Origin of the sequence: Yersinia proxima, from assembly GCF_902170785.1 — a bacterium.
GTDB classification, from domain to species: domain Bacteria; phylum Pseudomonadota; class Gammaproteobacteria; order Enterobacterales; family Enterobacteriaceae; genus Yersinia; species Yersinia proxima.
Genome location: NZ_CABHYG010000016.1, coordinates 288,358 through 346,028, shown reverse-complemented (window position 1 = coordinate 346,028; position 57,671 = coordinate 288,358). Strand labels below are relative to the sequence as shown.

Genomic DNA, 57,671 nt, shown 5'->3' with positions numbered 1-57,671 from the left:
CACTTACTTGTGTAAGCTCATCGGGATTCACTCGTTTGCCGCCTAGCTGTAACTCCAATTACGTTGGGGATATAGCAGTCTTGATACCTTAATGCTTAGAAGACTGAAACTCAGTCAGAATAAAAAAAGCCAGTCAGTGTGAACTGACTGGCTTGATACCCCCGAATAAATCAGGGGCGGCATAAACTGTTATTACAGTTTAGAGGCGTTTTCAGACAGGTATTTAGCTACGCCATCTGGAGATGCGCCCATACCTGCTTTACCTTTTTCCCACTGAGCAGGGCAAACGTCGCCGTGTTCTTCGTGGAATTGCAGTGCGTCAACCATACGCAGCATTTCGTCAATGTTACGGCCCAGTGGCAGGTCGTTAACCACTTGGTGACGAACAACACCGTTTTTGTCGATCAGGAAAGAACCGCGCAGTGCAACACCCGCATCTGGGTGCTCAATGCCGTAGGCTTTCTGAATTTCACGTTTGATATCAGCAACCATTGGATATTTAACTTCACCAATACCGCCTTTATCGACCGGGGTTTTACGCCATGCGTTGTGTACGAACTCGGAGTCAAAAGAAACACCAACAACTTCAACGCCACGTTTCTGGAATTCTTCGTAACGGTGGTCGAAAGCGATCAACTCTGAAGGACAAACGAAAGTGAAGTCCATTGGCCAGAAGAACAGGACAGCAGGGCGGCCGTTCAGGTGTTTTTTCAGGTTGAAGTTTTCAACGATTTCGCCGCTACCAAGAACAGCAGCTGCTGTAAAATCAGGGGCTTGACGAGTTACCAGAACCATAAATTACTCCTGTTAATTAGGGATGGATTAACCAGTTGTCTTAAAAGTATCGGCACAGCATAGGTATTTAAGCGCGATGAATAAAGGGATAAATACCAATTGCTGTGATAGCTTTTACCTATTGTTACAACGATTTTTGTTTCTTAGTCTTGCTAAGATACCCATTCTTACAGAAAGCGCAAGTGACTTAGAATCAATAACCATACAATAAAGAATGTTTTAATCTAAATTTGTTTATCTTGTGCCTGTGACATCATTGCAGGATAAAAAGCCCAAAACAACTGTTCTAATGGCTGATAGTGTTGCTCTATATCGTGAAATGACCCTGCAAGTGCTGCCAGCTTTGGCCGTCGGTTAGCCATACCTTGTAACACATCAGCTATAAAGGGTAGTTCAGCGTAGCGTTCCAGCCAACGCTCTGGCCACAGATAGGTATTAAGGTTCTGAAAGCGGGCCGGTGTCAGGGGTAAATATGGCAAAATTTGGCATTGCGCGTGCTCGATAAAATTGGGCAGCGAGCAGTCTGGCATCAGTTTATCCCAGTTGCGTGACAGAAAATGATCCCATAATACATCCAGAGTAATAGGTGCAACCCGGCGATAGTCTGCACTGAAATAGCCACGAGCCTCTTTCACTAATGGCAATGTATCAGTCATTACATCAACGCGACGATGCATCATGATGCCAGCGACTATCTCAGGGGAGTATTCCCCCTGTGGGTTACCGCGTACAAAGTCGGCCAGCAAATTGCCCAATAAAGAGCTATCAGCCAGTGTTGCGAGATGGAGGTGAGCAAGAAAATTCATGCGTTGAGTATAATGCAAATATCCACTAACTCTCCTTATTTCTTGCAGCCAGCCCTTCAGGGTTCTAGACTAGCCGCCTATTTTTGTGAACCTGCTCCACATGTCTGTGAGCCGGCTCTGTTCTGATATGAAGTGGAAAGCCATGCGTGTTGCCGATTTTTCTTTTGAGCTGCCAGAATCTCTTATTGCCCATTATCCACAGCCCCAGCGTAGCGGTTGCCGCCTATTGTCACTGGATGGCCCAACGGGAACACTAACGCACGGCATTTTTACTGATTTGCTGGATAAACTGGTGCCCGGTGATCTGCTGGTATTCAATAATACGCGGGTTATTCCGGCGCGTTTATTTGGTCGCAAAGCCAGTGGCGGCAAACTTGAAATGTTGGTCGAGCGCGTTTTGGATGATCACCGTGTTCTGGCTCATGTCAAAGCGTCAAAAGCGCCTAAACCCGGTACTGAGCTGCTGCTGGGTGACGATGAGAGCATTCGTGCCACTATGCTGGCACGCCATGACACGCTATTTGAGCTGCGCTTTGATGATGAGCGGGATGTTTTCACTATTTTGGATGCAGTCGGCCATATGCCTTTGCCTCCTTATATAGACCGCCCTGATGAAGATGCCGATCGCGAGCTGTACCAAACGGTATACAGCCAGCGCCTGGGGGCAGTGGCAGCGCCGACCGCCGGTTTACATTTCGATGAGCCGATGCTGACGGCATTGCGGGAAAAAGGCATTGAGATGGCTTTTGTTACCTTGCATGTCGGCGCAGGGACGTTCCAGCCAGTGCGAGTCGAAACAATTGAAGACCACATCATGCATTCTGAGTATGCAGAAGTGCCGCAAGAGGTGGTTGATGCAGTTCTGGCTTGTAAAGCTCGTGGTAATCGGGTCGTTGCGGTGGGTACAACATCAGTACGCTCATTGGAAAGTGCCGCTAAGGCAAGTGATAATGGCCTGATTGCTCCTTTCTTTGGTGATACCCAGATCTTTATTTATCCGGGTTATCATTATCAGGTGGTTGATGCATTAATAACCAACTTCCATTTGCCTGAATCGACATTGATAATGCTGGTTTCTGCTTTTGCTGGTTATAAAAATACCATGAATGCTTACCAGCAGGCGGTTGCCGAGCAATATCGCTTTTTCAGTTATGGTGATGCCATGTTTATCAGCCGTAATCCACAGGCAAGCACAGAAATGATATCCCTGAATAGTACGGATAATCAGTAAGTTATGCCGATCCGTTTTTCTGGGGATTATATCTCCTAAATCCGCATATGTGATTACCCCTTGAAACACCCGGAGCCAGGCAATATCTGTCTCCGGGATAAACGTTGTTTAATGGCCTTTGGCCGCATCTTCAATCAACGCTATGATTTCATTGGGATGGGAAGCCAGAGAGGCGTGGCTGGAGTCCAGACGAATGGTTTTCTTCGGTTTCATTCGTTCTGTAAACCATTGCTGTGTTTCTGGCGGGATCATATGGTCCTGATTGGAAATCTGATACCAACTGGGTTTGATTTTCCACGCTGGTTCTGCCGAGGTAGCTTCAAAGCAACGGCCTGAGGTTGGTTTTTGCGCGGCAGTCATAATAATGGCTTCGTTTTTGTCTAAGTCGTGACAGAAACTTTCGTGGAATTTGTCCCGCTTAATCCAAAGAAAACCATCCGGATCGGGAACAAGATTGGCCGCCCCTGAAGGGAGGTCGCGTAGCTGGAAAATACTGCCAAGGCTTTCGCCTTTATCCGGTGCAAAAGCAGCCACAAAGACCAACCCAACTATATGAGACAAGTCACCAAGTTGGGAAATCACCATGCCACCGTAGGAATGACCAACCAAAATGGTGGGCCCTTCCAGTGATGCCGCCAGCTTCCTTGTCCGTTCTACGTCATCCGCCAACGATGTCAGTGGGTTTTGTACTGCGTATACCGGATAGTTTTTGTTGTGTAGCGTAGGAATAACATGGCGCCAATGAGTGCCGTCGCCCCATGCACCGTGTACTAATAGGATATTCGGTCTTTTTGTCATTTTTTGCCCCGTATTATCAGCAGGGATAATAATGAAAATAGGGTAGTGGACTGGTGGATGTCTGCGGTGTCACCGATTCATAAAAAGTATAGTTCAGGCATAACTTTTTATGGAAATATCGACCTATGCCCCGCTGCTAATGTCATTCACCAAGACGACAAAGCATTATCAATAAATTGACACACAAATTATAGAACAATGCATATAACGATAAGTGCTACTTAAGCTGTCTGGCTTGTATAGCGGGTGAGTCAGTTGCTATCATGCGCTCCTTTTAATCACGCATCAGACTGTTTCTCTGATGTTGGAGGTTATGTGAAGTACGAATTACAAAAAACTGATGGACGAGCCCGTCGTGGCCGTCTGGTATTTGAACGCGGTGTCGTAGAGACCCCGGCATTTATGCCAGTTGGCACTTACGGTACGGTAAAAGGAATGACGCCGGAGGAAGTGAAAGAAACCGGCGCGCAGATCCTGCTGGGTAACACTTTCCACCTGTGGTTACGCCCCGGTCAGGAAATTATGAAGCTACACGGCGACTTGCATGATTTTATGCAGTGGCACGGCCCTATCTTGACTGACTCTGGCGGTTTCCAGGTATTTAGTCTGGGTGCGATGCGCAAAATCAAAGAAGAAGGGGTGACGTTCCAAAACCCTATCAACGGCGATAAAGTGTTTCTCAGTCCAGAAAAATCGATGGAAATCCAGTATGATCTCGGCTCTGACATCGTGATGATTTTCGACGAATGTACACCCTATCCTGCTGACTGGGATTATGCCAAACGCTCAATGGAAATGTCATTGCGTTGGGCCAAACGTAGTCGAGACCGCTTTGATGAACTGAATAATAAAAATGCCTTATTCGGTATTATTCAGGGTGGCGTTTACGAAGATTTACGTGATGTGTCGGTAAAAGGGCTGGTAGATATCGGTTTTGATGGTTACGCTGTGGGCGGCTTGGCGGTAGGTGAGCCAAAAGAAGATATGCACCGTATTTTGGAACATGTTTGCCCGCAAATCCCAGCAGATAAACCACGCTATTTGATGGGCGTGGGGAAACCTGAGGATTTGGTCGAAGGTGTCCGTCGTGGTATCGACATGTTTGACTGCGTTATGCCAACGCGTAATGCCCGTAACGGCCATTTGTTTGTCACTGACGGAGTCGTAAAAATCCGCAATGCCAAGCATAAAAGTGATACTGCAACGCTCGATGAACACTGTGATTGCTACACTTGTCGCAATTATAGCCGTGCCTACTTGCATCATCTCGATCGTTGCAACGAAATACTGGGTGCGCGGCTAAATACGATCCATAACCTGCGTTACTACCAACGTTTAATGGCGGGTTTACGTCAGGCTATTGAAGAAGGTAAATTAGAGAGCTTCGTTGAAGATTTCTATGGTCGGATAGGAAAGCCTGTTCCACCACTATCTCCACAATTAAGTGATTGATTTTAAAATTATTGCCTTTGCAATTATGGACTAAACGGTTAGGATTTTGCGGTTGCTGATTTTAACACACTGATTTCACACTACTGATATTGATAACAATGAGGGAATTTTAATGAGTCTTTTCATTTCCGATGCTGTCGCATCCGCTGGGGCTCCGGCTCAGAGCAGCCCGTACTCCCTGGTGATTATGCTGGTGGTATTTGGTCTGATTTTTTACTTCATGATCCTGCGTCCACAGCAAAAACGTGCTAAAGAACACAAAAAACTGATGGATTCTATTGGTAAAGGTGATGAAGTGTTGACCACTGGTGGCTTACTTGGTCGTGTTACTAAAGTTGCGGAAACAGGGTATATCGTTATCGCACTGAACGACACCACTGAAGTGATGATCAAACGTGACTTCGTTGCTGCCGTTTTACCGAAAGGTACAATGAAAGCTCTGTAATTTTCGATTTTCCCGAAGGGAATTGCCGTGTTAAACCGTTATCCTTTGTGGAAGTATCTGATGCTGATCGTAGTGATCTTCATCGGTCTGCTATATGCACTTCCCAACCTTTATGGTGAGGATCCGGCTGTTCAAATCACTGGTGCGCGAGGAATCGCCGCCAGTGAAACAACGCTGGTCCAAGTCCGTGACGTTTTAGAAAAAGACAACATAGCGAGCAAGTCTATTGCGCTGGAAAATGGTGCAATCCTGGCTCGCTTTAGAGATCCTGACGTCCAGCTGCGCGCTCGTGAAGCACTTGTGGCTGCGATGGGGGACAAATACGTTATTGCGTTAAACCTGGCTCCAGCAACGCCTTCATGGCTTGCTAAACTGGGTGCAGAGCCGATGAAACTTGGCCTCGACCTGCGTGGCGGTGTGCATTTCTTGATGGAAGTGGACATGGATACTGCGCTTGGCAAGTTACAAGAGCAAACGATGGATACTCTGCGCAGTGATTTGCGTGAGAAAAATATCCCGTATGCGACGGTACGTAAACTGGATAATTATGGTGTTGAAGTGCGTTTCCGCGACGATAAAACGCGCGATGACGCTATTAGCTACCTTTCTCCTCGCCACCGTGATCTGGTGATTGGCTCCAATGGCAGCAATACCTTAAAAGCTGTGATGAGTGATGACCGTTTGCGGGAAGCGCGCGAATATGCCGTTCAGCAAAACATTACTATTCTGCGTAACCGGGTTAACCAATTAGGTGTAGCCGAGCCGTTGGTTCAGCGCCAGGGCTCAGATCGTATTGTCGTTGAGTTGCCGGGTATCCAAGATACTGCACGTGCCAAAGAGATTCTTGGTGCGACTGCAACGCTGGAATTCCGTTTGGTCAACAGCAATGTTGATGCCTCCGTTGCTGCTTCCGGTCGTGTTCCGGGCGATTCTGAAGTCAAAAACACGCGTGAAGGCCGCCCGGTTGTCTTGTACAAGCGCGTTATCCTGACCGGTGACCATATTACTGACTCCACTTCCAGCACCGACGAATATAACCAGGCTCAGGTTAATATCTCGCTCGATAGCGCGGGTGGTTCTGCTATGTCTAATTTTACCAAAGACAATATCGGCAAGCCGATGGCGACTTTGTTTGTAGAATATAAAGACAGCGGTAAAAAAGATGCTAATGGCCGAGCGGTTCTGGTTAAGCAGGAAGAAGTTATCAACGTCGCGACCATCCAGTCTCGCTTGGGTAACAGTTTCCGCATTACCGGTATCGATAATCCGGCTGAAGCTCGTCAACTTTCTCTATTGCTGCGCGCTGGTGCATTGATTGCACCCATCCAGATTGTAGAAGAACGCACTATTGGGCCAACTTTGGGTTCTCAGAATATTACCCAAGGTTTGGAGGCTTGCTTGTGGGGCTTGGCGGTTTCTATCCTGTTTATGGTGGTTTACTACCGTAAATTTGGGGTGATTGCCAGTACTGCGCTGTTGGCTAACCTGGTGTTGATCGTGGGTGTGATGTCTCTGTTACCGGGGGCGACATTAACCATGCCGGGTATTGCCGGGATAGTGTTAACCCTGGCGGTAGCAGTTGATGCTAACGTTCTGATTAACGAGCGAATAAAAGAAGAGTACAAGAACGGGCGGACGATCCAGCAAGCGATTCATGAAGGGTATAAAGGTGCCTTCTCAAGTATCGTCGATGCGAACGTAACGACACTTATCACAGCGATTATTCTTTATGCTGTGGGTACTGGTTCGATTAAAGGCTTTGCCATTACAACGGCAATCGGTGTTGTAACGTCAATGTTCACCGCAATCGTCGGTACTCGTGCCATCGTCAACCTGCTTTACGGCGGCAAGCGCATTAACAAGCTGTCTATTTGAGGAGTACGTTGTGGCACAGGATTATACTGTTGAACAACTGAACTACGGCCGTAAAGTCTATGACTTTATGCGCTGGGATTATGTTGCTTTCGGCGTCTCATTGCTGTTGTTAGTGGCATCCATTGTGGTGATGTCCACTAAAGGGTTTAACTGGGGGCTGGATTTCACCGGTGGTACGGTGATTGAGATTTCCCTGGAAAAACCTGCGGATTTGGATCAACTGCGTGACACATTGGAAGCCGCGGGCTTTGAATCACCAATTCTGCAAAACTTTGGTAGCACCCGTGATGTGATGGTACGTATGCCACCAGCCAGTGGAACTGCCGGGCAGGAATTGGGCAACAAAGTTATCTCTGTTATTAATGAGTCGGTTGATAAGAATGCATCGGTAAAACGTATCGAATTCGTTGGGCCGAGTGTGGGCAGCGATTTAGCCCAAGCTGGTGGCATGGCGTTGATAGTCGCGTTGCTGTGTATTCTGGTTTATGTCGGTTTCCGTTTTGAATGGCGTCTGGCTCTGGGGGCGGTTATCGCTCTGGCGCATGACGTGGTTATTACCATGGGGATTTTGTCGTTATTCCATATCGAGATTGACTTGACCATCATCGCTTCATTGATGTCGGTTATTGGTTACTCGCTTAACGATAGTATTGTGGTATCAGACCGTATTCGTGAGAACTTCCGCAAAATTCGCCGCGGGACGCCTTACGAAATCATGAACGTGTCTCTGACTCAGACCTTAAGCCGTACTATCATGACTTCTGCAACCACGCTGATGGTGGTATTGATGCTGTTTATCTTTGGTGGTGCGATGCTGCAAGGCTTCTCACTCACCATGCTGATCGGTGTTTCCATCGGTACAGTTTCATCCATCTACGTTGCGTCCGCGCTGGCGTTGAAACTGGGTATGAAACGTGAGCATATGTTGCAGCAGAAAGTCGAGAAAGAAGGTGCAGATCAGCCTTCAATCCTGCCTTAAGCTATAAACGATAGAACGTAAATAAACCCTGATACTGGTATTGCCGGTATCAGGGTTTTTCATTTGTTGAACCAAGTTCGCAATCGTTCAATCAACATAAACTACCGCTTCCACCCTTTGTTGTCGCGACAGTTCGCGGTAAACTGTCGCTAAGTTTAAGCTCACCCATCAGGAAGCGCTATGCATTGCCCGTTTTGTGCCGCTGTGGATACCAAAGTCATTGACTCCCGTCTGGTGAGCGATGGTTCGCAAGTGCGCCGTCGCCGCCAGTGTTTAGATTGTAATGAACGCTTTACCACTTTCGAAGTGGCGGAACTGGTGTTACCGCGCGTCATTAAAAGTGATGATGTGCGCGAGCCATTTAATGAAGATAAATTACGCCGTGGCATGTTGAAAGCATTGGAAAAACGGCCTGTCAGCTCTGATGATGTCGAAACGGCAATCAGTCACATTAAATCTCAGTTACGCGCCACCGGCGAGCGCGAAGTGCCCACCAAGATGATTGGTAATCTGGTGATGGAAGCACTGAAACGCCTGGATAAAGTGGCCTATATCCGCTTTGCCTCGGTGTACCGCAGTTTTGAAGATATCCGCGAATTCGGCGAAGAAATTGCCCGCTTGCAGGATTAATCAACATAGTCGTCAAAGCCGTTAGCCCCCTGCTAATTGCCACAGCATAAAAGTAAGGAAAGCCATGCAGCCTGATGAATTCTATATGGCCCGAGCCTTTGAGTTGGCGCGGCTAGGGCGCTTTACCACGTCACCTAACCCTAATGTCGGGTGTGTTTTGGTGCGCGATGACGAGATTGTCGGTGAGGGCTATCATTTGCGTGCCGGTGAACCCCATGCCGAGGTGCATGCTTTACGGATGGCGGGTGAGAAAGCGCGTGGTGCGACTGCTTATGTCACCCTTGAGCCATGCAGCCACCATGGGCGAACGCCGCCATGTGCCGATGCTTTGCTTACTGCCGGTGTAAAACGTGTGGTAGCCGCGATGCAGGATCCTAACCCGCAAGTTGCCGGGCGTGGGTTATATAAATTAAAACAGGCTGGGGTTGAAGTCGACCACGGTTTGATGCTGGCGGAAGCCGAAGCGGTTAATCTCGGTTTCTTGAAACGGATGCGCACGGGTTTTCCTTATTTGCAATTGAAAATGGCTGCATCCCTGGATGGTCGCACCGCGATGGCCTCGGGTGAAAGCCAGTGGATTACCTCGCCACAAGCGCGTCAGGATGTGCAGCGCTTTCGGGCGCAAAGCTCTGCTATTCTTAGCACTAGTGCCACCGTATTGGCTGATGATCCTTCACTGACCGTACGCTGGCAGGAGTTGGATGCACAAACTCAGGCGCAGTATCCTCAAGATGCATTGCGCCAACCCGTTCGAATAATTCTTGATAGTCATAACCGTGTCACGCCACAGCATAAAGTCATACAGCAAGACGGCTCGTCTTGGTTAGCTCGGGTTGAGGCTGATGAGCAGGTATGGCCAGATAATGTCGAGCAGTTGTTGCTACCACGTCATGGCAATGGGGTGGATTTGGTCTTACTGATGATGCAATTGGGTAAGCGGCAAATTAATTCTGTTTGGGTTGAAGCTGGGCCGCAATTGGCCGGAGCCTTGTTGCAGGCTGGTGTAGTTGATGAGCTAATTCTGTATATTGCGCCCAAATTGCTAGGTAGCGATGCTCGTGGGTTATGTCAATTGGCTGGGTTAACGCAACTGAGTGATACCCCTGAGTTCGTATTCAGTGAGGTGCGTCAGGTAGGGCCAGACTTGCGTCTGCGCTTGAAACCGAAGTATTAATGAAATTATCTGGCAGGGATTCCCTCTGCTAATCATAGTCTTGCCAGTGTTTTACAAATGCGCAGGGGCAGGGCGTGAAAGAATATGATAGAATCCGCCCCCCTGCGGGGTATGAACCCATATTGAGGAAAGCTATGAACGTTATCGAAGGTGTTGTTGCTACTCCTAATGCCCGCGTGGCGATTGCAATTGCGCGTTTTAACAACTTTATCAACGACAGCCTGCTGGAAGGTGCCATTGATGCCCTCAAGCGCATTGGCCAGGTAGCGGATGACAACATCACTGTTGTTTGGGTTCCCGGTGCTTATGAATTGCCGCTGGTTGCTAATGTGCTGGCAAAAACAAATCGTTACGATGCGGTGATTGCGCTGGGTACGGTTATCCGTGGGGGCACTGCGCACTTTGAATATGTTGCTGGTGAAGCAAGTTCTGGTCTATCAAGTGTAGCGATGAACAGCGATATTCCGGTGGCTTTCGGTGTGCTGACCACAGAAAGTATTGAGCAGGCAATTGAGCGTGCCGGTACTAAAGCAGGTAATAAAGGTGCAGAAGCTGCCCTGACCGCGCTTGAAATGATTAATGTAATCAAAGCTATTAAAGGCTGAATTTAGTTAAGTTAAGGGGAATTCCGTGAAACCTGCTGCTCGTCGCCGCGCTCGTGAGTGCGCTGTTCAAGCGCTCTACTCTTGGCAGTTGTCTAAAAACGACATCGCTGATGTTGAATTACAGTTCCTGTCTGAGCAGGATGTCAAAGATGTAGACATTGCCTATTTTCGCGAATTGCTGTCTGGGGTTGCCGTTAACGCCGCATCTCTGGATGCGCTAATGGCGCCTGTTCTTTCTCGCCAGCTCGAAGAATTAGGTCAGGTTGAAAGAGCGGTTCTGCGTATTGCGCTGTTTGAACTGAGCAAACGTGATGATGTCCCTTATAAAGTGGCGATCAATGAAGCGATCGAACTTGCCAAAACGTTCGGTGCTGCTGATAGCCATAAGTTTGTCAACGGGGTGCTGGATAAGGTTGCTCCGACGGTACGTAAGCGAAAGTAACTCGTTGCATTAACGACTTGAATTAAGGCCGGTTTCCGGCCTTAATTTATTGAACAGTTAACATTTCTGGAATTGTATTATGGCATGTGGCGAATTTGACCTCATTGCCCGCTACTTTGACCGGTTCAGAAGTAATCGCCGGGATGTAGAACTGGGTATTGGAGACGACTGCGCACTTCTTACAGTGGCAGAGAAACAGCTGTTGGCCATCAGTACAGATACACTGGTGTCTGGTGTTCATTTCCTTCCGGATATTGATCCGGCCGATCTCGGATACAAATCTTTAGCGGTAAACCTTAGCGATCTAGCGGCTATGGGTGCCGATCCTGCCTGGTTATCTCTTGCACTGACCCTTCCTAATGTCAATGAAGACTGGCTGCAATCATTCAGTGATAGCTTGTTTGATCAGCTTAATTATTATGGCATGCAATTGATTGGTGGTGACACCACTCGTGGGCCATTGAGTCTGACGTTAACCATCCAAGGTTTAGTCCCTGAAGGACGAGCATTGAAGCGCGCTGGTGCTCGGGTTGGTGACTGGATTTATGTGACTGGTACATTGGGTGATAGTGCGGCTGGTTTGGCTATTTTGCAAAACGAGTTGCGGGTTGATGATGAGGCCGACAGAGCCGCGCTCATTCACCGCCATTTGCGACCACAACCCCGAGTTTTGCAGGGGCAGGCTTTACGCGACCTCGCCAGCTCTGCCATTGATATCTCTGATGGCTTGATTTCTGACTTACAACATATCCTCAAAGCCAGTGGTTGCGGTGCCCGCATCGAGCTAGATGCTTTGCCCTATTCTGATGCACTGAAAAATCAGGTGGATGCTGAACAAGCTCTGCGCTGGGCATTGAGCGGTGGTGAAGACTATGAACTGTGCTTTACCGTACCAGAAATAAACCGTGGGGCGCTGAAAGTTGCACTGAGTCACACCGGGGCAGCCTACACTTGTATTGGTCAGATTGCTCCACAATCAGAAGGGGTTAAATTCTTCCGTGAAGGGCAGGCGGTTGAGATGAATCTGCGTGGCTTCGACCATTTCTCTGCAGGTAAAGCGCATGGATGAAGCTAAACGTCGTCTGCGGTTATCTAATCCGTGGCACTTGTTGGCAACGGGTTTTGGCAGCGGATTATCGCCGTGGGCACCAGGTACTATGGGGTCTATTGCTGCTATTCCTTTCTGGTTGTTATTGATTCAGTTACCTTGGCAACTTTACTCCCTCGCGGTGATGTTTAGCATCTGTATTGGTGTCTATATTTGCCATCGCACTGCCAAAGATATGCAAGTTCATGACCACGGTAGTATCGTGTGGGATGAATTTGTCGGGATGTGGATTACCTTGATGGCATTGCCGGTCAATGATTGGCAATGGATAGTCGCTGGTTTTGTGGCATTTCGTATTTTTGATATCTGGAAGCCTTGGCCGATTCGCTGGTTTGATCGTAATGTTCACGGCGGGATGGGGATCATGGTGGATGACATCATCGCCGGGGTGGTTGCGGCGGCGATTATTTTTGTCGTGGGGCACTACTGGCCAGCAGATCTGTTCTACTGATACCCGTCATCTTTCAAGTTACAGGTGTGTTGGCTACGCTTAATAACCCGAATCACTTACTTATGTAAGCTCATCGGGATTATCTCGCTTGCCGCCTTCCTGTACCTTGAAATCTATAGGGTATATGTGTGGTTATCTTTCAAAGTGCAGGTAAAAGCCGAACCAAGGGAAACGCTCCTTTCGGGTCGTAGCGGCGAAAGCCGCCGGAGCGCCCGTAGGAGTGGTCGCCCTTGGCTCACGGTGTTATCTGTCTGAGTTACTCCAACCATGCTTCAATCTGGCGCTGTATTCCCGCAGCATCCAAACCAAATTCTGCGCGCATTTCATCTTGTTCACCTTGTGGAACAAAATGGTCTGGTAAGCCGAGATTCAATACTGGCACTAACTGGCGTTTTGCCATCAGTAGCTCATTTACACCACTGCCCGCACCGCCCATAATGGCGTTTTCTTCAACGGTAACCAGTATCTGGTGGCTGGCAGCCAGTTCCAGCACCAACTCTTCATCCAATGGTTTAACGAAACGCATGTCAACCAGTGTGGCATTCAGATTTTCGGCGACGATTTGCGCCTGAGCGAGCAATGTTCCAAAGCACAGAATGGCCACTTTTTTACCTTCGCGGCGCACGATCCCTTTACCAATCGGCATTATTGCCAATGGTTCGAGCACAGCACCAGTGCCATTGCCACGCGGGTAGCGTACCGCCGCTGGCCCGTTATGGTGATAGCCGGTGTGCAGCATCTGACGACACTCGTTCTCATCACTTGGGGTCATGATAACCATGTTAGGAATGCAACGCATAAATGATAGATCAAATGCGCCCTGATGAGTTTGGCCATCTGCACCCACCAAACCGCCTCGGTCAATGGCGAATAGTACCGGCAGATTTTGGATGGCAACATCGTGGATTAACTGGTCATAAGCCCGTTGCAGGAAAGTGGAGTAGATAGCAACGATAGGTTTATAGCCACCAATTGCCAGACCGGCTGCAAAGGTCACCGCATGCTGCTCGGCTATCGCCACATCAAAATACTGCTGTGGATATTCACGCGAGAAGCGCACCATCCCCGAGCCTTCACGCATTGCTGGCGTTACGGCCATTAACTGGCTGTCTTTGGCGGCAGTTTCACATAGCCATTCACCAAAAATTTTGGAGTAGGTAGGCACATTGCCCTGGCTTTTCGGCAGTGTGCCGGAGGCCGGATCAAATTTGGGTACTGCGTGCCAGCCGATGGGATCTTTTTCAGCCGGTGCGTAGCCTTTGCCCTTTTTAGTCATGATATGCAGCAGCTGTGGGCCTTTCAGACTGCGCATATTTTTCAATGTTTGCGTCAGTGCTTGTACGTCGTGACCATCAACCGGACCGATATAATTAAAACCTAGTTCTTCAAATAAGGTGCTGGGTACTACCATTCCTTTCAGGTGTTCTTCGGTACGTTTCAGCAAATCTTTAATCGGTGGTAAACCCGAAAATGCTTTTTTACCGCCTTCACGCAGACTGGCGTAGAGTTTGCCAGATAATAACTGCGCCAAATGGTTATTCAGGCCGCCTACGTTTTCGGAAATAGACATTTCGTTATCGTTAAGAATAACCAGCATATCTGAGTGAATATCACCCGCATGATTCATAGCTTCAAAAGCCATACCAGCAGTGATAGCACCATCACCAATCACACACACAGTACGCCGCCCTTTACCTTCACGCTCCGCAGCTACCGCCATGCCTAAGCCAGCACTGATGGACGTTGAGGAGTGACCGACAGAAAGGACGTCATATTCACTTTCGCCACGCCAAGGGAAAGGATGCAAACCATCTTTTTGGCGAATAGTCCCTATTTGCTCGCGGCGGCCCGTCAATATTTTGTGCGGATAAGCCTGATGGCCGACGTCCCACACCAAACTATCAAATGGCGTGTTGTAGACGTAATGCAACGCGACAGTAAGCTCAACGACGCCCAATCCAGAAGCAAAATGCCCACTGGAGCGGCTGACAGAGGCAAGCAAATACTGCCGCAGTTCATCACACAACTTCGGCAGACTTTCTTTCGGCAACATGCGCAGTTCTTCGGGATTTTCTGCAAGTGCCAATGTCGGGTATTTGGCTATATCAAGACTCATTCGATGCTCATATCAAAAGGTTAAGTAGGCATTGACTCACTGCCAGCATATTTCTAATTATCACGCTCAATAATAAAACAGGCTAACGCCTGTAGTGGCGCTATGTTATAGGATTGCGCCGACAGCGCATTCAGGGCGCTAAGTGCTTCCTGATAAAGATCCATGGCTTTGGCTTTGGCGCAATCTAGCCCCATAAGGGCCGGATAAGTGCTTTTCCCGTGTTGCTGATCAGAACCTTGGCGTTTACCAATTGTAGCTGTATCACCGATAACGTCTAAGATATCGTCTTGCACCTGAAAGGCCAGACCGATCGCATTAGCATAACGGTCTAGTAATGGCAGAGCTTCGCGCCCAGAGACACCAGCAGCCAACGCACCGAGACGAACGGCGGAGCGGATTAGTGCTCCGGTTTTATGACGGTGAATCTTCTCAAGATCATCCAGTGTTATCTGACGGGATTCTGCTTCCAGATCTAGTGCCTGCCCGCCGCACATACCGGCAACACCGCTGGCATGGGCTAATTCTGCGATCATTGACAGCCGGTCTTTATCAGCGACATCGGGCATGGGTGCTTCTGCCAGGATAGAAAATGCCAAGGTTTGCAGGGCATCTCCGGCCAGAATGGCATTGGCTTCGCCAAATTTTACATGACAAGTCGGTTGCCCACGGCGCAAATCATCGTCATCCATCGCTGGCAAATCATCATGAATTAATGAATAAGCATGGATACATTCAATTGCCGCGGCTGGGGCATCCAGATTGGTCAGTGACAGACCGAACATTTGACCGGTGGCGTAAACCAGATAAGGACGCAACCGCTTACCACCCAACACAGCGCCATAGCGCATCGCCTCTACCAAATCACTATTGCCAAAAGGGAGGGGCGCAATAAAATCCAACAGAGCCTGATTGACTCGCTGCTGGTGTGCGGCAAGTTGTTGATTAAAATCAACTAAGGAGGGGGTGTTAGACATAAGACTACTCAGCATCCGGGGTAAAAGGGGTGAGTGGCGCATCAACTTCATCACTCAGGAGAACCTGAACGCGCTGTTCGGCTTGCAGTAATGTCTGCTGCCCAAGGCGTGCTAATTGTACGCCTCTCTCAAACTCATTTAACGCTTCTTCCAGTGGAAGTTCGCCAGACTCCAGGCGAGTAACTATTTGTTCCAGTTCGCTGAGTGATGTCTCAAAACTGGCGGCTTTGGTTTCAGGTGATGCGGCTTTTTTCGGCATAGTTTTTATTCGACTCGATATTTTTTATGAAACGTAACCTTGATGGCGCGTAATGTCTTTTTTCTGCTTACAGAGAGCAACTCTTCAGGTTAAAGGCTTATTACCGGCTATTCTAGCGGATAATGAAGGGGAAATCGTGACGTTTAAGTCCGGTTTTTAGTGCGCAGCCACGCATCATATAGTGATATACTCCACGGCTTGCATGTTTTCGCTGACGCCTTTGACTGTTGCTATCGATAGCGACGCCATCACTCCATAACCAGACAACTAAAGACCGCCATGAAGTTTATCATTAAATTGTTCCCAGAAATCACCATCAAGAGTCAATCTGTGCGATTGCGCTTCATTAAGATCCTCACAACCAATATCCGCAACGTATTGAAAAACCTTGAGGACGATACTCTCGCGGTGGTTCGTCATTGGGATCATATTGAAATTCGTACTAAAGATGACAATCTTGGCCCACAGATTTGTGATGCCCTGACCCGCGTTCCGGGGATTCACCATATTCTCGAAGTGGAAGACCGCAGCTACACCGATATGCACAATATTTTTGAGCAAACGCTGGAAGCGTATCGCGAAACGCTGATCGGGAAAACATTCTGTGTCCGTGTGAAACGTCGTGGTAAACATGAATTTTCCTCTGGGGATGTCGAACGCTATGTTGGCGGCGGGCTAAATCAACATATTGAAAGTGCCAAAGTTAAACTGACCCATCCTCAGGTGACAGTTCATTTAGAAATTGATCAGGACAAACTGACACTGATCAAGGCGCGCCATGAAGGATTGGGTGGTTTCCCAATTGGTACGCAGGAAGATGTTTTATCTCTGATTTCAGGCGGTTTTGACTCCGGAGTGTCCAGCTATATGCTGATGCGTCGTGGCTGCCGTGTGCATTATTGTTTCTTCAATCTTGGTGGCTCTGCCCATGAGATTGGGGTGAAGCAAGTGGCTCATTATCTGTGGAATCGTTTTGGTAGCTCCCATCGGGTGCGTTTTGTTGCCATCGATTTCGAACCGGTGGTGGGCGAAATCCTCGAAAAAGTCGAAGATGGTCAGATGGGCGTGGTGTTGAAACGCATGATGGTGCGCGCAGCATCGCAGGTGGCTGAGCGCTATGGTGTGCAGGCGCTAGTCACCGGTGAAGCTCTGGGGCAAGTATCCAGCCAGACACTGACCAATTTGCGTTTAATTGATAATGCCTCTGACACCCTGATCTTGCGCCCGCTGATTTCTCATGACAAAGAGCACATCATCAATCTGGCGCGTGAAATCGGTACCGAAGATTTCGCTAAAACCATGCCAGAATATTGCGGCGTGATTTCAAAAAGCCCGACGGTGAAAGCGGTTAAGGCCAAGATTGAAGAAGAAGAATCTCACTTTGATTTCTCCATTTTGGACCGAGTAGTCAGCGAAGCCAAAAACGTCGATATCCGTGAAATCGCTGAACAAAGCCGTGAGCAGGTCGTTGAAGTTGAAACTGTGGCAGAGTTAGCAGATACCGATGTGCTGCTGGATATTCGAGCTCCCGATGAGCAAGATGAAAAGCCACTGAAGTTGGAAGGAATTGAAGTCCGTGCGTTGCCGTTTTATAAACTGAGTACGCAATTTGCCGATTTGGATCAGAGCAAGAGCTATCTGTTGTATTGCGACCGCGGTGTAATGAGCCGTTTACAGGCGTTGTATCTGCGTGAGCAGGGGTATACTAACGTGAAAGTTTACCGCCCTTAAAGGTGATAAGTTAAGGTCTACTGCGCTTTTCCGCTCCGAGATAGCGCAGTAGCCGTCTCTAAAAACCTGTAACATTCAATATAAAATGTCAGGCAATTTGGTGTTAGTTAAACTCAACTAAATCGTCAGGTTTGATATTGGGTACGGTGGGTGAGAATGGGCAACAAATCTGCCCAATATCACCAGGATTCATACATACCCCATTAGGGAAACAAACAATACCTTCGTTAAATTTAGGTATGAGGAGTTCCGTATTTAGTGGTGATTCAGCCGCTAATGAAGCTGAAGAAAATAGGCCGAATGAAGCCATTATTGTGCTAGCCAATAATAATTTTTTCATATTTATTCCTTATTAGTTTTGACGGTAAATATATTTGAGCGGGCGTTCTATTTTACAAGACGTAGAAGTGACATCACTTAATATATAAGTGTTTATAATATTTTAATGCGTTTCCAACTAACTCGAATAGTATATTAACTTCTGATTATTCACAATAATTTACCAGATGTGATTTATTCCACCTGTTGCCGTGAGATTCTATTTGTCAGTATTGGTTATTAGTATTATTTTTCGTATGAATTTGATTTTTATTGATAAAATTTAGCTGGTATTTATATCTACATTTAAGATTATATTATTTTTCTATCTTATGGCTATATTTGCCGATAACTATTGCATCTTTTTGAGTGATTGAATAGTTGTTGGGTTTTATTGGAGGTTATCATTAGTGTAACGATGCTAATCGATGCCAAATAGCTAATCTGTACGGGTAGTAGATAATGAACCGCCAATGTTGAGGGTTAAATAAAGTCGGCGGCTCTTTCTCAATTGTAGTAAATTATTTACTCACGGTAGTTATAAATCCCTGGCGGTAGTACCAACTGCCAGGCGATCTCTTCTGCCTTTTCTCGCCCGAGCAGTAAAAAAACAATCTTTAGCGCGAAATCGATGGATGTTCCAGGCCCCTGGCTGGTGACCAAATTGACCCGTCGGTCATAAACAACACGCTGATCCATCCATTTGGTTGGATCAATTTTGTCTTTCAATGCCGGAAACCCGGTCATATTCCCCACCGGGAATAACTTGTGATGCTCAAGCACTAAAGCGGGGGCGGCGCAAATGGCGGCAACCAAACGACCTTCTTTATGTGTTTGTTCTACAGTAGCAACTAACAATGGGCTGTCGCGAAAACATTCCGCTCCCTTAATTCCACCAGGCAGGACAACCACATCAAACTTTTGATCTGCCACATCCACCAGGCGGGTATCGGCCAGTAAACGGACGCCACGCGAACAGACAATTTCCAGCGCGCCGTCGCTGGCGACACTGGCTGTCGTGACGTTAATACCTGCGCGCACCAGAATATCAATTGTGGTGACGGCCTCGGTTTCTTCACTACCAGGAGCCAGGCAAACCAGCGCCGATACGCTCATACTCATTTTCCTTACGTTTAATCAAATCATACAACCGGGTATTCTCTGGCAGAGTCATACCGTGATTTCTTGCGCGTTGCAGTAAGTAGCCGGTGATATAGTCAATCTCAGTGTGCCGCTGGCAACGTAAATCCTGTAGCAGTGACGAGACGTTATCGGCGGTACTCTGGATGACATTGTTTACGTAGCTAAGCAGGCTCTCTGTTGAGGTATGATAGCCTTCCATCTCCATCACACTGGCAACTTCGGCACATAACCGCTCAATCAACTCTGGATAGCGCTGCAAATCACCATTACGGCAGTTATACAGGCCGGTAAGCGGATTAATCACGCAGTTTACGGCCAATTTTTGCCAACATGCTGCCGAGATATCATTGTGCCAGGCCACATCTGGCAAAGCCTGATGTAAGACATCTGCCAGATAGCTGATATCGGTTGTAATAGGAGACATCGGGCCAATATGGGTGATACCGCTGGCGACATGGACAATTGTGTTGCCATCACGACGTGCAGCATGAGTGGTCACACCATGGAGAAAAAGGTGCTCATCTCGAGGCAGTTCTTCCTGCGTACCCATCCCATTATGTAGCAGTAAAATCTTACATTCGGGATTAAGTTTAGGTAGCAAGGCCGTGATTGCACTGGAAACTTGCCACGCCTTTAAGCAAACCAATAATAATTCACTTTTCGACAAATGCTCTGGATCATTAGTGGGGAGATTCTGATTGAATGCCTCGCCACCTAACAATATGACATTAACTGAACAAAAGGGCTGTGGCACACGAAGCCAGCCTTGTACATCGTGACCCTGCTGGTAGAGCGCTGATAACCATAACTGCCCAAGAGCTCCGCAACCAAGCACAGTAATTTTCATTGAGACCTCCTTGGTGTAGGCGGAAAGTATGCTGCTTGTTTCTAAGTGTTATGCTTTGATTATAGACTTTTTAGTCATTAAACGTAGGCTTAGCTGCCATATGGCATGAGTTAAGTCATTATCAACGGCTTGGCTTTGTCTACGACGATAAAGCGGTTATTATGCTCGCCATTCATCTTATCAGGAGGAGGGAATATGCCATCTTTCGACATCGTATCTGAAATTGATATGCAGGAAGTGCGTAACGCAGTTGAAAACGCCACCCGTGATCTGGCGAACCGTTGGGATTTTCGTAATGTTCCAGCGAGTTTTGAGTTAAATGAAAAGAACGAAAGTATCAAAGTTGCCAGTGAATCTGATTTTCAGGTCGAGCAACTGTTGGATATTTTACGTGCTCAATTGAGTAAGCGCGGTATTGAAGGTGCGGCATTGGAGATCCCGGAAGAAATGGATCGCAGTGGCAAAACCTACAGTGTGGAAGCCAAGCTGAAGCAAGGTATTGAAAGTGTGCAGGCGAAGAAGCTGGTTAAGCTGATTAAAGACAGCAAGCTGAAAGTTCAGGCACAAATTCAGGGCGAACAAGTACGGGTCACCGGCAAAGCCCGTGATGATTTACAGAGTGTGATGGCATTAATTCGTGGCGCTGATCTGGGCCAGCCATTCCAGTTCAATAACTTCCGCGACTAATATTTAGCTAAATCAGGTACAAAAGTATCGATCACTTTTGTACCTGCTTTTGTCTATATTGCGTTGACCAATTCTTCTAGCTGGCTGCGATTGGTTTTTTTGGTATCCACTTTGATATAAGCGCTGCGCTCGGCTCTCACCACTACCGCTTCAGTGACACCAGGTTGTGCTCTGATTCGTTCTTCTAATGCTGAGTCTTTTACCGCCAATTCGGACAAGGTAATTCGCAAGCTACTGACATAAGGTGGCTCTTGCATAGTGGCACTCACGCCAAACCACACCAGCGCGATAACCGACCCAGCGGCAAATACCATACTTGCCCCTTCCATACCAAAAAGCCATCCGCCTAAACTGCCACCGATAGCCACACCAATAAACTGGCTGGTGGAGTAAATTCCCATGGCGGTACCTTTATAGCCTGCTGGCGACTCTTTACTGATCAATGATGGCAATATTGCTTCCATCACGTTGAAAGCAATAAAGAATAACTGCACACCGGCAATGATGATCCACAGCTGTTGCCCGGCAGACCACAGCACCACTTCGGCGGCAAACAGCACAGCGACACAGCCCATAAAGACCTGCTTCATCCGGCGTTTGACTTCAGCATAAATAATAAACGGCACGACTGCGGCGAAGGAAACCAACATGGTCACCAGATAGACAATCCAGTGTTGGGCTGGGGCTAAACCGGCACTTGCCATAATCTGCGGTAAAGCAACGAAGCTCGACATCAATAAGATGTGCAAGCACATGATGCCGAAATTGAGTTTGAGTAGCCGACTGTTGTTGAGCACTTTGCTCACGCTACCTTTGACGATACTGGATTCGCGGTTAAGCACATGGTTATCGGCATCCGGCACCACGGCTAATGTAATAACAATACCTAATAGTGCCAGTATCGCTATTGCCCAGAACAGGGCTTGCAAACCAAAAGCGTGAGTGACAATTGGCCCCAGCACCATCGCGATGGCAAAAGTGACCCCAAAGCTGACACCGATAAATGCCATCGCTTTGGTACGGTTTTGCTCACGAGTCAAATCAGACAGCAGTGCCATGACGGCGGCCGCGATAGCACCTGAGCCCTGTAATGCGCGACCCAGAATGATGCCCCAGATAGAATCACTCAGTGCGGCAATCACACTTCCCAGTGCAAATATCAGTAGGCCACCAACGATCAGCGGCTTACGGCCAATACGATCAGAAACCAGCCCGAATGGGATCTGAAAAATAGCCTGAGCCAGACCGTAAATACCAATGGCGATACCAATCAATGCTTCGCTGGCACCAGAAAGCGCCATACCATAAGTGGTGAGAACGGGGAGAACCATAAACATGCCGAGCATGCGCAAAGAGAATACCGTACCCAGCCCCCAGGTTGCCCGGAGCTCTAGCGGGGTCATTTTATTGTCGTTCATTACCACCTCAAAAAAACATTCTGCGCCATTGTAATGATGTTAGGGCCAGTGGGTAAATCTATTGATGTTTAGAATGTATTACAGGCGAGTTTTTAGATAACAGTAGGGTACGAGGAGAAATAAAAAATGGCTGCCAGGAATAGCCCGCCAGCCATTTTTATCACAACAGGGTTGAAGTTATCCGACGTAAGTCAGTAATCCAGCCGAGGAAGGAACATTGAAATCAACCGACATCATGACGCTCAATGACGTAATAGCAATGATAGAGAATACAAAGAGTTTTCTCGCCCATACGCTGTCATTGGTCGCTTTGTAACCGCGCAACGCCATACCCAACCACCAGACACTCACCGCAGCAGCGACAACCAGGTATTTATAACCGGCATAGCCACTTAAGGTCAGCATCAAGGTGGCGACCATAAATGCCAGGATATAAAGGGTAATATGGTTTTTGGTGACCGATATTCCTTTTATTACCGGCAAAACCGGAATGTTGGCAGCTTGATAATCCTTAAAGCGGAAAATCGCGATGGCATAAGAGTGCGGCATTTGCCACAGGCTGAAGATAAGCAACAGGATCAAAGCACCCATATCGAACTGCCCGGTAACGGCACAGTAACCAATCACTGGAGGTGCGGCACCTGATAAGCTACCAATCAATGTGCCGTAGACGGATTTGCGTTTCATGTAGAGGCTATAGACCCCAACATAAATCACGAAACCAATTACAGCCAGCCACATGGCTAACGGGTTAGCGCCAACGTAGAGCAGCAGCATGCCAGCAATACCCAGTATCGAAGCATAAATCAGGCTCACTTTCGGATCGATAAGCCCTTTTACCAGCACACGATTCTTCGTTCTCTCCATGATGCGGTCGATATCACGGTCGATATAGTTGTTAAATACACACCCGGAGGCAACAACTAACGAGACACCGAACAGGGTGGCGAGAAAGAGGGGGTAATCAATCACGCCTTTGGAAGCGAGGAGAAATCCCCCAACGACAGAAATTAAATTGCCGAAAATAATTCCTGGTTTAGTTACTTGCAGGTATTGCTTAATCATCACATGCAGCTCTTTAGTCAACCATCATATTGATGTTGAGGTTGTACATAATCCAAAGTGAGCCCACAACAACGATTGCAATAATCATAGCGGTGAACAGGAACGCCACCAGATTCCAACGTTCTTCGGACGATCCATTCATATGCAGGAAGTACACCAGGTGCACGATAATCTGCACCACGGCCAAACCGACCACTGTGGCCAGGATAGTCGTATGGGAGGCAGTACCGCTCATCACCATAGCAAATGGAATAACTGTCAGAATAACCGACAGAATGAAGCCAATAAGGTATGACTTCAAGCTACCGTGGCTGGCTCCACCGTGAGTCGTTGTTGAATGACTAGATGTTGGATGGCTCATCACATAGCTCCTAACAGATAGACAACGGTGAATACGCAGATCCAGACCACATCCAGGAAGTGCCAGAACAAGCTCAGGCACATCAGGCGGGTACGGTTCGTTTCATTCAGGCCGCGTTTTGCTACTTGAATCATCATAATGATGATCCAAACCAGGCCAGCGGTAACGTGAATACCGTGGGTGGCAACCAGCGCGAAGAAGCTAGACAGGAACGCACTGCGATCCGGGCCGTAGCCTTCAGCAATCAGGTGATGGAATTCATAGATTTCCATTGCCACAAAGCCCAGGCCAAACAGGAAGGTCAGACCTAACCAGGTATTAACCTGGTTTTTGTGGCCTTTGTTCATGCCCAGCATAGCGATGCCGTAAGTAATGCTACTGAACAGCAACAGGAAGGTTTCAACCAGAACAAAGTTCAAGTCGAAGATATCCCGGCCTGAAGGGCCGCCAGCTGTCCCGTTTACCAGCACTGCATAAGTTGCAAACAATGTTGCAAACAAAATGCAGTCGCTCATCAGGTAGATCCAGAAGCCGAAGACTTTCGTCGCTCCTGCATCGTGATGCCCATGCTCTGCATGGGCGACGTTATGGTTAATCAGAGTTTCAGTTGACATGATTCACGCCTGCTTTGCTGATTTGTTCATGATGAAGATCTTCAATGCGCTCCACTTCTGCAACCGGCACATAGTAATCAACATCCTCGTCGAAACTTTTCACAATCCAGGTCACAATCATGCCGACGAAGCCAACAATGGCCAGCCACCAGATGTACCAGATCATGGCAAAGCCGAAGATCAAGCTGAAGCCAGCAATAATCACACCTGCACCGGTATTCTTCGGCATGTGAATTTCTTCGTATTTCGCTGGGCGTTTGTATGCTTCGCCTTTCTCTTTCATATCCCAGAATTCGTCACGGTCAGTCACTTCAGGTACAACGGCGAAGTTATAGAACGGCGGTGGGGAAGAGGTAGACCACTCCAGCGTACGGCCACCCCATGGGTCACCAGTCAGATCGCGATTTTGTTCGCGGTCACGGATACTGACGAACACTTGGATAACCTGACACAAGATACCGCAAGCAATCAGTGCTGCACCGCCTGCTGCCACCATCAACATCGGGTGGAATTCCGGGTTGATATCCTGGCTCAGACGACGGGTCATACCCATAAAGCCCAATACGTACAGCGGCATAAAGGCAACGAAGAAGCCGATAATCCAGAACCAGAATGCACGGATGCCCCATTTCTCATTCAGCGTAAAGCCGAAGGACTTAGGCCACCAGTAAGTCAGGCCAGCGAAGCAACCGAACACCACACCACCGATAATCACGTTATGGAAGTGGGCAATCAGGAACAGACTGTTATGCAACACAAAGTTTGCGCCCGGTACTGCCAACAGAACGCCGGTCATCCCACCAATAGAGAAGGTGATGATGAAGCCAACAGTCCACAGCATCGCGGAGTTAAACTGAATACGACCCTGGTACATAGTGAACAGCCAGTTGAATATTTTCACCCCAGTTGGGATAGAAATAATCATCGTCGCTATACCGAAGAAGGCGTTAACGTTGGCACCTGACCCCATAGTAAAGAAGTGGTGCAGCCAAACAATAAACGACAGAACGGTAATCGCGATGGTTGCCCAGACTAAAGAGGTGTAACCAAACAGGCGTTTTCTTGAGAAGGTCGCGGTAACTTCGGAGAATACCCCGAATACCGGCAGAACCAGAATGTACACTTCCGGATGGCCCCAGGCCCAAATCAGGTTGATGTACATCATCATGTTGCCACCCATATCATTGGTAAAGAAATGGGTGCCAAGGTAGCGGTCCAGAGTCAGTAACGCGACGGTCACAGTTAGGATCGGGAAAGAAACGATAATCAAAATGTTGGTGCAAAGCGCCGCCCATGTGAAGACAGGCATCTTCATCATTGACATGCCAGGGGCACGCATTTTCAAGATAGTCGCGAAGAAGTTAACACCGGTCAGCAAAGTACCTAAACCAGAAATCTGTAAACTCCAGATCCAGTAATCGACCCCGACACCTGGGTTGTACTCTTTACCTGACAGTGGCGGATAGGCCAACCAACCGGTTTGCGCGAATTCACCGACCCCCAGAGAGATGTTGATTAACACCACCCCGACGACAAAGAACCAGAAACTCAGGGAGTTCAGGAACGGGAAGGCAACATCACGAGCACCGATTTGTAGCGGTACGACCACGTTCATCAAGCCCACTACGAAAGGCATCGCCATGAAGAAAATCATGATAACGCCGTGAGCGGTGAAAATCTGATCGTAGTGATGAGGCGGCAGGAAGCCTGCCTCACCAGCAGAAGCAAGTGCTTGCTGGCTGCGCATCATGATGGCGTCGGCAAAACCACGCAGAAGCATGACCATGGCGACCAGAATGTACATGATACCGATTTTTTTATGGTCAACCGAAGTCAGCCATTCGCTCCATAACCATTTCCACTTGCCGAAATAGGTCAGGAGGGCAACAAGAGCCGCCCCGCCCAGCACAATTGCAGCAACGGTAACCATAATGATTGGTTCGTGTAGCGGAACCGCATCAAGTGTTAATTTTCCCAACATCGTTTTATTCCTCGGCTCCGGCGTGAGCGGCGTGTTCGCCCATATCCATGCCCTGGCTCATATCCATACCTGAATGGGTATCATCGCCTTTTTTGTGCATGTTCATATCACCCATAAACTTGCCAATAATTCCTTTAAACAGCTCCGGTTTTACACTGGAGAAATACTCAACCGGGTTATTTTCGCTCGGTTCAGCCAGTTTATTGAAATCGTCAGTCGTATTCAGAGTGTTCGGCGATTTTTTCACCTGTGCGACCCACTGGTTGAAGTCTTCCTGCGTAGGTGTTGCGATCGCAGTGAATTTCATACCAGAGAAGCCTTTGCCACTGAAGCTACTGGAAATACCATTGTATTTACCGGCTTCGTTAGCAATCAGATGCAGTTTGGTTTGCATCCCGGCCATCGCATAAATCTGCCCGCCTAACTGAGGGATAAAGAACGAGTTCATGACCGAGTTAGAGGTGATTTTAAAGTTCACCGGAACATCAGTAGGGAAAGCCAATTCATTTACTGTAGCGATACCTTGTTCTGGATAGATAAACAGCCATTTCCAGTCCAGGGAAACCACTTCAATAGTGATTGGTTCTTTACCCGCTACTTCAAGCGGCTTGAACGGGTCAAGTTCGTGGGAGGTTTTCCAGGTTATCGTTGCCAAAATAGCAATGATAATGATTGGAACAGCCCATACAACAAGCTCAATTTTGTTGGAATGGGACCAGTTTGGGGTGTAGGTCGCACTTTTGTTGGACGCGCGGTACTTCCATGCAAAAGCAAACGCCATAAAAATAACCGGAATTACGACGATCAACATTAAACCGATAGCTGTCAGTATCAGTGTTTTTTGCTCGACTCCGATTGCGCCTTTGGGGTTCATCAATACCATATCGCAACCACTGAGCATTACCGTGGCTGCTAATAATGACAACATACCCATATTTTTAATGTATTTCTTAAGTCTCATCTAACGACCTCAATTACAAAAGGGCTCTATTGTCGTTTCATGTGTGCGGGCATTTTACGGGAAGGTTGCAGGACTGTAAACATGCTTAAGATTGTGTCAGCGGCTTGTTGACACTTTATGTTAAGGGGGTCACAGATGTTACCTTGCGTGACAATTTACTAATCGCAACAATATGTTGGCGAAGGTGGGTTGCTGCAAAATGGTGGATGTTAAGGAAAAACAACGGTTATTACGCTTTTATTTACGGGAAATACTGATTTTTATTTATTACCTGAACTTATTTTATGTAAATAATATGTGATGCTACGGTAAATTAAAATATATCCTGGGGCGCTAAAAATAGGCACCCCGAGATCATTTTAGTTAGAAATTATATTTAATTGAATAAACGATACCGTCTTGTAAAAAATCTTCGCCCAATTTGTTATAAGCATAACGATACTGAATACCCGTGGTGAATTGCTTAATTGGAGTCCACCAAAGAGCAATAGCACCGTTCACCCCATTTCGACCACCGTTACCTGCGGCATAGCGCTCAGCTCGGTTGAACTCCAGTTCGTTCCAGTTGGTGATGCTGAAGTTTTCATCGAATGCAGTAAAGTCATAACCGGCAACCCAACCCACCACATAACCGTTATTACCTGAGTAATAAGTCTGATCAACATAGTGCAGTGCAACAAAGGGTTTCATCCACACACCGGCAACAGTGGCGTTGTAGCCGATACCATACAAGGTATTCACTTCATGGAAGTTGCTGTAATTGTTACCCTCAGCACTTGGCAGTGAGTAGGTGCCATAAATATGACCATAAAGGTTGAAACCAGAATCGCCTAAATAGTAGCGGCCTGTTGTTTTAAAGGTATAGCGCTGGTTATCACCTGGTTGTGCTGTTTTTGAATTGAATGGGTTTTCTAAATCAAAAAAGCCGTAGATCTCGCCCCAGCTATAACCTGCACCGCCTTCTAATTCAATATATGCGAAATCATCTTTATGCGAAGAATCACCAGATTTATGCGTAGTGCTGCGAGTCCAGTCAAGGTAGTTCATGCTGATATTAGCAAAACCCCACTGATATTCAGCTTGGACGGCTGGAGCCAAAGTGATCGCAGTCAGCGCCACGGCGCCGATAAGAATTTTACGCATAAATGCCTCTGTGTGGTTGAAAGATGCCAGAAGAAATAAAAGGACACAGTCCTTAACAAAAAGTGCGCTCATCATAGTCTCAGAGCACGAAAGGATAAATAGCTGAAAGTGATATGGATCTCGTTTTGTGAACAATATTTTGCAAGTGTTACTGAAATTTGTGATTCATATCAAAATAATGGCGAGGAAGTGTTCAGGTGGTTTGTTTTGTAACCATAAAAAAAGCCGGCACATATGCCAGCTTTCATATTTAGATGTGGTTTATTACGCTAATTTTTCTCGTCTAAGCGCGAGATAATCCAATACACCACCCAGAACCATACCAACCACACTGAGCTGAATGCCACGCAATAGCAGTGTATCGGCCACATCTGAAGCTGATGTCCAATCTAATGCATTACATATGAGTAAAATCAGCCATGCAGCTAATAACGCGCAGCCAATGGTTAGAAAACGCAATGCCCACCGATAAGCTGTTTTAAACTCTGTTCTGGGCATAAATTCATCGGTTTTTTGTGTGTATTCCAATGTCTGGCGGCAGATATAGAGCAGTAAGAGTCCAGGAATGGCAGCAGCAATAGAGAATAAATAGAACAATGGCCAGCCATGTGTTTCAACAAACCACCCCGCTATCGGGCCAACATATACCCGACCCACAGCAGAGAGTGCTGATAACAAAGCAAATTGCGTGGCCGAGAACGATTTGTTGCAAAGCGTCATCAACAGAGCGACAAAGGCTGCCGTCCCCATCCCACCACACAGGTTTTCCAGAAATATGGCGCTGCCCATGGAGAAGATATTTTTATCTGTAATGGATAGCAGCCAATAACCAATGTTGGATATGGCTTGTAAAATACCAAATATCATCAATGCCCGGAATAAACTCAGGCGTTGCATCAGCAAACCGCCATACAGTGCACCAATAATGGTGGCGATTAATCCCAGAGTTTTATTGACCAAGCCAACTTCGCCGGCATCGAATCCGACTCCACGGATCAAAAAAGTGGTGCTTAAGCTAGCCGCAAAAGCATCCCCCATTTTGTACAATACGATAAGCAGCAGAATCAGCCAGGCATTGTTGCGACCAAAAAAATCACGCAACGGCTCGACGATTGCCTGCTCCAGGGTTTTCGGCGGAGCAATACGAATATCGGGTTCTGGGGCAAATAACGTGGCAAATACCCCAATGAGCATTAACCCGGCCATCAGCCAGTAAGTGGATTGCCAGCCGAGATAACGATCCGCTATCCACAGTGCCAGCCCACCAGACACCAACATGGCGAGGCGATAACCCAATACTGAAACTGCGGCACCGGTTCCGCGTTCTTCTGGCGTAAGTAAATCGGTTTTATAGGCATCAAAAACAATATCTTGCGATGCTGAGCAGAATGCAACCAGTACGGCGATAGCGGCCAGCCACCATAAATGTTTAGCTGGTTCCATAAAGCCCATGGCAATAATGGCGACAATTAATAACAGCTGACTGATGATCAACCAGCCACGGCGACGCCCCAGAAAGGAAGGGGTGTAGCGATCCATCAGTGGCGACCAGAGAAACTTAAAAACGTAGGCTTGGCCGACTAGCGAAAAAATACCGATAGTTTTCAGACTAACGTTTTCAACCGTCATCCAGGCTTGCAATGTCCCGCCGGTCAGGGCTAAAGGAAGGCCTGAGGCAAATCCCAACAACAAAAGAACAAGCGAGTTACGTTGGGTAAAAAGGTTCGAATAGCGATTGGACATGTGAGACCTACATGCTCCCCCCTATCAGCAGGGAGGAGCATTCTGTTAAGCAGTAATAATGTTAAGCAAAGAGCAGATTAGCGGGCATTTTGTTTGATAAAGCTACTGACGCTGGTGTCTTGCGCCATATCTGCAATAACATCACTCAACACGGTATTAACAGCATCAGTGATTTTTTCGTTAGTTGCAGTGAATGCACCCTGAACGTTATAGCTGGCACGGTAGTTTTTAACCTGCTTGTTGCCGTTTTTGGCAGTAGCAGTGATAGAAATATCAGCTTTGGTGGTGATGTTGTAGCGAAGATTGCCTTCTTGCACATCAGCGAACAGTTGATTCACAACAATTTGCAGATCAACAGGCGCATTGGTGCCAATCATATAACCACGGGCGGTCATTTGTTTTTCAAGCACTTCTTGTAACAGGAAACGCAGATCACGAGACGGTGTTAATACCACTAGTTGGCCGTCACGATTCACTTTAGCCAGGGCCGCATCCTGGCGCTGATCGGCACCATTAATGCTGATTGTTACCCCCATCAGCGTTGGATCTTGAGGAGGTAAGACGACTTTCGGGGTAACGTTCAAGGTGTTGTTACTGGCAGCACAACCCGCCAGTATAAAAACAGCCAACAGCGGGAAAAGAATTTTCTTTAGCATGTTCACTTTCTCAATAGTTATGGAATTCTTTAATAATCAGAGCAGGATAGCAGCCATGTTATTTTGCGAGTTTGCAGTGGCGACATCATAGCACTGCGCGTGGCTGGTGGAAGATCTTGATGTAGAGAAATTCACCAAAAAATACGTTTTTCCCTCGAGTGGTCTTTCATTTTATTTAAAGCCGCTACAAATCACATTTTGGTTGACCAGAAGATTAGCCTTTTGTCAGAACCGGTCACGGTGAGATATTCGGGATATTTTGTATCTGAAATGTTATAAAACAGCGAAAATACACTAATATTGCAATAGAGAGTGGGCAGTTTTCTGCCTCAGCAGTAAGGAGAGAATGATGATTTTGATTCGGGAACAAATTGAAGAAAAACTTAAAATGGCATTCGAACCAGATCATCTGGAGGTAATTAATGAAAGTTACCGCCACAATGTTCCTGCTGGTTCGGAAAGTCATTTTAAAATTGTGATCGTCAGCAATAAATTTCAAGATCAACGCTTTCTAAATCGACATCGTGCGATTTATAGTGCGTTGGCTGAAGAGCTGGCGAGTACCGTTCATGCGCTGGCCTTACACACTTATACCCTGAAAGAGTGGACTGGATTGCAAGACACTGTGCCAGTTTCTCCATCTTGTCGTGGTGCAGGTACATTGGCATAAGCCGCCTGATTAATTTAAAACAGGCTGGATAACAGTAGTCATTCCGGCCTGATTTAGGGTATTAGTAGATGCGAATTGTGCAGGCGGCCCTAGAGCCGCTTGTGTTTTTATTATAGGCGACATGTTTATTTCATTAGTGTGCCACAGGAGTTTTAGCCGAGGGAACGATTCACGCGTGAATTTTACCGCGACAACATTCGCTTGCTTTCCTCGACTCGTACCTTGTGCGCCGCTATAATGTCGCGTCTTATTTTTCCGGAATGGTTTCGGGACGCTTCTGACATCTGGGATACTCGGTTCTGTTTAATGCGGCCGTCCCGGTTCTTAGAGGGTGTTTTCAGAGTTCGCATCATTCCTGAAAGGGAAATGGTGCTGCTTCGTTTGCAGCTTCTGGAGTTGACCGAGCACTGTGATTTTTTTGAGGTAACAAGATGCAAGTTTCTGTTGAAACCACCCAAGGCCTTGGCCGCCGTGTAACAATTACTGTTGCTGCTGACAGCATTGAGAAAGCCGTAAAAAGCGAATTAGTTAAAGCCGCTAAAAATGTTCGTATCGACGGTTTCCGTAAAGGCCACGTGCCAATGAACATCGTTGAACAGCGTTACGGCGCATCTGTTCGCCAGGACGTACTGGGTGATCTGATGCAACGTAATTTCGTTGACGCGATCATTAAAGAAAAAATCAACCCAGCTGGCGCACCTAACTATGTGCCGGGCCAGTACAAAGAGGGTGAAGATTTTACTTATTCCGTTGAGTTCGAAGTGTATCCGGAAGTTGAGCTGAAAGATCTGGAAAGCATTGAAGTAGAAAAGCCAGTTGTTGAAGTAAATGACGCTGACGTTGATACCATGCTGGAAACTCTGCGTAAGCAACAAGCTACCTGGAAAGAAACTGACGCTGCAGCAACTGCTGAAGATCGTGCAACTCTGGATTTCACCGGTTCTATCGACGGTGAAGTTTTCGAAGGCGGTCAAGCGACTGATTTCGTGTTAGCAATGGGCCAGGGTCGTATGATCCCAGGTTTCGAAGAAGGTGTGATCGGTCATAAAGCCGGTGAAGAATTCACCATCGACGTAAACTTCCCAGAAGATTACCACGCAGAAAACCTGAAAGGTAAATCAGCTAAATTCGACATCGTGTTGAAGAAAGTTGAAGTGCGTGAACTGCCAGAACTGACTGAAGAATTCATCAAACGTTTCGGCGTTGCTGATGGTTCAGTTGCCGGTTTGCGTGCTGAAGTGCGTAAAAACATGGAGCGTGAGCTGAAAGGCGCGGTACGTAACCGTGTTAAAACTCAGGTAATCGACGGTCTGGTTAGCGCGAACGAAATCGACGTTCCAGCTGCACTGGTTGAAGGTGAAATCGACGTTCTGCGCCGTCAGGCTGCACAGCGTTTCGGTGGTAACGAGAAGCAAGCTGCTGAATTACCTCGTGAATTGTTCGAAGAGCAAGCTAAACGTCGCGTTGTTGTCGGTCTGTTGCTGGGCGAAGTTATCAGCCAGCACGAACTGAAAGCAGACGAAGATCGTGTTAAAGCACTGATCGAAGAAATGGCTTCTGCGTACGAAGATCCACAAGAAGTTATTGAGTTCTACAGCAAAAACAAAGAGCTGATGAACAATATGCGCAACGTTGCTCTGGAAGAACAAGCAGTAGAAACTCTGCTTTCTAAAGCTAAAGTAACTGAAAAACCAACGACCTTTAGTGAACTGATGAATCAGACCACTACGGCGTAATGTTTTTAGCGCACCAAACTGGCTGTAATTTGGCTAGTCTGTTGTTTGATTAAGCCCGTTGCCTTTGGCTACGGGCTTTTTCTTTTAGTAACAATAATCCCTCAATAGTATGATTAATCTGGCATGTTTCGCTGTAATCTGCGCTATATTTGAAAAGTAAAATGAAGTGCTTAACAGATAAATAATCAATAGGGCGTCGTGATTACGGCAGAGATGGTGGTAGTTTTCAGGTTAAAAAGAGAGTTGTTAGGCTAAAAAAGTATCGTTGGGGCTTGAAAATGAATATTAATCCCCCAATTAATCTAACAGACGTTCATATAAGATGTTGATGAAACACTGGCTGATTACCACCGTCGAATGAGTCTGGATATACCCTAAATAATTCGAGTTGCAGGAAGGCGGCAAGGGAAGCTATCCCGATGAGCTTACTGTTATGAGTGTCGGGCCTAGCCAACGCACATGCAGCTTTAAATATGGCTGGATAACCGGACTGTTTGCACGCATGAACATAGTCATCATTCCTTATCTCAAGTAGAATCGGTTATGAATGGCGCCAAAGTAAATTCTATTAGGAGACGGTAATGTCATACAGTGGCGAACGAGATCAATTTGCACCTAACATGGCTCTGGTGCCAATGGTAGTTGAGCAGACTTCACGTGGGGAACGTTCTTACGATATTTTCTCCCGTCTGCTGAAAGAGCGCATCATTTTCCTGACTGGCCAGGTTGAAGACCACATGGCCAACCTGATCACAGCGCAAATGCTATTTCTGGAAGCAGAGAATCCAGAAAAAGACATCTTCCTGTATATCAACTCACCGGGTGGAGTGATTACTGCTGGGATGTCAATTTATGACACCATGCAATTCATTAAGCCGGATGTCAGCACGATTTGTATGGGCCAGGCATGTTCAATGGGTGCATTCCTGTTGACTGCGGGTGCTAAGGGTAAACGTTTCTGCTTGCCGAATTCACGGGTCATGATTCACCAACCGTTGGGCGGCTTCCAGGGGCAAGCTACAGATATTGAAATTCATGCCAAAGAGATTTTGAAAGTGAAATCACGCATGAATGAACTGATGGCAAAACACACGGGTAAATCTCTTGAAGAAATAGAGAGAGACACTGAGCGTGACCGTTTCTTGTCAGCTGATGAGGCTGTAGAATACGGTTTAGTTGATTCTGTGTTCACCCGTCGTGACTAACGACTTATTTCTGTGAGCCGATATACTATAGTGAATGTAACGAGAACAAGCCCTAGTGCTGAATAAGGCCTAATTGAGTATTGTTTGTACACTACCTATTATATCGGCTGTCCGTTGAAAGCTAACGTGGCGTACAGAAATAGCGAGAATAGTCTCCCTGCCGCATAGTTTCAGATGTGGCAGATACTGAAGAAGAGGTTTACTGATGACAGATAAGCGCAAAGACGGTTCTGGAAAGCTGCTGTATTGCTCTTTCTGCGGCAAAAGCCAGCATGAAGTGCGTAAGCTAATTGCCGGGCCGTCAGTGTATATCTGCGATGAATGTGTCGATTTATGTAACGACATTATTCGCGAAGAGATCAAAGAAGTTGCGCCGCACCGGGAGCGTAGTTCGCTGCCAACGCCGCATGAAATTCGTCGCCATCTTGATGATTATGTCATCGGACAGGAACCGGCGAAAAAAGTGCTGGCTGTTGCTGTGTATAACCATTACAAGCGTTTACGCAATGGCGATACCAGTAATGGTATCGAGTTGGGTAAAAGTAATATTCTGCTGATTGGTCCGACGGGTAGTGGTAAAACGCTGTTAGCGGAAACATTGGCTCGCTTCCTGGATGTGCCGTTTACCATGGCTGATGCGACCACACTGACCGAAGCTGGTTACGTGGGTGAAGATGTTGAAAACATCATTCAGAAGCTGTTGCAGAAATGTGACTACGACGTCCAGAAAGCGCAACGTGGTATCGTCTATATCGATGAGATTGATAAGATTTCACGTAAGTCTGATAACCCATCCATCACTCGCGATGTTTCGGGTGAGGGTGTGCAGCAGGCTCTGTTGAAATTGATCGAAGGGACTATCGCTGCCGTACCACCACAAGGTGGTCGTAAGCATCCGCAGCAAGAGTTTTTGCAGGTTGATACCTCTAAGATTCTGTTTATCTGTGGTGGTGCTTTTGCGGGCCTGGATAAAGTTATCGGGCAGCGCATTAACACCGGTAGCGGTATTGGCTTCGGGGCGACGGTAAAAGGCAAGTCAGAAAAGGCGACAGAAGGCGAGTTATTGAGCCAGGCTGAACCGGAAGACTTGATTAAATTCGGTTTAATCCCTGAATTTATTGGTCGTTTACCCGTGGTTGCAACCTTGAGTGAATTGAGCGAAGACGCCCTGATTCAGATCCTGAAAGAGCCGAAAAATGCGCTGACTAAACAATATCAGGCATTGTTCAATCTTGAAGGTGTGGAACTTGAGTTCCGCGATGAAGCGTTGATCGCTATTGCCAAGAAAGCGATGGCACGTAAAACAGGTGCTCGTGGCCTGCGCTCTATCGTAGAAGGTGCTTTGCTCGATACCATGTACGATTTACCGTCAATGGAAAGTGTGGAAAAAGTGGTAGTAGATGAATCAGTTATTGCTGGTCAATCTGCACCAATGCTGATTTATGGCCAACCGGAAGCCCAGGCTTCTGGCGAATAATTAGCCAAATAATCCAGATGGTTAGTATGACAATGGGGGATTTTATCCCCCATTTCTTTTTCCTCGCATTGTAATCGTTGAATGTAAGACATTCGTCCCCATATACTCAATTACCTATTTAGTGAAACTCGTGATGACTCGTGTTTCACGAGATTCCCAGTAATCTGGCGGAAGCTAAACTAAGAGAGAGCTCTATGAACCCTGAGCGTTCCGAACGCATAGAAATCCCCGTATTGCCTCTGCGCGATGTGGTGGTTTATCCGCATATGGTGATCCCACTGTTTGTTGGCCGGGAAAAGTCGATTCGGTGCCTGGAAGCTGCAATGGACCATGATAAAAAAATCATGCTGGTTGCGCAGAAAGAAGCCTCGACGGATGAGCCTGGTATCAATGATCTGTTTTCAGTCGGCACCGTAGCCTCAATTCTACAAATGTTGAAATTGCCTGATGGCACGGTAAAAGTGCTGGTTGAAGGGCTACAGCGTGCGCGTATCACCACGCTTTCCGACAGCGGCGAGCATTTTGCTGCTCAGGCGGAATATCTTGAATCGCCGGTAATGGACGATCGTGAGCAGGAAGTGCTGGTTCGCACGGCGATTAATCAGTTTGAAGGCTATATCAAACTGAACAAAAAAATCCCACCGGAAGTCCTGGCTTCGTTGCACAGTATTGATGATGCGGCACGTCTGGCCGACACTATCGCGGCACATATGCCGTTGAAGTTAAATGACAAACAAGCTGTTCTGGAAATGTTCGATGTGACCGAACGTCTGGAATATCTGATGGCAATGATGGAATCCGAAATCGATCTGTTACAGGTTGAAAAGCGGATCCGTAATCGTGTCAAAAAGCAGATGGAAAAGAGCCAGCGCGAGTACTATTTGAATGAGCAAATGAAAGCCATTCAAAAAGAACTGGGCGAGATGGACGATACACCTGACGAGCATGAAGCGCTAAAACGCAAAATCGAAGCGGCTAAAATGCCGAAAGATGCACGCGAAAAAACCGAAGCTGAACTGCAAAAACTGAAAATGATGTCGCCGATGTCGGCGGAGGCCACCGTTGTTCGTGGTTACATCGATTGGATGTTGCAGGTGCCGTGGAACAGTCGTAGCAAAGTTAAAAAAGACTTGGTAAAAGCGCAGGAAGTTCTGGATACCGACCATTACGGCCTGGAACGGGTTAAAGATCGTATTCTGGAATATCTCGCAGTCCAGAGCCGGGTCAGCAAAATCAAAGGGCCAATCCTGTGTCTGGTAGGGCCTCCTGGGGTGGGTAAAACTTCTCTGGGGCAATCTATTGCCAAAGCCACCGGCCGTCAATATGTGCGTATGGCTCTGGGCGGTGTGCGTGATGAAGCAGAGATCCGCGGCCACCGTCGTACTTATATTGGCTCTATGCCGGGTAAATTGATCCAGAAAATGGCAAAAGTTGGGGTAAAAAACCCACTTTTCCTATTGGATGAGATCGATAAAATGGCATCCGATATGCGTGGTGATCCGGCGTCTGCTTTGCTGGAGGTGTTAGATCCAGAACAAAACGTGGCATTTAACGATCACTATCTGGAAGTGGATTACGATCTGTCGGATGTAATGTTTGTTGCAACCTCTAACTCCATGAATATTCCGGCGCCGTTGCTGGACCGTATGGAAGTGATTCGTCTGTCCGGTTATACCGAAGATGAGAAACTCAATATTGCCAAGCAGCACTTGCTGCCAAAACAATTTGAGCGCAACGCCATTAAGAAAGGCGAACTGACCATCGATGACAGTGCGATCATGAGCATTATCCGTTATTACACCCGCGAGGCTGGGGTGCGTAGTCTGGAGCGCGAAATCTCCAAACTGTGCCGTAAGGCAGTCAAAAATCTGCTGATGGATAAAACGGTTAAGCACATTGAAATCACCGGTGACAACCTGAAAGACTTCCTGGGTGTACAGAAAGTCGATTATGGTCGCGCAGACACTGAAAACCGTGTTGGTCAAGTGACTGGCCTGGCATGGACAGAAGTGGGTGGTGATTTGCTGACCATCGAAACCGCATGTGTGCCAGGTAAAGGCAAACTGACTTACACCGGTTCATTGGGCGAAGTCATGCAAGAATCTATTCAGGCCGCATTGACCGTGGTGCGTGCGCGTGCAGATAAATTAGGTATTAACCCTGATTTCTACGAGAAACGCGACATCCACGTGCATGTGCCAGAAGGTGCAACACCGAAAGATGGGCCGAGCGCCGGTATTGCCATGTGTACAGCACTGGTTTCTTGTTTGACCGGTAACCCGGTGCGGGCAGATGTTGCCATGACCGGTGAAATCACCTTACGTGGTTTGGTATTACCAATCGGTGGCTTGAAAGAGAAATTGTTGGCCGCTCACCGTGGTGGGATTAAAGTTGTGCTGATTCCAGATGATAACAAACGTGATTTGGAAGAGATTCCAGACAATGTTATCGCCGATCTGGAAATTCATCCGGTTAAACGAATTGATGATGTTTTAGCCATTGCTTTGCAAAATCCTGCCTTCGGGGCACAGCCGGTAGCGTCAAAATAGTGACGGATCGCAAGAAGTATTGATAAAACTGATGCTGGTAAGTGAAATGCTACTTGCCAGCTATTTTTTGTGCCGCTAAGTTAGTTCGTCTGTCTGGTAAAAGTTTAAGTCTTTGGGCTGCTTGCTAAGGTCAGACGGGATTGATATAACAGCTGCGCTGTCGTGTTGTCCGTAGGGATTTTCGGCGCGACAATAGAATTTTAAAGGGGATGAAAGAGTGAATAAGTCACAACTGATCGACAAAATTGCCGCAGGTGCTGATATTTCTAAAGCGGCCGCTGGGCGCGCATTGGATGCAATTATTGCTTCTGTTACTGAATCTTTGAAAGAAGGGGATGACGTAGCTCTGGTTGGTTTTGGTACTTTTGCAGTACGTGAGCGTTCTGCACGTACTGGCCGTAACCCTCAGACAGGCAAAGAAATCAGTATTCCAGCAGCCAAAGTACCAGGCTTCCGTGCCGGTAAAGGCCTGAAAGACGCTGTAAACTGATTGCCGCGTCAATTCTCACCTGTGTTTGTGTTAACAATAACCTGACGCAGTTGAGTTGGTAAGGTAAGATACAAGGCGCATCGTTAATGATGCGCTTTTTTTTCGCGCAGCAGCATGAAGGGCTGTCGCAAGGAATGCTGGGTTTATTTAGACCTGCGCAACAGTTTTTATCCATATTACAGCGGAGTATTGTCACATTATGATGGACAATTTACGCGCGGCTGCTAATAACGTCGTGCTCAAAATCATTCTGGCCCTGATCATGTTGTCCTTTATCCTGACTGGGGTTGGCAGCTATCTGATCGGTGGCTCCAACGACTTTGCTGCCAAAGTTAATGGCCAAGAGATTAGTCGTGCTCAGTTAGAACAGGCTGTACAGAGCGAACGTGGCCGCTTGCAACAGCAATTGGGCGAACAGTTCTCCGCGTTGGCCGCGAACGAAGGTTACATGCTGCAACTGCGTCAGCAGGTACTTGGCCAATTGGTCAACAATATGTTGCTCGACCAATATGCTAAAAAATTAGGCCTGACTGCCAGTGACGAACAAGTGAAAGATGCTATTCGCCAGGCACCTTATTTCCAGACTGACGGTAAGTTCGATAACAACAAATACCTTGAGCTGGTCAATCGAATGGGCTACACCCCAGATCAATTCGCTCAATTACAGCGCCAGCAGCTGATTAATCAGCAATTGCTACAAGCCTTCGGTGATACTGGTTTCGTGCTGCCTGTAGAAGCACAAGCAATGTCAGAGCTGATTTTGCAGCAACGTGAAGTCCGTCTGGCAACGCTAGACCTCAAAGCACTTCAAGCACAGCAGAAAGTCACTGATGAAGAGCTGCAAGCCTATTACGACCAGAACAAAAATAGCTTCATTGCACCGGAACAGATGAAAATCAGTTTCATTGCAATGGATGCAGCGGCGATGCAGGACAAAATTACTGTTACTGAAGAAGATATCGCCGCGTATTACGACCAGCATAAGAGTACTTATACTAAGCCTGAGCAACGCAACTACAGTGTCATTCAGTTTAAAACTGAAGCTGAAGCCAAAGCTGCATTGGATGAGCTGAAAAAAGGTGCTGATTTTGCTGCAATCGCAAAAGAGAAATCTACCGACATCATTTCCCGCAAAAATGGCGGTGAGTTAGGTTGGTTGGAACCGGAAACAACAGCGGATGAGCTAAAACAAGCAAATCTGACTGAGAAAGGCCAGTTGTCTGATGTGGTGAAATCTTCCGTGGGTTATTTGATTGTTCGTCTTAACGATATCAAACCTGCGCAGGTAAAACCGTTGTCAGAAGTTCATGATGCGCTGGCTAAACAGGTTAAGCAGGAAAAAGCGGTTGATGCATACTACGCCTTACAACAAAAAGTGAGCGAAGCGGCTACCAGCGATAACGAGTCTCTGGCTTCGGCTGAAGAAGCCGCGGGTGCGAAAGCTAAGCAAACAGGTTGGTTTACTCGTGATGCGGTGCCTGCCGAGGTTAACTTCAAACCTGTGGTGCAAGCTATCTTTGAGGGTGGCTTGGTAGGTGAAAATGGCGCACCTGGTAGCAACTCCGATGTCATCACTGTTGACGGCGATCGTGCTTTTGTTATTCGCATTGACGGCCACAAACCAGAAGGGATTGAACCATTTGAACAAGTTCGTGATCAGGTTGCCGAACTGGTAAAACGTCAGAAAGCGGAACAATTGGCTCGTGTTGATGGCGAAAAGATCCTGACGGCTCTGAAACAAGGTAAAGGCGAAGAAGCTATGAAAGCTGCTGGGATTAGCTTCGGTGAGAAGAAAACCTTGTCACGCGCGCCTGATGATGACCAATTAGTGCAGACTATCTTTGCTTTGCCTCATCCGCAAAAAGACCAGCCAGTGTATGGTTTGTCTCAGGATCGCCAAGATAACATCGTATTGATCGAACTGTTATCGGTGACTCCAGGCAAATTACCGGAAGGCGAAATGAAGAACTTTATCGCTAAGATGGAAGAGGGGGCTAGCGGTGTGACCTTTGATGCACTGATGGCTAACCTGCACAAACAGGCAACCATCAAGATGGGCCCTGCGGAGCAACAGCAACCTCAATAAGCCTCGCATTGATTTGCAATTGGATGTAACAACGAAAGGTCGCTTTGGCGGCCTTTCGCATATCTAAAAACTGCCTTTTGCGACAAATCGGATGCTCAGGCAAGGTAGGCATGCTGTCAAACACAAGGAGGATACAGCATGAAATTCATAGGAAAATTATTGGTAATCACGGCACTATTGGCAGGTTTTAATATCCCCCCTTTGGCTTATGCGGCCCCAAACTCCTCTCAGGATAAAGTTCTCAACCCGTCAGTGCCAGGTAAGGCTACAACCAAGGTAAACGCCGTATCAAAAATTCCTGAGAAAGCCACACATGACAAAATGGTCGTAACAGCCACTGCGGGTAATTTACCGAGCCAAATCAATATTAACAGTGCAGATGCGGAAGAACTGGCTCAGTCCCTCAGCGGAATAGGCCGGAAGAAAGCGGAAGCAATTGTTAATTATCGTGAGCAATTCGGCTTTTTTACTGACGCAGAGCAACTGCTTGAAGTGCCAGGGATTGGCCCCTCTTTCTTAGAGAGAAATCGCACCAAACTTAAAATGTAAATAGAGGAAGAAAAATAGATAGCACAGTCAGGCAGATACCGTGTTTGCCTGGCTTTTTTGCCACGTATAACTTTCATCATTTCATAATGTAAGTCGCAACTGTTAGGTAAAACTGTGATGTTGATCCGGATTATATAATAAGCACACTATAAAGTGATTTTCCTCTGCTAGGCTTTCTCCTTGAGGTCATACCAGTTGTATCTATCATTCTATAATAACAACCCATTGTCTGGAGAAGCTCGTCGCATGCATACTCATATTAGAGTCAGGGGTTTTCATATTGATGTTTTTCAACATGTTAATAATGCCCGCTATTTAGAGTTTCTCGAAGAAGCCCGCTGGGAATGGCTTGATGGGGAGCCTGCAGCACAATGGATGGCTGAAAATCAAATCGCTTTTATCGTGGTTAATATCAATATTAACTATCGTCGGCCTGCGGTTTTGGGCGACCTGTTACGAATCGATAGTCAACTATTAAGATTGAATGGAAAAAGTGGTGTGATGAAACAAATGGTCACACTAGAGCCAGATTCTATTGCTGTGGCTGATGCAGAATTGACTTTTGTATGCATCGATTTGCGTAATCAAAAGGCATTACCCATTGATGGGGAGTTGCGTGAGAAACTTCAGGAGTTTATTAACCGGGGTTTATAAAAAGATATTGTGCGTAATAAAGCTCTACCTCGCTTTGGAGGAGGTAGAGAAAGGCAGGTCGCCGCTAGTTTTTGGTCTTAAAGCGGTTAAACCAGTCCGGTTTTTTGTTTTAGGCTTAATATGACTTTAGGTTTATTAGCCAGATAGGACTCTAACCCTTTGGCGCGCAAGTGGCAGGCAGCACATTGACCGCAACCATCACCTTGAATCCCGTTATAACAAGTTAATGTGTCATGACGGATACGATCGAGTTGCTGATAGTAATCCGCCAATGCCCATGTTTCGGCTTTATCCAGCCACATCAGCGGGGTGATAAAAGCAATATCACGGCCAATACCTAAATCTATGGCATGGTTAAGAGCCTTAACGAATTCATCCCGGCAATCTGGGTAACCAGAAAAGTCTGTTTCACAAACACCGGTAATGACAGCCTGAGCTTGTACTTGATAAGCATAAATAGCAGCCAGGGTCAGAAATAGAATATTACGGCCAGGAACGAAGGTGCTGGGAATCGAATCCTCACCCTCTTCACTGTGAGAGGGTACAGGGATGCTGTCTCGGGTCAGGCTACTGACAGCTAACTCATTAAGCATGCCCACATCCAGCACTTTGTGAGCTTTAGCTCCAAGTTGAATTGCCAGCTCACGAGCGACATCGATTTCAGCACGATGTCGCTGCCCATAATCGAAGGTAATGCAGTGGACTTCATCATACTGCTGTAATGCTTGAATCAAGCAGGTGGTGGAATCTTGTCCGCCACTAAAGACAACTACGGCACGTTTCATACTGTTACCTCGTGGCTGTGAGCCTTAAAGCGCAAATCTCACAGCAAAATTGAAAACTGGCAGTATATACTCTAAAGAATTCGAGTTGCAGGAAGGCGGCAAGCGAGATAATCCCGATGAGCTTACATGAGTAAGTGATTCAGGTTATTGAGTGTAGCCAACGCACATGCAGCTTGAAATATGACGAGTATGGTACTTAGATAGCGCAAGAAAAGGTAGCTACCGGAGTTTGGTTATCACGTCGCAGTCGGAGGGAGCCACGCCTGACTGAAGTCGAACCAACCGTAAGCGGTTAATATCACACCATTAATTCGTGGTGGAGCATTGACCTGATATTGATAGTTGAACAGCGGTAGAATCAATCCGGATAGCATCAGATCATTATAATGCTCTCGTAATTGGTGATGCCGCTCTGAAGCCAGCTCTATTTGTTGAATATGGGTCAGTGTTTTTTGCTGCTGCTCCCACTGTGATGGTGACAGGATGCCACGCCACAGGGGATCAAGTCGAAGCCAGCTTTCCATTGCCGCCTCTGGTGATTCACCAACCAAATGGTCTGCTAATAATAAATCAGCCTGTTCAATTTGGTGGCTATCTTTCCACTGTTTATCGTGGCTGGCGCGGATTTCTAATGTGCAGCCCTGCGCTGCCAATACAACTTTTAGCTGTTCGGCAACACTTTTAAGCTCCATCGGTGGTTGATATATCAATATCAGATGAGTTGGTAATGGCGAGTCATCATCAGATGCAAACTCTGGGATGGGCCAACCCGGCAACATTTCATGGCTTGGAGTGATGATCCCGCGCCGGATTGATAACTCCTCTAATATGCCCGAGGTTTGCACTAACATCAGTAACCTGGCGAGTTGCTGGGAAGTCATATTGCTGCGATGCTGATTAACCGCCAGATAGCAAAACCCCAGGCTCATACTGCGCTGAACGGGGCGGGCTAAAGGGAAGTCCTCTTCCTGACCGATGGTAATACGCACCGGATGTTGGCAACTACCGTCGGTTGATTGCACCATTAGGTTCGGGGTTATCCAGTATTCAATGATTTCCAGATAAGGGTGCTGCAAATGGTAGAACTCATGTTGTTCTAAGCGCACCAGATGCTGTTCGAAGGTCGCCAATTTAAACGGGCCTGCACCCAGCAAAGGATTGTCTGGATGAAATAGCCGGCAGGGTAAATCAGCCAATCGATGAGCCAACCAGTAGTCCGGCTGAGAAAGGGTAAACTGTAGGCATAGAGCGTGGGGTAGGGTAATGGTCAAAATATTGGCAAAACTTGGCTGGCTGCGGGTATTGGCACGTAATAGCTTGAGTGTTTGCAATAATTGCTGACCGTGAAGGCGCTCCCCATTATGCCAACGCAACTGGCTGCGTAAAAAGAATTGCCAGGTCAAACCATCATCACTGACTTGCCAGTGGTGGGCCAGATCCGGTTGGGGTTGGGGACAACCGGTATTAAAACGAGTCAACCCCGCGTGCAAGGTGTAAATCAGGTGCTGCTCTGCCCGACCAGTGGCGGTGAGTGGATTTAACGGCTCAAGCATACGGTAATATGGAATACGTAATACTGGGCTGTCTGCTTGCCACTGCCCCCCCATATGAGGGTTCAGCAACGCCTGTAAACGTTCAGGCTCCAGTTGAGCCAATTCGAGCGCAGCCTGATGATCACCTTGTTCGAGAAACGCCTGCATATAGGTTGCCCGAAGTGTATCGGGGTTTTTCAGGCATTGTAGTTGTGCGCGTTTGCCCCGGCCCACTTGCGAATGCCAGCTGAGCCAGCCATTTGCCTGTAACTGTTGTATTAAGGTGCGAGCGTGGCGTTCACTGCAAAATAGCAAACCTGCGACTTCACTTACTGTCGTCGAAGCCAGGTTTTCTCCGAACTTTTGGAATAAGCGCTGATATTGGGTAAGTCGGTGAATAATGCGCATGCTAAATCCGGAATAGTTTAAATTATTTGTTCACTATTAGTTCCGTAAATACTACGCCATAATTTTATACATACCACCAGTTTCACTCTTAGTGAGGTTTTGAATGTACCGTTTAGCCGCTTTTGATATGGATGGAACCTTACTGATGCGTGACCATCGAATTGGTGGTGCGACATTGAATGCGTTACACCAGTTAGTGGAAAACGGGATGATCCTGACATTCGCTACCGGGCGGCATTACCTTGATATGAAAGGGATCCTCTCTCATTCAGGTATTAACGGTTATTTAATTACGGGTAATGGCACACGAGTGTGTGACATGGATGGCGTGCATTTAGATGGTATAGATTTGCCGGCAGAACTGGTGGAGTTTGTGCTGCGTACCCCCTGGCAGACCAATGCCAGCATTCATATCTTCCGCGATGATGGCTGGTTTACTGATTACAATGATCCCGCTTTATTGGCAGCCCATAAAACTAGCAGTTTCCAGTTCCAACTGACCGCGCTAGATGCGTTACCGAAGACAGGTAATCACAAAATTTGCTTTATTGCGCCACATCAGGAACTGGTCGAACTGAAGATTCAGCTTGAGCAACAAATGGGTGATAAAGCCGATTTCTGTTTCTCAGCCGTCGATTGTCTCGAAATGCTACCTCGTGGTTGTAACAAAGGGGCTGCTTTAGAGCGATTGAGCCATCATCTTGATTTAACCCTGGCTGATTGCATGGCGTTTGGCGATGCGATGAATGATAAAGAAATGTTGTCGCGCGTCGGTCGTGGGTTAGTCATGGGAAATGCATTACCGCAACTGAAACAAGAGTTACCTCAGTTACAGGTTATTGGTCGCTGCGAGGAACAAGGCGTAGCTCATTATTTGCAACATTGGCTAAGTTCACCACACCTCACCTATTCCCCCGAATTCTGAGGTATATCCACGGGTTATTGGTGCGATAAAACTAATGACATTGAGGATAGCTATTAGCCAGCCGGATAACCATCCGGTTTTTTTCTTCTGCAAGGGGCCGGTTTGCGGCCCCCGTCTACTATGATATTACAGGTTGTTTAATTCATTCCGGAATGGCGTTAAGTCGCCGATATTGTTGCTGACCCACTGAGGATCGTAATAAGTATCGAGATAACGCTCACCGCTGTCACACAGTAACGTCACGATGGCACCGGTTTTACCTTGTTCGCGCATTTGCTTGGCTAACTGTAATGCCCCCCAAACGTTAGTACCGGTTGACGCTCCCACTTTGCGGCCCAAAATGCCTTCCAGCCAATGGATAGTTGCAACGCTGGCTGCATCGGGAACACGCAACATGCTGTCGATCACTTCCGGAATAAATGACGGCTCCGCTCGCGGCCGACCAATACCTTCAATACGGCTGCCACAACTGCCGGTTACGGTACGGTCACCGTGACAAAAACAATCATAAAAAACGGAGTTTTCCGGGTCGACCACCATCAGTTGGGTGTCATGCCCTTGGTAGCGAATGTAGCGCCCCAAAGTGGCGGAGGTGCCGCCAGTACCTGCGCTCATCACGATATAGTCAGGAACGGGGAAAGGTTCGCGCGTCATTTGGCGGAAAATGCTATCGGCAATATTATTATTGCCGCGCCAATCAGTCGCCCGCTCAGCATAGGTGAACTGGTCCATATAGTGGCCGTTAAGTTCACGCGCCAATTGCTCGGAAGCTGCATAAATTTGCCCGGCATGGTCAACAAAATGACAGCGGCCACCATACAAGGCGATTTGCTCCACTTTACGCCGGGCAGTGCAGCTTGGCATTACCGCGATAAAGGGCAAACCAATTAAGCGAGCAAAGTAGGCCTCCGACACCGCCGTGCTTCCAGATGAAGCCTCGATTATTGTTGTACCTTCTTTAATCCAGCCATTACATAAGCCATAGAGGAATAGTGAACGGGCCAAACGGTGCTTTAAGCTACCGGTTGGATGCGTACTTTCATCTTTTAAATAGAGATAAATACCGGGAAAGGCGTGCAGATTAAGACGGATCAAGTGTGTATCAGCGGAGCGTTGGAAATCGGCTTCTATTTCGCTGATAGCATTTTTTACCCAAGTGTTGGTCATTTTTATGGCCTGCGATGTAGGTAGTAAACTAATGATAACTAGATTAACGGTTATTAAAGAAAAAAACGTTGCCATTTTTCCTTCTTTATCGCCAAATGGTAGAAATTTATTCTATGGTTACTCGCTATGTTAGATAAAACTGACCGTAAACTTCTGTGCATGTTGCAAGAAGATTGCACACAATCACTGCAAGTGCTGGCTGAGGCGGTTAATTTAACTTCTACGCCATGCTGGAAACGTTTGAAGCGCCTTGAGGATGAGGGGTTTATTCGTGGGCGCGTGGCATTACTAGACAGTGAAAAGTTAGGATTAGGACTCACCGCATTTGTGCTGATCAAGACACAGCAGCATAATAGCGGTTGGTATCAGGAGTTCGTCGAGTTCACCAAGCAGATGCCAGAGGTGCTGGCCTTCTATCGCATGGCGGGGGAATACGACTATCTGATGCAGGTCGAAGTTGCCGATATGAAAAGCTATGACAGCTTTTACAAACGTATGGTTAACGGCGTTCCGGGGTTGATTGATGTGACTTCGAGCTTTGCGATGGAAAAGATTAAATACACCACCGTGTTGCCAGTTCCTGAGTGATAACTCGCTATGGTTCAAACAGCTGAAGTGTTGGCTGCCTGGCATCTATTGGATATAAAAAACCATTTTAACGATGGTATTCTACTGCCCTGTCGCATTTAGCGAACAAATACCGATGTTATTCGGTGTCAGATCATGGATAAAACTGCGTGAGATTGTTTGCACAACTAGGCTGGTATTTCCGCCGTGAGTGGCGTCGCTATGTAGGGGCGGTGTTGCTATTAATCGTTATAGCTATCCTGCAATTATTACCCCCTAAATTGGTCGGAGTCATTGTCGATGGCATCAGCACCAAACAGATGTCGACCAATATGTTATTGGTCTGGATTGGCGTGATGCTGGTGACGGCTATCGTGGTCTATCTGCTGCGCTATGTCTGGCGAGTGTTACTTTTCGGAGCCTCCTATCAATTGGCTGTGGAGTTACGGGCGAATTTTTATCGCCAACTGAGTCGCCAGGCTCCTGGGTTCTATTTACGTCACCGTACTGGCGATTTAATGGCACGCGCCACGAATGATGTTGACCGCGTCGTTTTTGCCGCAGGTGAGGGCGTATTGACACTGGTAGATTCGCTGGTGATGGGGTGTGCGGTGCTGATTGTCATGAGCACGCAAATCAGTTGGGAACTGACCTTGCTGTCATTACTTCCCATGCCAGTCATGGCGGTGGTTATCAAATATTACGGCGATCAACTGCATCAGCGTTTTAAGTCAGCTCAGGGAGCATTTTCAGCTCTGAATAATCAGGCGCAGGAAAGCCTTACTAGCATCCGCATGATCAAAGCCTTTGGTCTGGAAAACAGTCAGTCGCAACAATTTGCGAAGGTGGCCGAAGAAGCGGGTGCCAAGAATATGTATGTCGCGCGTATTGACGCCCGTTTTGATCCCACCATTTATATTGCTATCGGTATCGCAAATTTATTAGCCATCGGTGGCGGTAGCTGGATGGTGGTCAATCACAGCATCACCTTAGGGCAGTTAACCAGTTTTGTCATGTATTTGGGGTTAATGATCTGGCCGATGCTGGCACTGGCGTGGATGTTCAATATTGTTGAACGCGGCAGTGCTGCCTATAGTCGTATCCGCAGTTTGCTGGAAGAAGCGCCAGTAGTGAAAGATGGCGACATCGCATTATCAAACGATCGCGGTACTTTAGCGGTGAATATTCGTCATTTCTATTACCCTGAAGCTGAAAAGCCCGCCTTACACGATGTATCACTGAAATTGGCACCGGGGCAGATGTTAGGTTTATGTGGGCCAACGGGTTCCGGCAAAAGTACCTTATTGGCATTAATTCAGCGGCAATTCGATATTGATGACGGCATGATTTGTTATCAAGGGCATCCGCTGTCTGATATCCGTTTGCATGACTGGCGCGGGCGTTTATCAGTGGTCAGCCAGACACCTTTCTTATTCTCTGATACGGTTGCGGGCAACATTGCATTAGGTAAACCTGATGCCACTCAGGATCAAATCGAACGCGCTGCTCGTTTAGCCAGCGTACATGAAGACATCCTGCGTCTCCCACAAGGATATGACACTGAGGTGGGTGAGCGCGGTGTGATGCTGTCCGGTGGGCAAAAGCAGCGTATTTCTATTGCTCGGGCATTGTTGTTGGATACTGAAATTCTGATTCTTGATGATGCACTTTCTGCGGTTGATGGCCAAACCGAACATGAAATCTTAAAGAATCTGCGCGAGTGGGGCGAGCATCGTACTGTGATTATCAGCGCACACCGCCTTTCTGCTTTAACTGAAGCCAGCGAAATTCTGGTGTTACAGCATGGCGGGGTGATGCAACGCGGTACGCATAATGTATTGGTAAATCAGTCTGGCTGGTATCGGGAAATGTATCGCTATCAACAATTAGAGGCTGCATTGGATGACGGTGAGTCGGAGGCCAAAACCGATGAGTAAAGTTCAGCAACTTTGGCCAACCCTCAAGCGCCTGCTTTCTTATGGTTCCCCCTATCGCAAACCTTTAGGGCTGGCGGTACTGATGCTGTGGGTTGCTGCGGCAGCCGAAGTCAGCGGCCCACTGTTGATCAGCTATTTCATTGACCACGTTGTGGCGAAAGGCACGTTACCTTTGGGATTAGTCAGCGGGCTGGCCTTGGCTTATTTGCTGCTGCAATTGCTGGCAGCAGCATTGCACTATTTTCAAGCATTGCTGTTTAATCGCGCGGCAGTCGGTGTGGTTCAACGGCTCAGGATTGAAGTGATGGACGCAGCTTTGCGCCAGCCTCTCAGTGCTTTTGATACTCAACCTGTCGGGCAATTGATTTCCCGCGTAACCAACGATACCGAAGTCATAAAAGATTTGTATGTGATGGTGGTATCGACGGTATTGAAAAGCGCGGCGTTAATTGGTGCAATGCTGGTGGCGATGTTCAGTCTGGATTGGCGCATGGCGCTGATTTCTATTTGTATTTTCCCTGCGGTGCTGGTGGTTATGGCGATTTACCAGCGCTACAGTACGCCAGTAGTACGCCGGGTTCGGGCCTATTTGGCCGATATTAACGATGGCTTTAATGAAGTCATTAGCGGGATGGGCGTTATTCAACAGTTCCGCCAGCAGGCGCGTTTTGGTGAGCGCATGGAGTCTGCCAGCCGTGCCCATTATAAGGCGCGGATGCAAACATTGCGTCTGGAAGGCTTTCTGCTGCGCCCGTTACTGAGCCTGTTTTCTGCCATGGTGCTGTGTGGTTTATTGCTGCTTTTCGGTTTCAGCCCGGAAGGTTCAGTCGGGGTTGGGGTGCTATATGCATTTATCAATTACCTTGGCCGCCTCAATGAGCCATTGATTGAATTGACATCACAGCAGTCGATCTTACAACAGGCGGTGGTTGCGGGAGAGCGTATTTTCGATTTGATGGACCGCGTCCAGCAAGGATATGGTAGCGATGATCGCCCGCTGACCAGCGGTCATATTCAAGTGAAAAATGTCAGCTTTGCTTATCGTCACGACAAAATGGTGCTGCAGAATATTTCCCTGGATGTACCTTCACACGGCTTTGTCGCTTTAGTTGGGCATACCGGTAGTGGCAAGAGTACCCTGGCAAATCTGTTAATGGGCTATTATCCAGTGCAGCAAGGTGAGATTTTGCTTGATGGTCGCCCTCTGGCCGAATTATCACATCAAACCTTGCGACAGGGCGTTGCTATGGTGCAGCAAGACCCAGTGGTGTTGGCTGATTCGTTTTTTGCCAATGTGACATTAGGCCGTGATATTAGTGAGCAGCAAGTGTGGGATGCGCTGGAAACTGTGCAACTGGCCTCGCTAGTCCGTGCGTTGCCTGATGGGCTACATAGTTTGCTTGGGGAGCAGGGCAACACGCTATCCGTCGGGCAAAAACAGCTATTGGCGATGGCTCGGGTATTGGTGCAAGCACCACAAATTCTAATTTTGGATGAAGCGACTGCCAATATTGATTCGGGCACTGAACAGGCCATTCAGCGGGCATTACAGCTGATTCGCAAAAACACCACGCTGGTGGTGATAGCTCACCGCCTTTCAACCATAGTCGATGCCGATACTATTTTGGTATTGCACCGTGGTGTAGCAGTTGAGCAGGGTAAGCATCAAGAGTTGCTGGCTACACATGGGCGCTATTATCAAATGTATCAGTTGCAATTAGTCAGCGAAGATTTGGCGGCCATTGATCAAGTCGAAACTGCAGTCAGTTAAAGAATAAGCAATGGGGTTAAGCGGCCCCATTGCTTTTCACTATTCTTCATTTCGCTACTGTTACTTTTCATTTCAGTCAATAACTCTGCTCGCGCCTGTTAGGAATAAGCTGCCGCACCATAATCAGGCAAAGCAATAGCGCGAATATACCGCAGTGCACTTCTGTGACGCGTGTCGCACTAATTTGGTGCGCAAAAACTGTTCAATTCTCTCTATTTCCTCACACCGCTATTGTGCTGCGCATCTCAAGCCCCATCAGTTCGCCATTTCAGTATTAAATTCTCGTCAATATTATTTATGGCATAGCCTTTGCTTTACTTGTTTTAAGAAAGGTAAATGTTTTAAGAAAAGTAACTGTTTTAAGAAAAGTAACTGTTTCGTGGAAGATAAGTATTTCGTGGCCGACATAAATTCGACTTAATTCGAGAAGGGGCAAATATGAAGCTGGTTACCGTGGTTATCAAACCATTTAAGTTGGAGGATGTGCGCGAAGCCTTGTCCTCAGTAGGTATTCAGGGGTTGACCGTAACCGAAGTGAAAGGATTTGGTCGCCAGAAAGGGCACGCAGAACTCTATCGGGGAGCGGAATACAGCGTCAATTTCTTACCCAAAGTGAAAATTGATATCGCGATTGCGGATGATCAATTAGATGAAGTGATTGATGTTATTAGTAAGGCCGCTTATACCGGGAAAATTGGTGACGGCAAAATTTTCGTTGCTGAATTGCAACGTGTTATTCGCATCCGTACCGGCGAAACAGACGAAGCAGCACTGTAACTTGCAGGCTCAAATTTAGTGAATAGGGATGGGTTGATGATGAAAAAACTTTTATCCGTGTTGGGCCTGAGTTCGGTAGCGATGCTGCCTTCTTTGGCAATGGCTGCTGCACCGGCAGTGGCTGACAAAGCAGATAATGCCTTTATGATGATTTGCACCGCGTTGGTGCTGTTTATGACCGTGCCCGGTATTGCCCTGTTCTACGGCGGCCTGCTGCGTTCCAAAAACGTATTGTCAATGATGACTCAGGTCATGGTGAGTTTTGCGCTGATTTGTGTCTTGTGGATTTTGTATGGTTACAGCCTGGCGTTCAGTACGGGCAACGCGTTCTTCGGTAACTTCGATATGGCGATGCTCAAAGGTATCGGCCTGACCAGCCTGAGCGGCACCTTCTACCAATATATCCATGTAGTATTCCAGGCTTCCTTCGCCTGTATCACAGTGGCTCTGGTGGTGGGTTCATTTGCTGAGCGTATTCGTTTCTCTGCGGTGCTTATTTTTGCTGTGCTGTGGTTCACCTTCTCATACCTGCCAATGGCGCACATGGTATGGGGCGGCGGTTTCCTGGCAATGGATGGCGCACTGGACTTTGCGGGCGGTACTGTCGTACATATCAACGCCGCAATCGCGGGGTTGGTAGGGGCTTACTTACTAGGTAAACGTGCCGGTTTTGGTAAAGAGGCATTTAAACCTCACAACTTACCGATGGTGTTCACCGGGACGGCAATTCTGTATATCGGCTGGTTTGGTTTCAACGCCGGTTCAGCCAGCGCCGCTAACGAAATCGCTGCATTGGCTTTCTTGAACACTGTTGTTGCAACCGCAGGTGCCATTCTTTCCTGGGTATTTGCTGAGTGGATTTTGCGTGGCAAGCCGTCTCTGTTAGGCGCATGTTCAGGTTGTATCGCCGGTTTGGTTGCGATTACACCTGCGGCAGGTACTGTTGGTGTCGGTGGTGCATTGATTATCGGTTTAGTGGGCGGGGTTGCCGGTCTGTGGGGTGTGGTTCTGCTGAAGAAATGGCTGCGGGTGGATGATACCTGTGACGTGTTCGGTGTCCACGGCGTGTGCGGGATTGTCGGTTGTATCCTGACCGGTGTCTTCACCTCTGCCTCATTGGGTGGTACAGGTTACGCTGCTGGCGTCACCATGGGTCATCAAGTAGGTGTACAGTTGTTCAGTGTGGGTGTGTGCTTGGTCTGGTCTGGTGTAGTTGCTTTCGTTGCCTACAAAATTGCTGACCTGGTGGTTGGTCTGCGGGTGCCAGAAGAGCAAGAGCGCGAAGGCCTGGATGTCAACAGCCATGGTGAAAATGCTTACAATCAGTAAGTTAAGAACACTGATAAGTTAAGAATAGCAGTATACCCCAAATAATTTGAGTTGCGGGAAGGCGGCAACTGAGCAAATTCCGATGAGCTTACTCAGGTAAGTGATTCGGGTGAACGAAAGCAGCCAACGCACATGCAGCTTGAAGTATGACGGGTATAAAATAAATAATAATGATGATAGCAACAGGGGCGATGGAAACATCGCCCCTTCTATTTTTTGCTATGACCGATGTAAACGAATCACACCTTCCTGCACTGTAGAAGCCACCAAGACTCCTTCCCGATTATAGATTTGCCCGCGAACAAAGCCACGAGCACCTGAAGCTGAGGTACTTTCTACCGCATACAACAACCAGTCATCAAGACGGAATGGGCGATGGAACCACATGGAATGATCGATTGTGGCGATTTGCACCCCCGGTTCAAGGAACCCAATTCCATGAGGCTGCAAGGCCGTCGGTAAGAAATTAAAATCAGAGGCATAACCCAGTAAATATTGATGAACTCGCAAGTCATCCGGCATTTCGCCGTTAGCCTTAAACCAGACATAGCGATTGGGTTCCGCTGTCGAACCTTGCAGCGGGTTGTGGAATTTTACCGGACGCATTTCAATCGGTTGATGGCCGATAAATTTATCCCGCACTTTCTCGGGAATTAAATGGGCAAATTTGCGGGCGATGTCCGTTTCAGACATTAACCCCTCCGGTGGTGGGACGTCCGGCATGGTATTTTGGTGCTCAAAACCGTCTTCCTGACTCTGGAATGACGCCGTCATATAAAAGATTGGTTTACCATTTTGAATCGCACTGACTCGACGAGCGCTGAAACTGTTGCCATCGCGCAGTGTTTCTACGTCATAAATGATAGGTTTGCTGCTGTCCCCTGGACGTAAAAAATAGCTGTGAAATGAATGGACCACCCGATCAGTGGGGACGGTCTGTTTTGCCGCATAAATCGCCTGACCGACAACTTGCCCCCCGAAGACCTGGCGTAAACCCAGATCTTCACTTTGACCACGGAAGATCCCTTCTTCAATTTTTTCAAGAAAGAGTAAATCGAGCAGTTTTTCTAATGCCTGGCTCATGTTGTGGTCCCTGATGGTTGAGTTCACGCACAGTGTGCTGAATCATCAGGGCTATCGTCAATATATTGCTGTGAAACTATAGTACGGCTGAAGTTAGCCTTATAAGGAATAGTCTGATAAATGACTCAAATGGGAGAGAAACAGCAGGGACTAGCAGATTGTGCTATAATTAGCTTGCTAGGTGGTTGAAGCCACTTATTAAACGCGAGTTTTTTTGGATAGAACTCGCATCTTAATAATAAGAAGGAGTGCGACCTATGAAACCTTGGCAATCAAAAAAATTTTGGCAGATAGCGGGTGGAGCAGCATTAGTAGTCAGTTTGGCTGGGTGTGCCCACAAAGGGGCTGATATCCCCGTTCCGGCTTCAGCAGGAACCACGACAGCCGCTGCACCTATTGCACAACCTGCCGTACAAGGGACAGTGAATATCCGCGAGCGCATTGCCTTGCCACCCGATGCTGTCGTTACCGTGACGCTGTCGGATGCCTCACTGGCTGATGCACCAACGCGGGTTATTGCTCAGAAAGCGATTCGCACCGAGGGTAAGCAAGCACCCTTTACTTTTACCTTGCCGTTTAATCCAGCAGAGATTCAGCCAAATGCACGCATCATTGTGAGTGCAGCCATTACCCATAATGGTCAGCTAATGTTTATTACTGATACCATCCAGGAAGTGATTAATAATGGTACAGGTACTCAGGCTAACCTGCTGTTGGTTCCTGTGACTTCTGTGGCTATTGAAACTGCTCCTGCCGCTACAATGACTGGCACTGGGACGATACAGTAACTTTCAACTGGCTTTATGCGCTACAGAGCATAGCTCCCTGTGGCGCTGAAGCTAGCTGTATTGCCACCGATATTGCTGTAAATCAATCCGCCCGGCAGGGCTTATTTCAATACCTTCCGCCAGCAATGCATTTTTCTGCCTGAGATAATCTTCTCCAATTAATGATATTTCACCATGGCGATTAATAACTCGATGCCAGGGTAAAGTAGAGCCTTCAGGTAAGCGTTTTAGAACACCACCCACCTGACGCGCAGCTCGGGGAGAGCCTATCAGCCGGGCGATATCACCATAGGTGGTGACTTGCCCATAGGGGATAGCTGCCACAACGTGAAATACCCGCTGACGAAAGCTGTCCATTTTACTGTGTGCAGCTGCATCATCTGGATTTTTTAGTTCTATTTTTGTTGATGTCACTGCGTCCTCTTTCTGATCTGTTTCACTATGCATGGGGCGGGGGCGAGATAGTAAGAAATAGAGCAGGATAAATTGAATAAATAACATTATCAGTGCATTTTTTGCCAGAAGAAAATAGATTTAGACCTAACCTTGAACACCTGGGCAAGAAAGCACCAGTTAGCGCGTGTTGTCTTGCTATTTCGAAGTTCATGGCCGATAATGCCCACCGCTCCAGAGTATAAGGAGCCGTTAACGACAATGGAGGCCCTGTTGGTTCTCCCGCAACACTAACTTGTGAACTCGGTCAGGTCCGGAAGGAAGCAGCCGCAGCAGGCGAGGTGTGTGCCGGGATGTAGCTGGCAGGGCCTCCACCATTTCTGATAAATCAATATCTCACCTGATAGACATAGGTCACGAGTATTGTTTCTGCGAGCGTTAGTCATCTTCTGATGACTGAGTAATGAGATAAGATTATTCTCATTTATTTACAGATTGAATTTTCTATTTGTATTTTAGTTTCAGCCAATAATTAATAATATCTCTTGATTATTAGCAATCCGGCAGGTTTTTAATAAATTAAATAGCACATCACCAAGCATCACTTAAATACTCTGATAACGCATTGAGCTACATCTAAACACAGGTAGGCAATAACGCGGGATTAAAGTTAACCTTCAATACCGTAGTTCTATCAGGACGTTTATCTAAAAATAAACACTTACAACCTGCTTACTGCATTGAAGCCGATAACGATTATCGGCTCAACGTTGTATGTCTTAACCAGCGTTAAGCAGACTATTTCACATGTTGCCATACAGTAGGTGGAATTTTATCATAAAGTTTATTCATTGTGAGCTCTGCTAAGCGGTGGTCTGCTGCTGAGTAAAACAATTCCAGCTCATCGTCAGAAAGTTCATACTTATTTTTTTCAATTACACGTTCTAATGTATCAATAGTCGTACATTTTCTTAAACGCATTAGGTAGTCAGTTTTTGTCATGGTGTTTTTCTTCTCAAAATAAAAATAATATAGGTAAACTATCCCTTAAGTTTTCATCAGGGTACAGATGTATTCCCCTGAGAAAAGTCTGAATAAACGCTCTTTTGTTTTTTGCCAGCGCTGCAATTCAGGGTCATTGATTCCGTAACTACTAAACAGAGTATATGTATCGTCTAAATATTCTTCCACTAACTCCGAAAGGTCGCTGCCATCCGGGTATTTTATTTTAAAACTCATCACAAATGAAGCTATATGCTCGATCAAATCATTGAGTTGTAGGTTTACGGCAGAAGTCGGATCATTTACCCAGCCATGATGGCTATCACCGAGGGTAGCAATGCCTTCATCATACAAACTCTCACACAGGAACTTCAATTGAGCAACGTCATGCCGCTTAGGTGAGTACTCATCCATATCATCCCCTCCGTAAACACTTAATTCGGTGTTGATAACACAATGTGAGTAGATCGGTAATCATATAAATGCAGGGGCTTATCAGAAATTAAATAAACGAGTCTTGCTATTAATATAAATCATTTCTCCGCTCACCGCGCAACTTTATTACTTAATCTTACAATTCGTCAGCGGTTGAAGGCCTGTCATTGTTAATTATATCAAAGATGATTTTTTTAGGATGTACAATAAATGTTACAGTATTTGTTAGTAAATCTTCAGTATTGATATCCAGACAAAGGTTGAAGATATACCACTTATAACAGTAACTCATTGAATAACAGTTATCTTTCAAAGCAAGAATATCAAGAATTTCTAATGAGCCTTCAGTGTACTGTGCATTTTCAGAATAATACATCAATCCGGAAACCAAACTTCCTTCAATTTCACGAATATTATTTCTGATTACATCCGTTAGTAATGAAATTGAGCAACACCCCAAAGAGAAGTCCCCAGCCATTTCATTGTTCATTAATTGTTCGCTTATGGTGACAAGATTAATTCATTAACGCATTGCTATTGTCGCAAAA

55 protein-coding genes and 1 other RNA gene are annotated in these 57,671 nt (G+C 47.1%); 30 read left to right on the top strand and 26 right to left on the bottom strand.

The window, feature by feature from the left end:
* Positions 1 to 192 precede the first annotated feature (192 nt).
* Together FTB31_RS15375 and FTB31_RS15370 are read right to left on the bottom strand one after the other, a co-directional pair.
* Positions 193 to 795, bottom strand: a complete 603-nt coding sequence (locus FTB31_RS15375) for a peroxiredoxin C (RefSeq protein WP_004707520.1) — start codon at positions 793 to 795, stop codon at positions 193 to 195.
* A gap of 224 nt (positions 796 to 1,019) precedes the next feature.
* Positions 1,020 to 1,601 carry an acyl carrier protein phosphodiesterase gene (locus tag FTB31_RS15370; RefSeq protein ID WP_050077319.1) on the bottom strand — a complete coding sequence of 194 codons (582 nt, stop codon included), beginning with the start codon at positions 1,599 to 1,601 and terminating at the stop codon, positions 1,020 to 1,022.
* 142 nt (positions 1,602 to 1,743) lie between these two features.
* Between FTB31_RS15370 and queA the strand changes: the two genes are divergently transcribed.
* On the top strand, positions 1,744 to 2,832 hold the full coding sequence (gene queA, locus FTB31_RS15365) for a tRNA preQ1(34) S-adenosylmethionine ribosyltransferase-isomerase QueA (protein ID WP_227731587.1): 1,089 nt from the start codon (positions 1,744 to 1,746) through the stop codon (positions 2,830 to 2,832).
* A gap of 108 nt (positions 2,833 to 2,940) precedes the next feature.
* Here queA and FTB31_RS15360 read toward each other — a convergent pair whose 3' ends face one another.
* Positions 2,941 to 3,630 (bottom strand): alpha/beta hydrolase, encoded by a 690-nt coding sequence (locus FTB31_RS15360; RefSeq protein ID WP_050077321.1) that lies wholly within the window; start codon positions 3,628 to 3,630, stop codon positions 2,941 to 2,943.
* Between the two features lie 315 nt (positions 3,631 to 3,945).
* Between FTB31_RS15360 and tgt the strand changes: the two genes are divergently transcribed.
* From tgt to pgpA, 10 genes are all read left to right on the top strand, one after another.
* Positions 3,946 to 5,082, top strand: a complete 1,137-nt coding sequence (gene tgt / locus FTB31_RS15355; protein ID WP_005166606.1) for a tRNA guanosine(34) transglycosylase Tgt — start codon at positions 3,946 to 3,948, stop codon at positions 5,080 to 5,082.
* Between the two features lie 112 nt (positions 5,083 to 5,194).
* A complete protein-coding gene (gene yajC / locus FTB31_RS15350) occupies positions 5,195 to 5,527 on the top strand; it encodes a preprotein translocase subunit YajC (RefSeq protein ID WP_005166605.1) in 333 nt (110 codons plus the stop codon).
* 27 nt (positions 5,528 to 5,554) lie between these two features.
* Positions 5,555 to 7,402, top strand: coding sequence for a protein translocase subunit SecD (secD, locus tag FTB31_RS15345; RefSeq protein ID WP_072081838.1), 1,848 nt, complete (start codon positions 5,555 to 5,557; stop codon positions 7,400 to 7,402).
* Between the two features lie 10 nt (positions 7,403 to 7,412).
* Positions 7,413 to 8,381, top strand: coding sequence for a protein translocase subunit SecF (gene secF, locus FTB31_RS15340; protein WP_050077322.1), 969 nt, complete (start codon positions 7,413 to 7,415; stop codon positions 8,379 to 8,381).
* 180 nt (positions 8,382 to 8,561) lie between these two features.
* Complete coding sequence (gene nrdR / locus FTB31_RS15335; RefSeq protein ID WP_050077323.1) at positions 8,562 to 9,011, top strand: transcriptional regulator NrdR; 450 nt, start codon at positions 8,562 to 8,564, stop codon at positions 9,009 to 9,011.
* A 64-nt stretch (positions 9,012 to 9,075) separates the two neighbouring features.
* Entirely contained in the window at positions 9,076 to 10,185 is a 1,110-nt protein-coding gene (gene ribD, locus FTB31_RS15330) for a bifunctional diaminohydroxyphosphoribosylaminopyrimidine deaminase/5-amino-6-(5-phosphoribosylamino)uracil reductase RibD (RefSeq protein ID WP_077293592.1), read from the top strand.
* Positions 10,186 to 10,319: 134 nt separating this feature from the next.
* On the top strand, positions 10,320 to 10,790 hold the full coding sequence (gene ribH, locus FTB31_RS15325) for a 6,7-dimethyl-8-ribityllumazine synthase (RefSeq protein ID WP_025377400.1): 471 nt from the start codon (positions 10,320 to 10,322) through the stop codon (positions 10,788 to 10,790).
* A 25-nt stretch (positions 10,791 to 10,815) separates the two neighbouring features.
* A complete protein-coding gene (nusB, locus tag FTB31_RS15320; RefSeq protein WP_005166503.1) occupies positions 10,816 to 11,232 on the top strand; it encodes a transcription antitermination factor NusB in 417 nt (138 codons plus the stop codon).
* 79 nt (positions 11,233 to 11,311) lie between these two features.
* Positions 11,312 to 12,301, top strand: a complete 990-nt coding sequence (gene thiL, locus FTB31_RS15315; RefSeq protein WP_050077325.1) for a thiamine-phosphate kinase — start codon at positions 11,312 to 11,314, stop codon at positions 12,299 to 12,301.
* Positions 12,294 to 12,791 (top strand): phosphatidylglycerophosphatase A, encoded by a 498-nt coding sequence (gene pgpA / locus FTB31_RS15310; RefSeq protein WP_019081315.1) that lies wholly within the window; start codon positions 12,294 to 12,296, stop codon positions 12,789 to 12,791. Before thiL ends, pgpA begins: the two co-directional genes overlap by 8 nt.
* Positions 12,792 to 13,047: 256 nt before the next feature.
* Here pgpA and dxs read toward each other — a convergent pair whose 3' ends face one another.
* Genes dxs through xseB form a run of 3 tightly spaced genes read right to left on the bottom strand, consistent with a single transcriptional unit; the run spans position 13,048 to position 16,140 of the window.
* Positions 13,048 to 14,907, bottom strand: a complete 1,860-nt coding sequence (gene dxs / locus FTB31_RS15305; RefSeq protein WP_227731523.1) for a 1-deoxy-D-xylulose-5-phosphate synthase — start codon at positions 14,905 to 14,907, stop codon at positions 13,048 to 13,050.
* Positions 14,908 to 14,960: 53 nt separating this feature from the next.
* Positions 14,961 to 15,881: a (2E,6E)-farnesyl diphosphate synthase gene (gene ispA, locus FTB31_RS15300; RefSeq protein WP_077293588.1), complete on the bottom strand. Its 921-nt coding sequence runs from the start codon at positions 15,879 to 15,881 to the stop codon at positions 14,961 to 14,963.
* Positions 15,882 to 15,885: 4 nt separating this feature from the next.
* Positions 15,886 to 16,140 (bottom strand): exodeoxyribonuclease VII small subunit, encoded by a 255-nt coding sequence (gene xseB / locus FTB31_RS15295; RefSeq protein ID WP_050077329.1) that lies wholly within the window; start codon positions 16,138 to 16,140, stop codon positions 15,886 to 15,888.
* A gap of 279 nt (positions 16,141 to 16,419) precedes the next feature.
* Here xseB and thiI point away from each other — a divergent pair, with 279 nt between their 5' ends.
* Positions 16,420 to 17,871 (top strand): tRNA uracil 4-sulfurtransferase ThiI, encoded by a 1,452-nt coding sequence (gene thiI, locus FTB31_RS15290; protein ID WP_077174541.1) that lies wholly within the window; start codon positions 16,420 to 16,422, stop codon positions 17,869 to 17,871.
* Positions 17,872 to 17,974: 103 nt separating this feature from the next.
* On the opposite strand, the gene FTB31_RS15285 is transcribed toward thiI, so the two are convergent.
* From FTB31_RS15285 to panE, 3 genes are all read right to left on the bottom strand, one after another.
* Entirely contained in the window at positions 17,975 to 18,211 is a 237-nt protein-coding gene (locus FTB31_RS15285) for a hypothetical protein (RefSeq protein WP_077174540.1), read from the bottom strand.
* Positions 18,212 to 18,714: 503 nt separating this feature from the next.
* Positions 18,715 to 19,305 carry a protein deglycase YajL gene (gene yajL, locus FTB31_RS15280; protein WP_050077332.1) on the bottom strand — a complete coding sequence of 197 codons (591 nt, stop codon included), beginning with the start codon at positions 19,303 to 19,305 and terminating at the stop codon, positions 18,715 to 18,717.
* Positions 19,268 to 20,179: a 2-dehydropantoate 2-reductase gene (gene panE, locus FTB31_RS15275; RefSeq protein WP_050077333.1), complete on the bottom strand. Its 912-nt coding sequence runs from the start codon at positions 20,177 to 20,179 to the stop codon at positions 19,268 to 19,270. Before panE ends, yajL begins: the two co-directional genes overlap by 38 nt.
* Before the next feature lie 195 nt (positions 20,180 to 20,374).
* Here panE and FTB31_RS15270 point away from each other — a divergent pair, with 195 nt between their 5' ends.
* Positions 20,375 to 20,866 carry a YajQ family cyclic di-GMP-binding protein gene (locus FTB31_RS15270; protein ID WP_042542336.1) on the top strand — a complete coding sequence of 164 codons (492 nt, stop codon included), beginning with the start codon at positions 20,375 to 20,377 and terminating at the stop codon, positions 20,864 to 20,866.
* Positions 20,867 to 20,919: 53 nt separating this feature from the next.
* On the opposite strand, the gene FTB31_RS15265 is transcribed toward FTB31_RS15270, so the two are convergent.
* The 9 genes from FTB31_RS15265 to FTB31_RS15225 all read right to left on the bottom strand — a co-directional run bounded on the left by FTB31_RS15265 (position 20,920) and on the right by FTB31_RS15225 (position 30,808).
* Positions 20,920 to 22,284 (bottom strand): MFS transporter, encoded by a 1,365-nt coding sequence (locus FTB31_RS15265; protein ID WP_050077334.1) that lies wholly within the window; start codon positions 22,282 to 22,284, stop codon positions 20,920 to 20,922.
* A 177-nt stretch (positions 22,285 to 22,461) separates the two neighbouring features.
* On the bottom strand, positions 22,462 to 23,349 hold the full coding sequence (gene cyoE, locus FTB31_RS15260) for a heme o synthase (RefSeq protein ID WP_005163530.1): 888 nt from the start codon (positions 23,347 to 23,349) through the stop codon (positions 22,462 to 22,464).
* A 13-nt stretch (positions 23,350 to 23,362) separates the two neighbouring features.
* Positions 23,363 to 23,710 carry a cytochrome o ubiquinol oxidase subunit IV gene (locus tag FTB31_RS15255; protein WP_005167623.1) on the bottom strand — a complete coding sequence of 116 codons (348 nt, stop codon included), beginning with the start codon at positions 23,708 to 23,710 and terminating at the stop codon, positions 23,363 to 23,365.
* Entirely contained in the window at positions 23,710 to 24,324 is a 615-nt protein-coding gene (locus FTB31_RS15250; protein WP_077174538.1) for a cytochrome o ubiquinol oxidase subunit III, read from the bottom strand. Before FTB31_RS15250 ends, FTB31_RS15255 begins: the two co-directional genes overlap by 1 nt.
* The gene (gene cyoB, locus FTB31_RS15245) at positions 24,314 to 26,305 is read right to left on the bottom strand and encodes a cytochrome o ubiquinol oxidase subunit I (protein ID WP_005163523.1); all 1,992 of its coding nucleotides are present in this window, start codon (positions 26,303 to 26,305) and stop codon (positions 24,314 to 24,316) included. Before cyoB ends, FTB31_RS15250 begins: the two co-directional genes overlap by 11 nt.
* A 4-nt stretch (positions 26,306 to 26,309) precedes the next feature.
* Positions 26,310 to 27,266 (bottom strand): cytochrome o ubiquinol oxidase subunit II, encoded by a 957-nt coding sequence (cyoA, locus tag FTB31_RS15240; RefSeq protein ID WP_050077336.1) that lies wholly within the window; start codon positions 27,264 to 27,266, stop codon positions 26,310 to 26,312.
* A 363-nt stretch (positions 27,267 to 27,629) separates the two neighbouring features.
* A complete protein-coding gene (locus tag FTB31_RS15235; RefSeq protein WP_050077337.1) occupies positions 27,630 to 28,409 on the bottom strand; it encodes a nucleoside-specific channel-forming Tsx family protein in 780 nt (259 codons plus the stop codon).
* Positions 28,410 to 28,673: 264 nt separating this feature from the next.
* Positions 28,674 to 30,152, bottom strand: a complete 1,479-nt coding sequence (ampG, locus tag FTB31_RS15230) for a muropeptide MFS transporter AmpG (RefSeq protein WP_077174537.1) — start codon at positions 30,150 to 30,152, stop codon at positions 28,674 to 28,676.
* Between the two features lie 77 nt (positions 30,153 to 30,229).
* Positions 30,230 to 30,808: a lipoprotein gene (locus FTB31_RS15225; protein WP_038631507.1), complete on the bottom strand. Its 579-nt coding sequence runs from the start codon at positions 30,806 to 30,808 to the stop codon at positions 30,230 to 30,232.
* A gap of 349 nt (positions 30,809 to 31,157) precedes the next feature.
* On the opposite strand from FTB31_RS15225, the gene bolA reads away from it, so the two are divergent.
* The 9 genes from bolA (at position 31,158) to FTB31_RS15180 (ending at position 42,224) form a co-directional block, all read left to right on the top strand.
* A complete protein-coding gene (bolA, locus tag FTB31_RS15220) occupies positions 31,158 to 31,478 on the top strand; it encodes a transcriptional regulator BolA (protein WP_050077339.1) in 321 nt (106 codons plus the stop codon).
* Positions 31,479 to 31,909: 431 nt separating this feature from the next.
* Entirely contained in the window at positions 31,910 to 33,214 is a 1,305-nt protein-coding gene (gene tig / locus FTB31_RS15215; RefSeq protein WP_050077340.1) for a trigger factor, read from the top strand.
* A 581-nt stretch (positions 33,215 to 33,795) separates the two neighbouring features.
* On the top strand, positions 33,796 to 34,419 hold the full coding sequence (clpP, locus tag FTB31_RS15210) for an ATP-dependent Clp endopeptidase proteolytic subunit ClpP (RefSeq protein WP_005167636.1): 624 nt from the start codon (positions 33,796 to 33,798) through the stop codon (positions 34,417 to 34,419).
* 205 nt (positions 34,420 to 34,624) lie between these two features.
* Positions 34,625 to 35,896, top strand: coding sequence for an ATP-dependent protease ATP-binding subunit ClpX (clpX, locus tag FTB31_RS15205; protein WP_050077341.1), 1,272 nt, complete (start codon positions 34,625 to 34,627; stop codon positions 35,894 to 35,896).
* A gap of 194 nt (positions 35,897 to 36,090) precedes the next feature.
* Positions 36,091 to 38,445: an endopeptidase La gene (gene lon / locus FTB31_RS15200; protein WP_227731522.1), complete on the top strand. Its 2,355-nt coding sequence runs from the start codon at positions 36,091 to 36,093 to the stop codon at positions 38,443 to 38,445.
* Positions 38,446 to 38,662: 217 nt separating this feature from the next.
* Complete coding sequence (gene hupB / locus FTB31_RS15195; protein WP_004392663.1) at positions 38,663 to 38,935, top strand: nucleoid-associated protein HU-beta; 273 nt, start codon at positions 38,663 to 38,665, stop codon at positions 38,933 to 38,935.
* Between the two features lie 199 nt (positions 38,936 to 39,134).
* Positions 39,135 to 41,021: a peptidylprolyl isomerase gene (ppiD, locus tag FTB31_RS15190; RefSeq protein WP_050077343.1), complete on the top strand. Its 1,887-nt coding sequence runs from the start codon at positions 39,135 to 39,137 to the stop codon at positions 41,019 to 41,021.
* Positions 41,022 to 41,159: 138 nt separating this feature from the next.
* A complete protein-coding gene (locus tag FTB31_RS15185; RefSeq protein WP_050077344.1) occupies positions 41,160 to 41,570 on the top strand; it encodes a ComEA family DNA-binding protein in 411 nt (136 codons plus the stop codon).
* Between the two features lie 246 nt (positions 41,571 to 41,816).
* Positions 41,817 to 42,224 carry an acyl-CoA thioesterase gene (locus FTB31_RS15180; protein WP_050077345.1) on the top strand — a complete coding sequence of 136 codons (408 nt, stop codon included), beginning with the start codon at positions 41,817 to 41,819 and terminating at the stop codon, positions 42,222 to 42,224.
* Between the two features lie 86 nt (positions 42,225 to 42,310).
* Here FTB31_RS15180 and queC read toward each other — a convergent pair whose 3' ends face one another.
* Together queC and FTB31_RS15170 are read right to left on the bottom strand one after the other, a co-directional pair.
* Positions 42,311 to 43,009 (bottom strand): 7-cyano-7-deazaguanine synthase QueC, encoded by a 699-nt coding sequence (gene queC, locus FTB31_RS15175; RefSeq protein ID WP_050077346.1) that lies wholly within the window; start codon positions 43,007 to 43,009, stop codon positions 42,311 to 42,313.
* A gap of 236 nt (positions 43,010 to 43,245) precedes the next feature.
* Positions 43,246 to 44,949: an SgrR family transcriptional regulator gene (locus FTB31_RS15170; protein ID WP_050077347.1), complete on the bottom strand. Its 1,704-nt coding sequence runs from the start codon at positions 44,947 to 44,949 to the stop codon at positions 43,246 to 43,248.
* Between the two features lie 103 nt (positions 44,950 to 45,052).
* Between FTB31_RS15170 and cof the strand changes: the two genes are divergently transcribed.
* Positions 45,053 to 45,874 (top strand): HMP-PP phosphatase, encoded by an 822-nt coding sequence (gene cof / locus FTB31_RS15165; RefSeq protein WP_050077348.1) that lies wholly within the window; start codon positions 45,053 to 45,055, stop codon positions 45,872 to 45,874.
* Positions 45,875 to 46,000: 126 nt separating this feature from the next.
* Here the strand turns inward: cof and FTB31_RS15160 are convergent, their stop codons facing one another.
* On the bottom strand, positions 46,001 to 47,041 hold the full coding sequence (locus FTB31_RS15160; RefSeq protein WP_050077349.1) for a PLP-dependent cysteine synthase family protein: 1,041 nt from the start codon (positions 47,039 to 47,041) through the stop codon (positions 46,001 to 46,003).
* A 126-nt stretch (positions 47,042 to 47,167) separates the two neighbouring features.
* On the opposite strand from FTB31_RS15160, the gene FTB31_RS15155 reads away from it, so the two are divergent.
* From FTB31_RS15155 to amtB, 5 genes are all read left to right on the top strand, one after another.
* Positions 47,168 to 47,629, top strand: coding sequence for an Lrp/AsnC family transcriptional regulator (locus FTB31_RS15155; RefSeq protein ID WP_005163482.1), 462 nt, complete (start codon positions 47,168 to 47,170; stop codon positions 47,627 to 47,629).
* A gap of 149 nt (positions 47,630 to 47,778) precedes the next feature.
* A complete protein-coding gene (locus FTB31_RS15150) occupies positions 47,779 to 49,545 on the top strand; it encodes a SmdA family multidrug ABC transporter permease/ATP-binding protein (RefSeq protein WP_050077350.1) in 1,767 nt (588 codons plus the stop codon).
* Positions 49,538 to 51,316, top strand: a complete 1,779-nt coding sequence (locus FTB31_RS15145) for a SmdB family multidrug efflux ABC transporter permease/ATP-binding protein (RefSeq protein ID WP_077174532.1) — start codon at positions 49,538 to 49,540, stop codon at positions 51,314 to 51,316. The genes FTB31_RS15150 and FTB31_RS15145 overlap by 8 nt, the downstream gene beginning before the upstream one ends.
* A gap of 438 nt (positions 51,317 to 51,754) precedes the next feature.
* On the top strand, positions 51,755 to 52,093 hold the full coding sequence (gene glnK / locus FTB31_RS15140; RefSeq protein ID WP_002208627.1) for a P-II family nitrogen regulator: 339 nt from the start codon (positions 51,755 to 51,757) through the stop codon (positions 52,091 to 52,093).
* A 39-nt stretch (positions 52,094 to 52,132) separates the two neighbouring features.
* Complete coding sequence (amtB, locus tag FTB31_RS15135; RefSeq protein ID WP_005167660.1) at positions 52,133 to 53,422, top strand: ammonium transporter AmtB; 1,290 nt, start codon at positions 52,133 to 52,135, stop codon at positions 53,420 to 53,422.
* Positions 53,423 to 53,641: 219 nt separating this feature from the next.
* Here the strand turns inward: amtB and tesB are convergent, their stop codons facing one another.
* Positions 53,642 to 54,505, bottom strand: coding sequence for an acyl-CoA thioesterase II (gene tesB, locus FTB31_RS15130; protein ID WP_050077352.1), 864 nt, complete (start codon positions 54,503 to 54,505; stop codon positions 53,642 to 53,644).
* 257 nt (positions 54,506 to 54,762) lie between these two features.
* Between tesB and FTB31_RS15125 the strand changes: the two genes are divergently transcribed.
* A complete protein-coding gene (locus FTB31_RS15125; protein ID WP_050077353.1) occupies positions 54,763 to 55,293 on the top strand; it encodes a YbaY family lipoprotein in 531 nt (176 codons plus the stop codon).
* 51 nt (positions 55,294 to 55,344) lie between these two features.
* On the opposite strand, the gene FTB31_RS15120 is transcribed toward FTB31_RS15125, so the two are convergent.
* Positions 55,345 to 55,740 carry an MGMT family protein gene (locus FTB31_RS15120; protein WP_072081847.1) on the bottom strand — a complete coding sequence of 132 codons (396 nt, stop codon included), beginning with the start codon at positions 55,738 to 55,740 and terminating at the stop codon, positions 55,345 to 55,347.
* A 217-nt stretch (positions 55,741 to 55,957) separates the two neighbouring features.
* On the opposite strand from FTB31_RS15120, the gene ffs reads away from it, so the two are divergent.
* Positions 55,958 to 56,054, top strand: an RNA gene (ffs, locus tag FTB31_RS15115) — signal recognition particle sRNA small type.
* Positions 56,055 to 56,484: 430 nt separating this feature from the next.
* Here ffs and ymoA read toward each other — a convergent pair.
* From ymoA to FTB31_RS15100, 3 genes are all read right to left on the bottom strand, one after another.
* On the bottom strand, positions 56,485 to 56,688 hold the full coding sequence (gene ymoA / locus FTB31_RS15110; protein ID WP_002208622.1) for an expression modulating protein YmoA: 204 nt from the start codon (positions 56,686 to 56,688) through the stop codon (positions 56,485 to 56,487).
* A 45-nt stretch (positions 56,689 to 56,733) separates the two neighbouring features.
* A complete protein-coding gene (gene tomB / locus FTB31_RS15105; protein WP_050077354.1) occupies positions 56,734 to 57,102 on the bottom strand; it encodes an Hha toxicity modulator TomB in 369 nt (122 codons plus the stop codon).
* Between the two features lie 157 nt (positions 57,103 to 57,259).
* Complete coding sequence (locus tag FTB31_RS15100) at positions 57,260 to 57,613, bottom strand: hypothetical protein (RefSeq protein ID WP_050077355.1); 354 nt, start codon at positions 57,611 to 57,613, stop codon at positions 57,260 to 57,262.
* Positions 57,614 to 57,671 lie beyond the last annotated feature (58 nt).

What these genes read in the sequence shown, in the direction of transcription:
- FTB31_RS15375 (WP_004707520.1), bottom strand. Translation starts at nt 795, where the DNA reads ATGGTTCTGGTAACTCGTCAAGCCCCTGATTTTACAGCAGCTGCTGTT.
- FTB31_RS15370 (WP_050077319.1), bottom strand. Translation starts at nt 1,601, where the DNA reads ATGAATTTTCTTGCTCACCTCCATCTCGCAACACTGGCTGATAGCTCT.
- queA (WP_227731587.1), top strand. Translation starts at nt 1,744, where the DNA reads ATGCGTGTTGCCGATTTTTCTTTTGAGCTGCCAGAATCTCTTATTGCC.
- FTB31_RS15360 (WP_050077321.1), bottom strand. Translation starts at nt 3,630, where the DNA reads ATGACAAAAAGACCGAATATCCTATTAGTACACGGTGCATGGGGCGAC.
- yajC (WP_005166605.1), top strand. Translation starts at nt 5,195, where the DNA reads ATGAGTCTTTTCATTTCCGATGCTGTCGCATCCGCTGGGGCTCCGGCT.
- nrdR (WP_050077323.1), top strand. Translation starts at nt 8,562, where the DNA reads ATGCATTGCCCGTTTTGTGCCGCTGTGGATACCAAAGTCATTGACTCC.
- ribD (WP_077293592.1), top strand. Translation starts at nt 9,076, where the DNA reads ATGCAGCCTGATGAATTCTATATGGCCCGAGCCTTTGAGTTGGCGCGG.
- ribH (WP_025377400.1), top strand. Translation starts at nt 10,320, where the DNA reads ATGAACGTTATCGAAGGTGTTGTTGCTACTCCTAATGCCCGCGTGGCG.
- thiL (WP_050077325.1), top strand. Translation starts at nt 11,312, where the DNA reads ATGGCATGTGGCGAATTTGACCTCATTGCCCGCTACTTTGACCGGTTC.
- pgpA (WP_019081315.1), top strand. Translation starts at nt 12,294, where the DNA reads ATGGATGAAGCTAAACGTCGTCTGCGGTTATCTAATCCGTGGCACTTG.
- dxs (WP_227731523.1), bottom strand. Translation starts at nt 14,907, where the DNA reads ATGAGTCTTGATATAGCCAAATACCCGACATTGGCACTTGCAGAAAAT.
- ispA (WP_077293588.1), bottom strand. Translation starts at nt 15,881, where the DNA reads ATGTCTAACACCCCCTCCTTAGTTGATTTTAATCAACAACTTGCCGCA.
- xseB (WP_050077329.1), bottom strand. Translation starts at nt 16,140, where the DNA reads ATGCCGAAAAAAGCCGCATCACCTGAAACCAAAGCCGCCAGTTTTGAG.
- thiI (WP_077174541.1), top strand. Translation starts at nt 16,420, where the DNA reads ATGAAGTTTATCATTAAATTGTTCCCAGAAATCACCATCAAGAGTCAA.
- FTB31_RS15285 (WP_077174540.1), bottom strand. Translation starts at nt 18,211, where the DNA reads ATGAAAAAATTATTATTGGCTAGCACAATAATGGCTTCATTCGGCCTA.
- yajL (WP_050077332.1), bottom strand. Translation starts at nt 19,305, where the DNA reads ATGAGCGTATCGGCGCTGGTTTGCCTGGCTCCTGGTAGTGAAGAAACC.
- panE (WP_050077333.1), bottom strand. Translation starts at nt 20,179, where the DNA reads ATGAAAATTACTGTGCTTGGTTGCGGAGCTCTTGGGCAGTTATGGTTA.
- FTB31_RS15270 (WP_042542336.1), top strand. Translation starts at nt 20,375, where the DNA reads ATGCCATCTTTCGACATCGTATCTGAAATTGATATGCAGGAAGTGCGT.
- FTB31_RS15265 (WP_050077334.1), bottom strand. Translation starts at nt 22,284, where the DNA reads ATGAACGACAATAAAATGACCCCGCTAGAGCTCCGGGCAACCTGGGGG.
- cyoE (WP_005163530.1), bottom strand. Translation starts at nt 23,349, where the DNA reads ATGATTAAGCAATACCTGCAAGTAACTAAACCAGGAATTATTTTCGGC.
- FTB31_RS15255 (WP_005167623.1), bottom strand. Translation starts at nt 23,710, where the DNA reads ATGAGCCATCCAACATCTAGTCATTCAACAACGACTCACGGTGGAGCC.
- FTB31_RS15250 (WP_077174538.1), bottom strand. Translation starts at nt 24,324, where the DNA reads ATGTCAACTGAAACTCTGATTAACCATAACGTCGCCCATGCAGAGCAT.
- cyoB (WP_005163523.1), bottom strand. Translation starts at nt 26,305, where the DNA reads ATGTTGGGAAAATTAACACTTGATGCGGTTCCGCTACACGAACCAATC.
- cyoA (WP_050077336.1), bottom strand. Translation starts at nt 27,266, where the DNA reads ATGAGACTTAAGAAATACATTAAAAATATGGGTATGTTGTCATTATTA.
- FTB31_RS15235 (WP_050077337.1), bottom strand. Translation starts at nt 28,409, where the DNA reads ATGCGTAAAATTCTTATCGGCGCCGTGGCGCTGACTGCGATCACTTTG.
- ampG (WP_077174537.1), bottom strand. Translation starts at nt 30,152, where the DNA reads ATGTCCAATCGCTATTCGAACCTTTTTACCCAACGTAACTCGCTTGTT.
- FTB31_RS15225 (WP_038631507.1), bottom strand. Translation starts at nt 30,808, where the DNA reads ATGCTAAAGAAAATTCTTTTCCCGCTGTTGGCTGTTTTTATACTGGCG.
- bolA (WP_050077339.1), top strand. Translation starts at nt 31,158, where the DNA reads ATGATTTTGATTCGGGAACAAATTGAAGAAAAACTTAAAATGGCATTC.
- tig (WP_050077340.1), top strand. Translation starts at nt 31,910, where the DNA reads ATGCAAGTTTCTGTTGAAACCACCCAAGGCCTTGGCCGCCGTGTAACA.
- clpP (WP_005167636.1), top strand. Translation starts at nt 33,796, where the DNA reads ATGTCATACAGTGGCGAACGAGATCAATTTGCACCTAACATGGCTCTG.
- clpX (WP_050077341.1), top strand. Translation starts at nt 34,625, where the DNA reads ATGACAGATAAGCGCAAAGACGGTTCTGGAAAGCTGCTGTATTGCTCT.
- lon (WP_227731522.1), top strand. Translation starts at nt 36,091, where the DNA reads ATGAACCCTGAGCGTTCCGAACGCATAGAAATCCCCGTATTGCCTCTG.
- ppiD (WP_050077343.1), top strand. Translation starts at nt 39,135, where the DNA reads ATGATGGACAATTTACGCGCGGCTGCTAATAACGTCGTGCTCAAAATC.
- FTB31_RS15185 (WP_050077344.1), top strand. Translation starts at nt 41,160, where the DNA reads ATGAAATTCATAGGAAAATTATTGGTAATCACGGCACTATTGGCAGGT.
- FTB31_RS15180 (WP_050077345.1), top strand. Translation starts at nt 41,817, where the DNA reads ATGCATACTCATATTAGAGTCAGGGGTTTTCATATTGATGTTTTTCAA.
- queC (WP_050077346.1), bottom strand. Translation starts at nt 43,009, where the DNA reads ATGAAACGTGCCGTAGTTGTCTTTAGTGGCGGACAAGATTCCACCACC.
- FTB31_RS15170 (WP_050077347.1), bottom strand. Translation starts at nt 44,949, where the DNA reads ATGCGCATTATTCACCGACTTACCCAATATCAGCGCTTATTCCAAAAG.
- cof (WP_050077348.1), top strand. Translation starts at nt 45,053, where the DNA reads ATGTACCGTTTAGCCGCTTTTGATATGGATGGAACCTTACTGATGCGT.
- FTB31_RS15160 (WP_050077349.1), bottom strand. Translation starts at nt 47,041, where the DNA reads ATGACCAACACTTGGGTAAAAAATGCTATCAGCGAAATAGAAGCCGAT.
- FTB31_RS15155 (WP_005163482.1), top strand. Translation starts at nt 47,168, where the DNA reads ATGTTAGATAAAACTGACCGTAAACTTCTGTGCATGTTGCAAGAAGAT.
- FTB31_RS15145 (WP_077174532.1), top strand. Translation starts at nt 49,538, where the DNA reads ATGAGTAAAGTTCAGCAACTTTGGCCAACCCTCAAGCGCCTGCTTTCT.
- glnK (WP_002208627.1), top strand. Translation starts at nt 51,755, where the DNA reads ATGAAGCTGGTTACCGTGGTTATCAAACCATTTAAGTTGGAGGATGTG.
- amtB (WP_005167660.1), top strand. Translation starts at nt 52,133, where the DNA reads ATGAAAAAACTTTTATCCGTGTTGGGCCTGAGTTCGGTAGCGATGCTG.
- tesB (WP_050077352.1), bottom strand. Translation starts at nt 54,505, where the DNA reads ATGAGCCAGGCATTAGAAAAACTGCTCGATTTACTCTTTCTTGAAAAA.
- FTB31_RS15125 (WP_050077353.1), top strand. Translation starts at nt 54,763, where the DNA reads ATGAAACCTTGGCAATCAAAAAAATTTTGGCAGATAGCGGGTGGAGCA.
- FTB31_RS15120 (WP_072081847.1), bottom strand. Translation starts at nt 55,740, where the DNA reads ATGCATAGTGAAACAGATCAGAAAGAGGACGCAGTGACATCAACAAAA.
- ymoA (WP_002208622.1), bottom strand. Translation starts at nt 56,688, where the DNA reads ATGACAAAAACTGACTACCTAATGCGTTTAAGAAAATGTACGACTATT.
- tomB (WP_050077354.1), bottom strand. Translation starts at nt 57,102, where the DNA reads ATGGATGAGTACTCACCTAAGCGGCATGACGTTGCTCAATTGAAGTTC.
- FTB31_RS15100 (WP_050077355.1), bottom strand. Translation starts at nt 57,613, where the DNA reads ATGAACAATGAAATGGCTGGGGACTTCTCTTTGGGGTGTTGCTCAATT.